This window comes from Gordonia asplenii (assembly GCF_012933505.1).
GTDB classification, from domain to species: Bacteria; Actinomycetota; Actinomycetes; order Mycobacteriales; family Mycobacteriaceae; genus Gordonia; species Gordonia asplenii.
On record NZ_JABBNB010000026.1, the window covers coordinates 56,557 to 105,360 of the forward strand.

General features: G+C 66.1%; 37 protein-coding genes and 2 tRNA genes (1 of these 39 only partly in view). 28 read left to right on the plus strand and 11 right to left on the minus strand.

What is annotated here, in order from left to right; translation table 11 throughout:
* Positions 1–873, minus strand: partial view of an oxygenase MpaB family protein gene (locus tag HH308_RS21180; protein WP_170196240.1) — the 5' portion only. It extends 444 nt beyond the left edge of the window; the window shows 873 of its 1,317 coding nt (coding positions 1–873); it begins with the start codon at positions 871–873; its stop codon lies beyond the left edge, outside the window.
* Positions 874–1,012: 139 nt separating this feature from the next.
* On the opposite strand from HH308_RS21180, the gene HH308_RS21185 reads away from it, so the two are divergent.
* The 3 genes from HH308_RS21185 (at position 1,013) to HH308_RS21195 (ending at position 4,316) form a co-directional block, all read left to right on the plus strand.
* On the plus strand, positions 1,013–1,708 hold the full coding sequence (locus HH308_RS21185) for a nitroreductase (protein ID WP_170196241.1): 696 nt from the start codon (positions 1,013–1,015) through the stop codon (positions 1,706–1,708).
* A gap of 434 nt (positions 1,709–2,142) precedes the next feature.
* The gene (locus tag HH308_RS21190; protein WP_170196242.1) at positions 2,143–2,961 is read left to right on the plus strand and encodes an alpha/beta fold hydrolase; all 819 of its coding nucleotides are present in this window, start codon (positions 2,143–2,145) and stop codon (positions 2,959–2,961) included.
* Between the two features lie 53 nt (positions 2,962–3,014).
* Entirely contained in the window at positions 3,015–4,316 is a 1,302-nt protein-coding gene (locus tag HH308_RS21195) for a TetR/AcrR family transcriptional regulator (protein ID WP_170196243.1), read from the plus strand.
* Between the two features lie 9 nt (positions 4,317–4,325).
* Here the strand turns inward: HH308_RS21195 and HH308_RS21200 are convergent, their stop codons facing one another.
* Positions 4,326–5,144 carry an enoyl-CoA hydratase-related protein gene (locus tag HH308_RS21200; protein WP_170196244.1) on the minus strand — a complete coding sequence of 273 codons (819 nt, stop codon included), beginning with the start codon at positions 5,142–5,144 and terminating at the stop codon, positions 4,326–4,328.
* Positions 5,145–5,460: 316 nt separating this feature from the next.
* Between HH308_RS21200 and HH308_RS21205 the strand changes: the two genes are divergently transcribed.
* From HH308_RS21205 to HH308_RS21260, 12 genes are all read left to right on the plus strand, one after another.
* Positions 5,461–6,849, plus strand: a complete 1,389-nt coding sequence (locus HH308_RS21205) for an aldehyde dehydrogenase family protein (RefSeq protein ID WP_170196245.1) — start codon at positions 5,461–5,463, stop codon at positions 6,847–6,849.
* A gap of 109 nt (positions 6,850–6,958) precedes the next feature.
* Positions 6,959–7,825 carry an MlaE family ABC transporter permease gene (locus HH308_RS21210; RefSeq protein WP_376767245.1) on the plus strand — a complete coding sequence of 289 codons (867 nt, stop codon included), beginning with the start codon at positions 6,959–6,961 and terminating at the stop codon, positions 7,823–7,825.
* Position 7,826: 1 nt separating this feature from the next.
* Complete coding sequence (locus HH308_RS21215) at positions 7,827–8,702, plus strand: MlaE family ABC transporter permease (protein WP_211188695.1); 876 nt, start codon at positions 7,827–7,829, stop codon at positions 8,700–8,702.
* A 2-nt stretch (positions 8,703–8,704) separates the two neighbouring features.
* The gene (locus tag HH308_RS21220) at positions 8,705–9,826 is read left to right on the plus strand and encodes an MlaD family protein (RefSeq protein WP_170196246.1); all 1,122 of its coding nucleotides are present in this window, start codon (positions 8,705–8,707) and stop codon (positions 9,824–9,826) included.
* 1 nt (position 9,827) lies between these two features.
* The gene (locus HH308_RS21225; RefSeq protein ID WP_170196247.1) at positions 9,828–10,835 is read left to right on the plus strand and encodes an MlaD family protein; all 1,008 of its coding nucleotides are present in this window, start codon (positions 9,828–9,830) and stop codon (positions 10,833–10,835) included.
* Positions 10,823–11,809, plus strand: a complete 987-nt coding sequence (locus HH308_RS21230) for an MlaD family protein (RefSeq protein WP_312870776.1) — start codon at positions 10,823–10,825, stop codon at positions 11,807–11,809. The genes HH308_RS21225 and HH308_RS21230 overlap by 13 nt, the downstream gene beginning before the upstream one ends.
* A gap of 1 nt (position 11,810) precedes the next feature.
* Positions 11,811–12,866 carry an MlaD family protein gene (locus HH308_RS21235; protein ID WP_246284756.1) on the plus strand — a complete coding sequence of 352 codons (1,056 nt, stop codon included), beginning with the start codon at positions 11,811–11,813 and terminating at the stop codon, positions 12,864–12,866.
* Positions 12,867–12,868: 2 nt separating this feature from the next.
* Positions 12,869–13,885 (plus strand): MlaD family protein, encoded by a 1,017-nt coding sequence (locus tag HH308_RS21240; protein ID WP_170196249.1) that lies wholly within the window; start codon positions 12,869–12,871, stop codon positions 13,883–13,885.
* Positions 13,882–14,841 carry an MlaD family protein gene (locus tag HH308_RS21245; protein ID WP_170196250.1) on the plus strand — a complete coding sequence of 320 codons (960 nt, stop codon included), beginning with the start codon at positions 13,882–13,884 and terminating at the stop codon, positions 14,839–14,841. Before HH308_RS21240 ends, HH308_RS21245 begins: the two co-directional genes overlap by 4 nt.
* 82 nt (positions 14,842–14,923) lie before the next feature.
* Complete coding sequence (locus tag HH308_RS21250) at positions 14,924–15,655, plus strand: hypothetical protein (protein ID WP_211188696.1); 732 nt, start codon at positions 14,924–14,926, stop codon at positions 15,653–15,655.
* Between the two features lie 12 nt (positions 15,656–15,667).
* Positions 15,668–16,720, plus strand: coding sequence for an ABC transporter ATP-binding protein (locus HH308_RS21255; protein ID WP_170196251.1), 1,053 nt, complete (start codon positions 15,668–15,670; stop codon positions 16,718–16,720).
* 27 nt (positions 16,721–16,747) lie between these two features.
* Entirely contained in the window at positions 16,748–18,307 is a 1,560-nt protein-coding gene (locus HH308_RS21260; protein WP_170196252.1) for a DUF7782 domain-containing protein, read from the plus strand.
* A 61-nt stretch (positions 18,308–18,368) separates the two neighbouring features.
* Here HH308_RS21260 and opgC read toward each other — a convergent pair whose 3' ends face one another.
* Positions 18,369–19,445, minus strand: a complete 1,077-nt coding sequence (gene opgC / locus HH308_RS21265) for an OpgC domain-containing protein (RefSeq protein ID WP_281363003.1) — start codon at positions 19,443–19,445, stop codon at positions 18,369–18,371.
* An 88-nt stretch (positions 19,446–19,533) separates the two neighbouring features.
* The gene (locus tag HH308_RS21270) at positions 19,534–21,318 is read right to left on the minus strand and encodes an AMP-dependent synthetase/ligase (RefSeq protein ID WP_170196253.1); all 1,785 of its coding nucleotides are present in this window, start codon (positions 21,316–21,318) and stop codon (positions 19,534–19,536) included.
* 197 nt (positions 21,319–21,515) lie between these two features.
* Between HH308_RS21270 and HH308_RS21275 the strand changes: the two genes are divergently transcribed.
* Both HH308_RS21275 and HH308_RS21280 read left to right on the plus strand, forming a co-directional pair.
* On the plus strand, positions 21,516–23,231 hold the full coding sequence (locus HH308_RS21275) for a DEAD/DEAH box helicase (RefSeq protein ID WP_170196254.1): 1,716 nt from the start codon (positions 21,516–21,518) through the stop codon (positions 23,229–23,231).
* A gap of 210 nt (positions 23,232–23,441) precedes the next feature.
* Positions 23,442–23,735, plus strand: coding sequence for a rhodanese-like domain-containing protein (locus HH308_RS21280; RefSeq protein WP_211188701.1), 294 nt, complete (start codon positions 23,442–23,444; stop codon positions 23,733–23,735).
* A gap of 248 nt (positions 23,736–23,983) precedes the next feature.
* Here HH308_RS21280 and HH308_RS21285 read toward each other — a convergent pair whose 3' ends face one another.
* A complete protein-coding gene (locus HH308_RS21285; protein ID WP_170196256.1) occupies positions 23,984–24,409 on the minus strand; it encodes an HIT family protein in 426 nt (141 codons plus the stop codon).
* A gap of 365 nt (positions 24,410–24,774) precedes the next feature.
* On the opposite strand from HH308_RS21285, the gene HH308_RS21290 reads away from it, so the two are divergent.
* The gene (locus HH308_RS21290) at positions 24,775–34,026 is read left to right on the plus strand and encodes a type I polyketide synthase (protein WP_170196257.1); all 9,252 of its coding nucleotides are present in this window, start codon (positions 24,775–24,777) and stop codon (positions 34,024–34,026) included.
* Positions 34,023–34,427, plus strand: a complete 405-nt coding sequence (acpS, locus tag HH308_RS21295; protein ID WP_170196258.1) for a holo-ACP synthase AcpS — start codon at positions 34,023–34,025, stop codon at positions 34,425–34,427. The genes HH308_RS21290 and acpS overlap by 4 nt, the downstream gene beginning before the upstream one ends.
* A gap of 21 nt (positions 34,428–34,448) precedes the next feature.
* Here acpS and HH308_RS21300 read toward each other — a convergent pair whose 3' ends face one another.
* Together HH308_RS21300 and bcp are read right to left on the minus strand one after the other, a co-directional pair.
* A complete protein-coding gene (locus HH308_RS21300; protein WP_170196259.1) occupies positions 34,449–35,072 on the minus strand; it encodes a TetR/AcrR family transcriptional regulator in 624 nt (207 codons plus the stop codon).
* A gap of 16 nt (positions 35,073–35,088) precedes the next feature.
* The gene (bcp, locus tag HH308_RS21305; RefSeq protein ID WP_170196260.1) at positions 35,089–35,562 is read right to left on the minus strand and encodes a thioredoxin-dependent thiol peroxidase; all 474 of its coding nucleotides are present in this window, start codon (positions 35,560–35,562) and stop codon (positions 35,089–35,091) included.
* 176 nt (positions 35,563–35,738) lie between these two features.
* Between bcp and HH308_RS21310 the strand changes: the two genes are divergently transcribed.
* The 4 genes from HH308_RS21310 to HH308_RS21325 all read left to right on the plus strand — a co-directional run bounded on the left by HH308_RS21310 (position 35,739) and on the right by HH308_RS21325 (position 38,518).
* Complete coding sequence (locus HH308_RS21310) at positions 35,739–35,960, plus strand: DUF3618 domain-containing protein (protein ID WP_170196261.1); 222 nt, start codon at positions 35,739–35,741, stop codon at positions 35,958–35,960.
* Positions 35,957–37,153 carry a L,D-transpeptidase gene (locus tag HH308_RS21315; protein WP_170196262.1) on the plus strand — a complete coding sequence of 399 codons (1,197 nt, stop codon included), beginning with the start codon at positions 35,957–35,959 and terminating at the stop codon, positions 37,151–37,153. The genes HH308_RS21310 and HH308_RS21315 overlap by 4 nt, the downstream gene beginning before the upstream one ends.
* A 156-nt stretch (positions 37,154–37,309) precedes the next feature.
* Positions 37,310–37,382: transfer RNA gene (locus HH308_RS21320), tRNA-Lys, on the plus strand.
* Positions 37,383–37,450: 68 nt separating this feature from the next.
* Positions 37,451–38,518 carry an SLC13 family permease gene (locus tag HH308_RS21325; protein ID WP_170196263.1) on the plus strand — a complete coding sequence of 356 codons (1,068 nt, stop codon included), beginning with the start codon at positions 37,451–37,453 and terminating at the stop codon, positions 38,516–38,518.
* Positions 38,519–38,522: 4 nt separating this feature from the next.
* On the opposite strand, the gene HH308_RS21330 is transcribed toward HH308_RS21325, so the two are convergent.
* On the minus strand, positions 38,523–40,193 hold the full coding sequence (locus HH308_RS21330) for an amidohydrolase (protein WP_312870777.1): 1,671 nt from the start codon (positions 40,191–40,193) through the stop codon (positions 38,523–38,525).
* A gap of 164 nt (positions 40,194–40,357) precedes the next feature.
* Between HH308_RS21330 and HH308_RS21335 the strand changes: the two genes are divergently transcribed.
* From HH308_RS21335 to HH308_RS21345, 3 genes are all read left to right on the plus strand, one after another.
* Positions 40,358–41,569: a L,D-transpeptidase gene (locus HH308_RS21335; protein ID WP_170196264.1), complete on the plus strand. Its 1,212-nt coding sequence runs from the start codon at positions 40,358–40,360 to the stop codon at positions 41,567–41,569.
* Between the two features lie 108 nt (positions 41,570–41,677).
* Positions 41,678–42,820 (plus strand): acyl-CoA dehydrogenase family protein, encoded by a 1,143-nt coding sequence (locus HH308_RS21340; RefSeq protein ID WP_170196265.1) that lies wholly within the window; start codon positions 41,678–41,680, stop codon positions 42,818–42,820.
* Positions 42,821–42,901: 81 nt separating this feature from the next.
* Complete coding sequence (locus HH308_RS21345) at positions 42,902–44,419, plus strand: glycoside hydrolase family 183 protein (protein WP_170196266.1); 1,518 nt, start codon at positions 42,902–42,904, stop codon at positions 44,417–44,419.
* Here HH308_RS21345 and HH308_RS21350 read toward each other — a convergent pair.
* Both HH308_RS21350 and HH308_RS21355 read right to left on the minus strand, forming a co-directional pair.
* On the minus strand, positions 44,413–44,688 hold the full coding sequence (locus HH308_RS21350; RefSeq protein WP_170196267.1) for a hypothetical protein: 276 nt from the start codon (positions 44,686–44,688) through the stop codon (positions 44,413–44,415). The genes HH308_RS21345 and HH308_RS21350 overlap by 7 nt on opposite strands.
* 45 nt (positions 44,689–44,733) lie before the next feature.
* On the minus strand, positions 44,734–45,540 hold the full coding sequence (locus HH308_RS21355) for an IclR family transcriptional regulator (RefSeq protein WP_170196268.1): 807 nt from the start codon (positions 45,538–45,540) through the stop codon (positions 44,734–44,736).
* A gap of 87 nt (positions 45,541–45,627) precedes the next feature.
* Here HH308_RS21355 and HH308_RS21360 point away from each other — a divergent pair, with 87 nt between their 5' ends.
* The gene (locus HH308_RS21360) at positions 45,628–46,017 is read left to right on the plus strand and encodes a DUF4189 domain-containing protein (protein ID WP_170196269.1); all 390 of its coding nucleotides are present in this window, start codon (positions 45,628–45,630) and stop codon (positions 46,015–46,017) included.
* Positions 46,018–46,098: 81 nt separating this feature from the next.
* Positions 46,099–46,172: transfer RNA gene (locus HH308_RS21365), tRNA-Cys, on the plus strand.
* 9 nt (positions 46,173–46,181) lie between these two features.
* Here HH308_RS21365 and zwf read toward each other — a convergent pair.
* Complete coding sequence (zwf, locus tag HH308_RS21370; RefSeq protein WP_170196270.1) at positions 46,182–47,699, minus strand: glucose-6-phosphate dehydrogenase; 1,518 nt, start codon at positions 47,697–47,699, stop codon at positions 46,182–46,184.
* Positions 47,700–48,804 lie beyond the last annotated feature (1,105 nt).

The following is a 48,804-nucleotide window of genomic DNA, read 5'->3' on the forward strand; positions in this document are numbered from 1 at the left end:
GTGCAGTTCGGTCTTTCGTCGCGCGTCTTCGTAGTCGGTGTGCAACAGCTCCGGCGGCACGCCGATGACGTAGCCGACGTAGCGCGACAGCGCGAAGATGTCGTCGAGTTCACGATCGCTGAAGCGGATGCCGGAGGCCTGCACGGCGTCGGTGAACTTGACGCCGAACTGCCCTGACTGAGTGACCATCGCGTCCATGTTGTTGATCGGGATGCCCCAGTTCGCCCAGTCCCAGGCGTCGGACTGACTCAGGCTGTGCCGCACCGCCGCGTGGATCATGCGGACCTTCGCGGTGAGCCGGAAGCCCTCCTCGAAGCGACCCATTCCGCCAGGCGTGTAGGCCGCGACGACGTATCGGAAACTCTCGATGAGCCGGGTCCCGACCTTGTCGGCCTTGCGCAGGCGGCCGCTGAAAAGCACTGGGCGCGTTGCGCTGTACATCGAGAAGCCACCTGCGATGGTCGCCCACGCGAGGATCGGCTGCACGATCATGCCGGCCCGCCAGAATGCGACGGCGCCGCGATAGAGCTGATCGAAGTCGACCCAGTCGGGGACGGTCTCCATCTGCTCGAAGAGCGCGACCACCCCGGGAGTCGGATCGTCGAGCGCATCGAGACCGTGCTCGACGGCGACGTCGAAAGTACGCCAGTTCATCGAATTGCTCTTGTCCTTGAAGTCGAGCATCGCGCGGTAGGCGTAGTCGTCGGCGAGCAGTGCGTGGTCGGTCATCTTCTCCACCAGCGGCCGGCCGTACATCGCGATGGCCTTGTCCACGTTGTTCATTCGGCCCAGGTCGATGCCGCGCGGAAGGCCGGTGGGAACGTCCAGGTCGCCCCGGAATGTAAGCGGGGTGTGTGGCTCGGCGATGGTCATGCGTGCCCTCCTAGGGTGCGATCGAGAGTGTTGTGACGGCGCTAACAACTGAGGGTAGACCTGACTGAACACTATGTCTACACTGAGTGTCTAGCCGACTGTTCTTTCGTGCTCGACCGATTCTGACCAGGAGCCCCTCATGACTGCCCTCGCCGCCGACGTCGACGCGACGTCGACCCTGCTCAACCTGCTCTCGACACGCTGGAGTTGCCGCGCCTTCACGCCGCAACCGGTGCCGCGCAACGAGATCGAGCAGATCCTCGACGTCGCGCGCCGCACACCGTCGTGGTGCAACACGCAGCCCTGGCACCTGCACATCACCTCCGGTGAGCGCACGGCGCAACTACGTGCCGCGCTGGCCGCGGCGATCGCAAGCGGGCCGGCCGAGAACGCCGATCTGCCGTTCCCGGCGTCTTATGACGGCGTCTATCGTGACCGGCGTCGTACGAGCGGGTGGCAGCTCTACGAGAGCCTCGGCATCGACAAGGGAGACCGCGCGGCGTCGGCGCGCCAGACGCTGCGCAACTTCGACTTCTTCGATGCACCGCACGTCGCCGTCGTGACGACTGATCGCTCGCTGGGCACCTACGGTGCGGTTGACTGCGGACTGTTCATCGACAGCTTCCTGCTGGCCGCGCACAGTCGCGGCGTCGCCACGATCCCGCAGGCCGCGCTGGCGACGCAGGCGCCGGTGCTGCGCGAGTTCTTCGATCTGCCCGACGACCGGCTGGTGCTCATCGGCATCTCCTTCGGGTACGCCGACACCGAGCATCCGGTCAACGCCTACCGCACCGAACGGCAACCGGTGGCCGACGTGGCGACCTTCCTCGACTAGGAGGTGCTACAGCTAGCGAAGGTGACCTCGCCCTGCTGGTTGAGCCGGGATACCCCCTTCCGTTGGTTGAGCCGGGACAACCCCATTCCGCTGGTTGAGCCGGGCCGGAGCGTTAGCGAAGGCCCGTGTCGAAACCACGTACGCCAAACACATAGCGACAGTTGGTAACTCGTCTCACGATGGTTTCGACACGGGCGCGTCTCGCTGCGCTCGTCGGGCCCGGCTCAACCAGCGGGGAAGGGGCACCATGGTTTCGACACGGGCGCGTTACTTCGACTCGCTGCGCTCGCTCAGCACGGCGCTCGCTGCGCTCGTCGGGCCCGGCTCAACCAGCGGGAAGGGGGGCCGTGGCCCCGGCTCAACCAGCGAGAGACGCCCGACCAATACCGCGCAACGACGTTGTGCGGCAACCGAACTGCAACGAAGGAGACATCATGACCCAGCGTCTGATCGCCACGCCTAGCGGCGTCGGCATCAACGTCCGCGACCTCGGAGAGGGGCCGGCCGTACTGTTCATCCACGGCTGGAGCCTGTCCGGCGAGGTGTGGGATCGCCAGCTGCGGGTGGTCGCCGAAGCGGGCTATCGAGTGATCGCGATGGACCAGCGCGGTCACGGCGGATCCGACGCCCCGCTGTCGGGGTACTCGATCACCGACCTCACCGCCGATGCCGTCGGCGTCCTCGACGCGCTCGACGTCTCGTCGGCGATCGTCGTCGGATGGTCGCTTGGCGGGATGGTCGCGCTGCGGGCCGCCCACGACTTCCCGACCCGCGTCGACTCGGTGGTGATGGTCGCCTCCAACGGCGTCGCAGCGTCGAGGACCGAAGCGTTTCCGTTCGGCGTGCCCGCCGACGTCCCGCTCGCGGCGATCCTCGCCGCCGAGCATGCCGATCGAATCAGCTTGCGGCGCAAGGCCGTCGGGGATCCGTTCAAAGAGCCGCCGACACGCGAACTGCTCGACTGGCTGCATCGCATCTCGCTTCAGACGCCGAGCTGGGCGGGCCGCGCGGCAATGCGCACGCTGATGTGCACCGACCAGACCCACGTCCTCGACGCGATGTCGGTGCCGGTCACGGCGCTGGTCGGGGTCGCCGATCCGGCACTGTCGGTGCGGGGCGCGCGATGGGTCGCGCAGCGACTGGGCAGCCGCCTGGTCGAGTTCGACTGCGGGCACTACCCGATGATCGAGTGTCCGGACGCGTTCGACGCCGCGCTGCTCGAATCCCTCTCCCGGTCGCCGATACGGTCGTGACCACCGCTAACGTGTCAGACGATGTGTCCGGACATCGTGTAAGATCTGGGCTCATGAGTCAGGGGTCCTTCGTGCGGCGCCGCCCGCGTGAATTCGACGGTACGTCGTCGGCCGAACAAGCCGTCTTCGACGCGACCGAGCAGCTTCTCGTCGACACGTCGCTGCAGGACCTCACTGTCGCACAGATTCTTCGCGGTGCGGGGCTGTCGCGCGCGAATTTCTACCACTACTTCGCCAACAAATACGACGTGTTGGTGGCTCTCGTCGGCCGCGTCTTCGATCAGTCGTACGGCGAGGATGCGCCGTGGGCGTCGACGCCGGGTCGCGACCGCGCGCGCCAGATGGGATCGTCGCTGGCCCATACGCTGGCGATGTGGTCCGAGCACGGGGCGGTGATCTGCGCGGTCATCGAACACATGCACAGTCAGCCCGCGGTCGGCGCCGCGTGGCAGCGGATGTTCGCGCGATTCGTCGACACCGTCACCGAGCAGGTCCGATTCGAGCGGGAGTCGGGGCGCGCACCCGACGGTGCGCCCGCGGACATGGTGGCGACGCTGCTCGTCGGCGCCGTCGAGCGTGCGTTCTACGTGAGTTCCCGGGGGCTGGATCCGCGACTGCCCTCGGTCGGCGACGTCGCCGACTCGCTGCGTGCACTCAACGAAGCCGCCATCTACGGCGGGCGAGTGGCGGAGAACATCGCCGACGTCGACCCGGATGCACCGCCCGTCGCGGTTGCCGCGGTGGCCATGGCGCATGCCGAAGAGGGCCTCGATTCCGATACGGCACAAGGAATCCTGCGAGCGATGAGCGAATTGCTCGTCGACCAGACGCTCGCCGAGCTCAGCGTCGCACGAGTCCTGGAGAAGGCTGGAACGTCGCGGGCGTCGTTCTACTTCTACTTCCGCAGCAAAGAGGATGCCTTCGTGGTCCTGTTTCGGCAGGCGGCAGCGCAGATCGTCGCGGGACTGTCGGGTATGGCCGACGTCGACCGCTCTGATCCGACGGCGTTGCTGGCACAGGTCGGCGAGTGGCTCAACCTGGAGGGCTTCGCCGGGCCGGTGATCCGCAATGCCGTGCACGAATGGCCGCGGCTGCCGGAACTGCGCGCGGAGTACCTGACGGCGATGAGCGCCATGGAGTCGGCGTTGATCGCCATCATCGAGACCGACCGCAAGCGTGGACTCTCGCCCGACGGCCCACCGGCCGAACAGTACGCGGCGACGCTGCTGTGGGCGATCGAGCGCGCGGTGGCCGGATCGTTGGCGGGAGAGGAACATCTGGAGGATCTGCAGTCGGTTACCGGCATGGTCGGGATGTTCCTCTACGCGGCGCTGTACGGGCGCCGCGAGGGATAGTCGGGACGCCTACCGCCCCGCGAACACCGGCGGTCGGCGCTGCGTGAACGCCTGCACTCCTTCGCGGAAGTCGGCGGCGTCGACCAGGGCGGTCTGACCCTGTATCTCGGACTCGAAGACCGCGTCGAGGTGGGGAAGTAGCGCGGTGTTGAGGCTGCGCTTGATGGCCGCGAAAGCGGCGGGGGGGCCCGCGGCTAGTGATTCGGCGAGCTCGGTGACTCGTACATGGAGATCGTCGGTGGGCACCACCTCGTCGACCAGTCCCCAGTCAAGCGCGGTGATGGCATCGACTTTCGTTGCGCGCATGGCCATCTGGGTCGCGCGCCCCAATCCGATCCGCGCACCGACGAGCAGTGAGGCTCCGGCGTCGAGGGTGAGGCCGACGTTTGCGAAGGCGAGGGTGAACGATGCCGAGTCGGCGGCGATGATCTGGTCGCAGGCGCAGGCCAGCGCGCACCCCATCCCGACCGCCGCGCCGTTCACCGCGGCGATGACCGGTTTGGGCATCGTGCGCAGGGCCCGCACCGTCGGGTTGTAGCGCATCCGCAGTTCCTCCTCGGTGCGTGGCGCGAGCCGGGCTCCGGACCGCAGATCGTCGAGGGACAGGGCGGCGCCGGCCGAGAAGGCACGCCCGGCTCCGGTCACCACCAGACAGCGCACGGAGTCGTCGCGGGCCGCAGCGTCGACGGCGTCGCGCATCTCCTGCTGCAAGACAAGGTCGAAGGAGTTGAGGGCGTGCGGCCTGACCATCGTGAGCCAGCGGACGGCTCCGGCCTGAGACACCGTCAGCACATCGGCACGCGGGGGATTGTCAGACGACGCGGTCATGCACCGAAGGCTAGCTCATACAGTCTGTATGTACAAGATGTATGTACTGGCGCGAGGCTCTGTCGCGAAACAGTGCAGAGCTGCTGACAAATTACGCTTGACGTCTTATGTAAAACCTAACTATTGTAGGTGCGTTCGTGTTGTGGATCACAACTCGCGGTCCGGGTCGACAGACTTTGGTCCCTTGACCCAAAGTGATTGACATCACGTCTGAACACTATGTATGCTCAGTTCGTTCACAGCGTCGGATCTCGATCAGCCCAGGTAGGCGGTTCGACGAGGATCCCTAGACCACGAGAAACCGCAGGAGTGCCTGATGAGCGTTACCGAGATCGCGCCGGTGGCGGCGTCGCCCGTCCATGAAGACGTCGAAGCCGTCCGCGCAACATTTCGCAGCGGCCGCACGCGTCCGCTCGCATGGCGGATTGCTCAGCTGCACGGCCTGCTGCGCTTCGTCGACGAGTGCGAGGCCGACATCGCCGCCGCCATCGAGAGCGACCTCGGCCGCAGTCCGATGGCGACCTTCATGGCCGACGTCGGTCCGGTGCGCCACGAGATCCGCCACACCCTGGCGAAGCTGCCCCGCTGGGTCAAGCCGACGTCGGTGCGGATCAGCGCTGCCACCGCACCCGGCAAGGCATTCACCGTTCCCGAGCCCAAGGGTGTCGTGCTGATTCTCGGCACCTGGAACTTTCCGCTGCTGCTCACCATCCAGCCGCTGGTCAGCGCACTCGCGGCGGGCAATACCGCGATCATCAAACCCTCGGATCTCGCCGACGCGACCGGGCGGGTGATCGCCGAGAAGCTGCCGCGCTACGTCGATCCCGGTGCGGTACGCGTGATCCTCGGTGACGGAACCGTGAACCGCGAACTGCTCAAGCTTCCGTTCGACCACACCTTCTTCACCGGCTCCACCGTGGTGGGCCGCGCGGTGATGGAGGCCAGCGCCAAACACCTCACGCCAGTCACGCTCGAACTCGGCGGCAAGAGCCCCGCGGTGGTGGCCGCCGACGCGGACATCGAGGTCGCCGCGCGGCGCATCGCCTGGGCCAAATCGATCAACGCCGGCCAGACCTGCATCGCGCCCGACTACGTCATCGTCGAAGAGGCCGTGCGCCCGCGGTTGGTCGAGCACCTGCTGCGCGAGTTGCCCGCACACGCGGCCAACGACTCGACCCATATCGTCAACCGCCGCCACCTCGACCGGCTCGTCGGCGCGCTGCAGGCTTCCGGTGGCGAAATCTCCGGTGGCGCAGTCGATTACGGCAAACTGAGCCTCGCGCCGGCCCTCGTCACCGACCCCGACCTCGACTCGGAGTTGATGCGCGAAGAGATCTTCGGGCCCATCCTGCCGGTGATCAGCGTGGCGTCGATCGCCGACGCCGTCGACTTCATCAACGATCGCCCCAAGCCGCTGGCGCTGTACCTGTTCACCGAATCGAGCGCCGTCGAGAAAGTCGTCGTCGAGCAGACGTCGTCGGGCGCGATGGGGATCAATCATCTTCTCTACCAACTACTCGTACCCGAGTTGCCGTTCGGCGGCGTCGGCGATTCCGGGCTCGGCCGCTACCACGGCAAGCACGGGTTCGACACCTTCAGCCACCAGAAAGCCGTGCTGCGCAAGCCCTCTCGTCCCGACCTCGCGCTGGCCTACCCGCCGTACAGCGCAGGCGTCGCGGCGATGATGCGCCGACTCATGGGCTAGGGCGTGTCTCCCTCGGACAGTGGCCGATCGCTGCCGCCCGAACCACGAGCCCGCTGGGCCGCCTCCCGGCACCGAGTCCTCAATACATCCCCACCGATAGGAGAACCACGTGAGTGTGGCGGCGCTGCCCGGCACGCACACCCGTTCGGCGCCACCGCTGTTGGCGCCGGTCAGACGGGTCCTGGCCGGAATCTACAAACGACTGTTCGACAGTCTCAATACGCTCGGCCGCTCGGTGCGGTTGTCGGGGGAGGTGTTCAAGTTCTCCGTCGTCGACACCATCCGCCTGCGCCTTCCCGTCGGTGAAGTGATCGATCAGATGTGGCACCTGTTCAAAGTCACCGCACTGCCCGCGCTGCTGATGGCGATCCCGATCGGCGGGGAGGTGTCCGTGCAGGTCGGCGGCATCATGGATCAGGTCGGCGCCAACTCGCTGGCCGGCGCGGCGTCGGGGCTGGGCGTGGTGGGGCAGGGGGCGCCGATGGCGGCCGGCCTGCTGATGTCCGGTGCCGCGGCGTCGGCGATCGCCTCCGACCTCGGTGCCCGGTCCATCCGTGAGGAGATCGAGGCGATGCGCGTGATGGGGATCAATCCGATCCAGCGGCTCGTGGTGCCGCGGTTCCTCGCGATGGTCATCTTGTCGCCCGCGCTGTGCATCATCATCGTCGCCTCCGGCGTCGGCGCCGGGCTCGCCATCTCCGCCAACGTGAACAACGTTGTGCCCGCGAGTTTCTGGCAGACCTTCGGCGCCTTCGCGACTCCGGTCGACCTCGGCTTCTCGGTCCTCAAGGCCGTACTGTTCGCGATCATCGTCGTCAACATCGCGAGTCTGCGCGGCCTGGAGGCCAAGGGCGGACCCAAGGGTGTGGCCAACGCGGTGAACGCGTCGGTCGTGTTGTCCGTGTTCTGCATCTTCATGACCAACCTGATGGTCAGCCAGCTGCAGACGATGTTCTTCCCGGCGCAGTTGGCCTGATATGACTGCGACAGAATCATTCACCCCCGCTCGCGGTGCCGTGCTGCCGGTCAGGATCGGCCGCGCCGTGACCCAGGGCCTGCTCGAGGTCGCACTCGAATTCGGCCAGGTCGTGGTGTTCGTCTTCAAGACGATCGTCTTGCTGCCCACGACAATTCGCCAATACCGCAAGCAGACCGCGAAGACCATGAACGACATGGCGTGGGGATCGGGCTCACTGATCGTCGACGGCGGTGTGGTCAGCCTGATGTTCTTCCTCGGCGTCGCCGTCGGTGCCGTGGTGGCGATCGAAGCGTTCATGGCCTTCGACCTGCTCGGCTTCGGTGCGTTGACCGGCATCGTCGGTTCGTTCGGCAACATCCGCGTGATCGCCCCGATCATCACCGGCATCGGCTTCGCCGCGCAGGCCGGTTGCCGCATGACCGCCGAGATCGGCGCCATGCGCATCTCCGAGGAGATCGACGCCACCGAGTCGATGGGTCTGCGCGCCATCCCCTTCGTGGTGGGCACCCGGCTCGTCGGCGGCATGCTCGTCGTGCTGCCCAGTTACCTGATGGCACTTGTGGTTTCGTTCTTCACCGGCGGACTCATCATCAAACTCTTCCACGACCAGCCGCAGGGAACCTACGACCACTACTTCGCGCAGTTCGTCACCCTGCCCGACCTGATCGCCTCGGTGGTCAAGGCTCTGCTCTTCTGCGCGGTGGTGACGTTGATCCACTGCTACTACGGGTATTTCGCCTCCGGCGGTCCCGCCGGCGTCGGGCAGGCGTCGGGCCGGGCGATCCGCGCCTCGCTGGTCGCCATCGTGGTGCTGAATTTCCTTATGACCGTGGCCATTTGGGGCCTGAACCCGGCTCTGCCGTTTAGGGGTTGACGATGGCCAGACACACGACGCAGGACTTCATCCGGGGTGACCTGCGCAACCAATTGCGGACGCTCGCGCTGGTCGGGGTGATCTCCCTGGTAGTGATCGCCGTGGCGCTGGTGGCCACCTGGGTGATCTACCCGAAAGCCAAAGCGCCATCGGGCATTTCACTTCAACTCGTGGTGCCCGCCCTCGGGCCCGGCATCAAGAAGGGGTCCAAGGTGCTGCTGCGCGGCGCCGAGGTGGGGCAGGTCACCGACGTACAGGCGCCGACCGCCGGCTCGGTGAACCTCGACCTGGTACTCACCGACGATGAGGTCCGCGGACTGCTCACCGACTCGTTCGACGTCGACTTCCGCCCGGAGAACTACTTCGGCATCACCGCGGTGAATCTCATTGCGAACAAAGGTGGTTCGCCGCTGACGGACGGCGAGGTCATCCGGCGCGGAGCATCACCGGACTTCACCATGTCGACGATGCTGGAGAACGGCTCGCTCGTCGTCGACGGCACACTGACCAAGGACATGATCGCCAGCCTCAACCAGGTGATCCGCTACGCCAACGGGCTCGCGCCGCTGATCCGGTCGAGCATCATCGTCGCCGACACGATGGCCAAGACCCAGCGGCAGCTGCCGACGACGCTGCTGCGGATGATGAACGACGACCTCGACGTCTTCCCGGGCTTCAGCAGCAACGCCATCGGTGCCCTGTACGCGTTCTCCCGCAACGGCTACAACCCCGGACCCGACGGCGCTCGCAAGGCCGACGATCCGCTGCTCGCCGAGACCAACCGGGCACTGGAACTGGCCAGCAGCAAGCTGTTCGGCGCCGCCGGCGCACTGTTGAAGTCGCACGATTCCGACCTGAGCGTGCTGACGACGATGCTCAAGTACCTGCTCGATCCGCTGCCCAGAGCGATCGGCGGCGGTCAACTGGCGACCAAGACGCTCGTCGTCGTCGACGGACTGGAGTCGTCGTTCACCGGCACTCCTGAGCAGAAGACGCTTCAGCTGCGCATTCTGCTGGGACAGCTGCCCGCGGTGTCCAGTTCGCTCGCCCAGATGGGGGTTGCGACACCGTCGCCCAAGCCCGCGAAGAGTTCCGCGCGCAAGCCGGTCAGAGGAGATAAATGAGATGTCGCAACGAACGAGAACACTCGTCTCCGCGCTCAAAGTCGCTGTGGTCGCGGTCATCACGGTCATGTTGTTCGTGTTGGTACTCAACGCGATGCGCAATCCCGTCGATGCGAAGACGAGCGACTTCAGCGCCGAGTTCACCGATGCGTCGGGCCTGCACGTCAACGGCGACGTCCGGATGAAGGGCATGCGCATCGGCAAGGTCAACGCGGTCGAACTCAAGCAGGACGACACAGGTAAACCGATTGCGCACGTTGACTTCTCGATGGACAAGAAGTTCACCCTCACCGACACCACCAAGCTCGCGATCAAATACCAGAGCCTGACCGGCGTCCGGTACCTCGACGTCGCGCAGGACAGCACTCCGGGACGTCCGGTGTCGTCGATCGACGCCCAACACACCACACCGTCCTACGACATCACCTTGCTGTTCAACGGGTTACAGCCGGTGCTCTCGACGATGAACACCGATCAGATCAACGAATTCAGCCGCAACGCGATCGCCCTGCTGCAGGGCGACGGCGACGGGCTCGGGCCGATGCTCGACAGCGCTGCGAAGCTCGCCGACTACGCGACCGATCGGCAGAAGGTGATCTCGGTGCTGACCGCTAACATGGCGCGCATCGCCGATTCGATGGGCGGACGCTCGCGCAACGTGCTGGGCTTCCTGGAAGCCGCGAACATTCCGATCAGCAACGGCATGAAGGTGCTCAACGAGTTCCAGAAGACCGCGACGACCGGACCCGCCCTGGTGGAACCCATCTACCGGATTCTGGCCGCGATGGGATTCAACGAGCAGTTCGACATCGACACCTTCCTGCGCAACGCCTACCACTCGATGTCCGACGCGTTGGCGTCGTTCAAGTTGATGCCCAGCGCGCTTGCCGGACTGACTGTTTCCCAGAACACCGGGGCGTCGAAGAAATGCAGCAAGGGCAAGGCGCAGATTCCGGGCGACGTCAAGGTTCTACTCGGCGGGAGCGAGGTGGTCCTGTGCGCCAAGTAAGCGGATTGCGCAAATTCATCGGAAACGACGCGATTCTGGGCGTCGGCGTGGTCGTCGTCGTGGTGGCGATGCTCGCCGTGCTGGGTGTGCTGTACCTGCGCCCCCCGAGCCAGAAGTCGTTCACCTTCGAGACCACCGACGCCGCGGCGATCACCACGGGTCAAGACATCCGTGTCGCCGGGATCAGCGTCGGCAAGGTGGAGAAGGTTGAACTGGAGCCCGAGCGGGTCAAGGTGACCGCCCGCGTCGACGACACCACCCGCATCGGTGATCAGTCTCGCGTCGAGGTGCGCATGCTCACCCCGGTCGGCGGCTATGCCATCACGTTGATTCCGATGGGGACCACGCCGCTGTCCGCAGCGATCCCCACCGAGCGCGTCGCGGTGCCGTACTCGATCGGCGACGTATTGCAGGCCGCGCCGAAGGTGACCGACGACGTCGACGCCACCGACGTGAACGCCAACCTGCATCAGGTGGCGGCGGCCCTCAAAGGCAACTCGACGTCGTTGCGGTCGATCGTCGACGGGATGAACTCGATCACCGGGATCTTCGACCGTCAGCGCGAGCAGGTCCATCAGGTCGCCGCCCTGGCGAGTGAATACATGCAGACCTTCAACGGCAACCGCGAGTTCGTGTTCGCGCTGCTCAACAAGATCGATCAGGTGGTCAACGCCTATAACAACGCGTCGGTCGGCTTCAACTACACCTACTGGCTGCTCGCGTCGGCGCTGGAGCGGATCAATCCGTTCCTGCGGTTCTACCGCAACCACACCGACCTGATCCGCGACTACGTGTACAAGATCCGCGACAGTGTGCTCGACGCCAAGAACCACCTGGAACCGATGCTGCAGAGCCTCGGCGCGATGCGCAGTCAGATGGCCGCGTGGATCACTCCAGAGGGCATGAAGCAGCTCGGTGGACAGACATTGTGGGTCAACAACCTCTGCGTGCCGATCGCCGGAAGGAACTGCTGACATGCGCACTGGGACAACTCCCTACAGGATGAAGACCCTCGCGATGGCGACGGTCGCCGCGGTCGGCGTCGTCGGCTCCGGCCTGATGGTTGCGACGTCGGGCCACGGCATCACCCTGACCGCCGCAGAGGCCGGCGGCAACGGATACTGCGCCGATCTCGCCGACGCTATCGGGCTCTACACCGGCAACCCGGTGACACAGATGGGTATGCCGGTCGGCAAGGTCACCGGCGTGCAAGCCGAGGGCGCCTCGGTGCGGGTGAGCTTCGAGCTGAACTCCGGACGGGCCTACCCGGCCGACGTGCGGGCGGTGACCCGATCGAAGTCACTGCTGGCCGACCGCAGCCTCGAGCTCGTCGGCAACTACACGCAGGGTGCGACACTGCAACGCGGACAATGTATTTCGCGGGACCACACCTTCACCCCGAAGAGCATCTCGGAGATCGCCGGCTCGGCGTCGGACTTCATCAAGGCGATGACCGACGCCGGTTCGACCGATGTGCGCGACACCGTCGCAGGTCTGGACAAGGCGTTGGAGGGCACCTCACCCGACGCCGCCAACATGTTCCGCCATGCGTCGAACGCCGCCCTCAACCCCGATCAGGTGATCGCCGACATCGGGTCGTCGATCCGCGACATGGCGCCGCTGACGACCGAGGCGTTGGCGCGGTGGGGCACCATCGACGGTCTGCTCGCCAAGGCACCCAAGGCCGCATCCCAAGGCGCGGAACTGTTTTCCAAGGATTGGGTGCCCGACTTCTGCAAGGGCATCGGCTGGCTGGTGTCGGTGCTGTGGGACGTGCAGACGAACTACGGCGACTCGATTCTGTGGCCGCTGGCCAAGGGCCCGGTGCGCGACATCATCGAACTCGCCGCCACCCACGCACCCGACCTGAAGAAGCTCTACGAGACCATTCCGTCGATCGCCGCGACGCTGAAGCAACAGTCACATGCCACCGGCGGATTGGCGATTCCGTACAAGGCGCCGACGATCACCGACGGCCGCAACTCGGTGGATCTGTTCTCACTGATCCTGGCCAAGGCAGGGACGAAATGACAATGCCCCGAATCTCTCTGCGCGCCGTCGTGCGCTCGGTGATCGCAGTTCTGACGATCAGCTCCGCCGTCAGCGCGTGTTCGCTCAATCCCAACGACCTGCCGTCGGTGCGGGCGGGCGTCAGCGACGACTATCAGATCACGCTGCAGTTCGCGAGCATCCTCAACCTGCCCCGCGGCGCGGACGTCATGATGAACGGCCTGCGGGTGGGCACGGTGGAATCGACCGCCCAGACCGCCCACGGCGTCGACGTGGTCGCGGGACTGACCGACGCCGCCAAGGTGCCCGCCGACACCAAGGCGATCATCCGGCAGAACACGCTGCTCGGCGACACCTATGTCGCACTGACTCCCGCCGAGGGCGACACCGGTGCCGCCGGATTCCTCAGCAACGGCAGCGTCGTCGCGCTCGACAAGACGACGTCGCCGCCGCCGCTGGAAGACACCATCGCGGTCCTCGCGTACTTCGTCAACGGCGGCACCATCCAGAAGATCCAGGACACCATGGCGACGCTGAACCGGACCATGCCGTCGATCAAGGATGTGCGGGCGATGGCCGCGACCGTCTCGATCGACCTGGCCAACCTGGCGTCGGGGACGAGTCAGATCGACCGGACCCTCGTCGGACTCAACAACATGTCACTGGTGTTCTCCACCAAGAAGAACGAGCTCGCCGCGATCTTCAGCGACGACGGAGTGCACTACTTCACCAGCGTCGCCAAGAACGTCGTCGCGCATATCTCGACGCTGCTTCCGTCGGTCGGCTCGATCTTCATCGGCGGTATGTGGCTGGTGCCGATGCTCGACTCGGCGGCCACCCTGGTGGAGTCGGGGCGCGGTGAATACGACGTCGCATCCAGTGCCGGCGCGGCGGCCAAGGTCACATCGTTTCTGAACACCACACTGCTGCCGTGGGCGTCGAATCCCTCGGTCAACATCAAATCCGTGCAGTCGGCCGACGGCGGCGAACTGGTGAACGACGCCAAGACCGTGCTGCGAATGCTGGGAGCGGTCCGATGATCACCAAGACACGAGTATCGGTGCTGGCGATGGTGGTGCTGGCCGCGTTGTCGATCACCTACATCCTCAACGTCGGGTTGCATGTGCGGACGCCGAATTCGCGCACCGCGTCGATGGTGGTACCGGATACCAACGGCATCCTCGTCGGATCCCGAGTCCTGTTGCGCGGCATCGAGATCGGACACGTGACCGGCATCGACCAGACCGTCGACGGCGCCGAGATCAGCTGGGATTACAACGGGGACACCGCGATTCCGCAGGACAGCATCTTCCGGGTAGACAATCTTTCGGCGCTCGGCGAGGCATACGTCGCGGTGATGCCGGAGACGTCGTCGGGGCCGTTCCTCGCCGACAATGCGCGTATCGACGCCAAGCGGGTCCTGGTGCCGACGACGTTCAAGGAACTCTCGCAGCGGCTGACCGTGATGCTGCGGCAGGTCGATCCGACCAAGGTGCGCCGCATCATGAGCAATGTCAACGACGGGCTGCCCGACGGCACCGAGGTGCTCGGCAACCTCAACCGAGCCGGCACCCTGCTCTCGAACGAGTTGACCACGCAGTCGGACGCCTTTGTGACGCTGCTGTCGGCGCTGCAGCCGCTGATCATGAAGACCGGCAATGTGCCGGCGCAGTTGAGCGCCGTCACGCCGCTGATCCCGCGCTTCGGCAAGGAATTCAACGTGACCCTGCAGTCCGTCGTCGACGTCACCCTGTTCTCCGAGCACCTCGAACGCGGCATCCGCGATGGAGCCGGGCCGCTGTTCGTGCAGTTGCAGGACTTCCTCGACGCCAACTCGAAGGACCTCAACACCATCGGCGTCAACCTGCTTCCGGCCGCTCGCGCCGGGGCGGCAGCACTGCGCACCGTCGACATCGGCCGCGTCCTCGACACCTTCCTGGCCGCCACGAAGACCAAGGGCGCGCTGACCGTCGCGGTTCCCACCGGAGGGCGGTGATGGCCGCAGTTGACCGTTAGTCCCTCCTCGACACCGCATAAGAATTCGACGCAGAAAGACTCACCGAAGAAAGGTCGCAGCCATGACCACCATCACCCCCGAGAAGATCGCCGCAGCAATGGATGAGGCGAATGAGAACGCCGACGCAGCCGAGAACACGGGCGCGGCGACGAAGCCCCGCGCGAGCAAGGCGAGCGCCACGAAGGTGGTCGAGCCTGAGCCCGCCCCGGCCACTTCGGTCAAGGCCAGGATAGCAGGCCTGCGCAGCCGCCCGATCTCGTTGCAGCAGTTGGTGACCGGGATCGCGGCACTGGTTCTGGTCGTGGCCATCGTCGTCCTGAGCTGGCAGCTGATCGCCAAGTCCGACGACCTGTCGTCGATGCAGCAGGCGCAGGCCGACCGCGCCCACGCCGAGCAGGTCGCGCTTGACTATGCGACCGGCGCCGCCAAGATGGACTACCAGGATCCGGCGCAATGGCAGGGCCGGTTGACCAAGGGCACCACGCCCGAACTCGCCGATCGGCTGCGCAAGGCGTCGACGTCGATGGAACAGCTGATCAAGCCGATGCAGTGGACCTCGACGTCGGAGAAGCTCACCGCGCAGGTGCAGTCGGTGAAGGACGGCGTGTATCAGGTGGCCGCCTTCGTCAGCGTATACACCAAGAATGTGCAGGCGCCCGACGGCATCGAGTCGACGGCCACCTACAAGATGACCATCGATTCGAACAATAATTGGGTCATCACCGAAATCAGCGGAATTCCGACCTCGCTCGGCGGCGACACGTCGGCGAACAATGCTGCCGCGCCGAAATAGAGGACGATCGTCATGGGTGTCGAGGTCAGTGTCAGCGGTTTGACGAAATCGTTCGGATCGCAGAATATTTGGCGGGATGTGTCGTTGACGTTGCCGACGGGGGAGGTGTCGGCATTGTTGGGGCCCTCGGGTACGGGTAAGTCGGTGTTTTTGAAGACGTTGATCGGGTTGCTGCATCCGGAGCAGGGGTCGGTGGTGGTCGACGGCACCGATATCACGCAGTGCTCGGCGAAGGAACTGTATGAGATCCGGAAACTGTTCGGGGTGTTGTTTCAGGACGGCGCGCTGTTCGGATCGATGTCGTTGTATGACAACATCGCATTCCCGTTGCGGGAGCATACCCGCAAGAAGGAATCCGAGGTCCGCTCCATTGTGATGGAGAAGGTGGAGATGGTCGGCTTGTTGGGGGCGGAGGAGAAATTACCGGGGGAGATCTCCGGTGGTATGCGTAAGCGTGCGGGGTTGGCGCGAGCGTTGGTGTTGGATCCGCAGATCATTTTGTGTGATGAGCCGGATTCGGGGTTGGACCCGGTGCGGACGGCCTATATTTCGCAGTTGTTGATCGATATCAATGCGACGATTGATGCGACGATTCTGGTGGTGACGCACAATATCAACATTGCGCGGACGATTCCGGACAATATCGGAATGTTGTTCCGTAAGGAGTTGGTGATGTTCGGTCCGCGGGAGGTGTTGTTGACCTCCGAGCAGCCGGTGGTGAAGCAGTTCTTGGCGGGTGATCGGTTCGGTCCGATCGGGATGAGTGAGGAGAAGGATTCGGCGGTGGCCGCGGCGGAGGCGGCGATGGCGGCGGCGGGCATTTCCGGTGGTGGGACGAAGGATGATTTCACCGAGATCATCGCGCAGGTGCAGCCGAATCCGGGGATGCCGGTGCGGCAGGCGGCGATTCGGCATCGACGCAATGTGGTGGAGATGCTGCATACGCTGCCGCGCAACGCTCAGGAAGCGATCCGCGCGAGCATGGCCGCCGAGGACGCGCGGGCGGCGGAGGAGCGAGCGGCAGCGGCATCGGTGATCGACACGGTGCCGATACCGGTGGCGTAATCGGGGAGCCGGGTAGATTGAGCCACCATGACCGACCCGGCACCGAGCCATCCGCTGACCGACCCGATCGTCGTCGACTCCCTGGGCACCGACCTGCGAGCGGCGGGCTACGACGTCGACGGGGTCGCACAGGCACTCGGCGACGCCGCCCACGCGGCGCTCGCAGCCGGGACGTGGTGGCCGGCGCAGCGCGCATGCGCTGCGGCGCAGGACGATTCACCCTCGCTGGTGGCGTTGATCCGACTGTTCCTGCTGGCCGAAGCGGTGAGTGAATCGGCTGTGCGACAAGCATTCCCGACGACGTCGCTCGACGACCTGCTACGGCACGGGGTATTGCGACAGGGGGTGCAGCGACACGAGGCATTGGGACCGGCAGCTGACTCGACGTTCGTCAGCGCACTCGACATCCGGCCCTACGCCGACGACGCCGGGAGCTACCTCGTCATCTCCGATCAAGACGCCGGCCTGCGCGACGGACCGGTCACCCACGACCATGTGCTCGGCATCGGCGGAGCGTCGATCTCGTTGGCGCGCGCGGTGATTCGACGTCCCGCTGCCCGCGCCCTCGACCTCGGCACCGGCTGCGGCGTGCAGGCGCTGCACCTGCACGCACACGCCGAACACATCGTGGCCACCGACACCAACGACCGCGCACTGGCATTGGCCCGGGCGACCGCACAGATCAACGGGATGTCGTGGGATCTGCGCACCGGCAGCCTGTTCGACCCGGTCGCGGGTGAGGTGTTCGACCTCATCGTGTCGAATCCGCCGTTCGTCGTCGGGACCGGATCGCAGGACTACATCTACCGTGACTCCGGAATCAGCGGAGACGGATTGTGCGCCAAACTGATCGCGGATCTACCGGGATACCTCGCGCCCGGTGGTACGGCGACGGTACTCGCCAACTGGATGGTGTTCGACGCCGACGATTGGCAGGCCCGCCCGCGGGAATGGTTCGACGGCTACCCGTTGGACGCATGGGTGGTCCAGCGTGAACTCGCCGATCCGATCTCCTATATCTCGCTGTGGCTCGCCGACGCCGGGGAGACCGCCGAGTCGGTGGCCGCGCGGGCGAACACCTGGGCGCAGTGGTTCGAGCGCAACGGGGTCGTCGGGATCGGCATGGGCGTGATAACGCTGCGCGCCAAGGAGTTCGACGACGAGAGCGCGCCGATCCACGTCATCGAAGAGATCACCGGTGCGGGCGAGGAGGTCACCGGCGTCGAAGCAGAGGCGTTCCTGGCACGGCAGCGGTACCTGGCCGCGGTCACCGATGACCAGGTGCTCGAGTTGCCGCTGTCCACCGCCCCGGTGCTGCTGGAGGAGCAGTCGCTGCCGGGAGAGCAAGGGTGGCAGGCGATTTCGCATACGGTCCGACGTCCCGGCGGACCGGGTGCGGTGCTGGGACTCGACGAAGTGTCCAAGGCGCTACTGGCCGGGTGCCGGGGGGAAGTGCCGCTGGGCACGTTGATCGAGTTGCTCGCCGGTTTCCACGGCGTCGAGGCCGACGCGCTGGCACAAGCCGCGATGCCCGTGGTACGGGAGGCGATCGCGCGGGGAATTCTGCATGAGGTGCAACGGGATTAGTGTGATTCGTCAGCAAGGGCGAGCGTTCGGCGTTCCTGGAGAACGCCGAACACCATAGATTTCACCCGCGCCGCCGCCACATCATGGCGGGTGCCTGGTGCAGTTTGGCGATGCCCAATCCGCGGCGCAGCTCGGCCCATCCCCAGCACGCGCCGAAGACCAGCAGGGTGACCGCGGCGACGGTGAGCAGATCCCAGGGTCGGTGCGCCACGTGAATCGGTACGACGACGAGCGCAATGGCTTGCAGGACATAGGAATCCAGGCTGCGTGAACCGGTCATGACCAGCGGTCGCAGCCAGTCGTGGTGCCACCACGCCAGAAGCTGTCCGAACATTCCGTAGATCGTGGGGATGAGCACCCAGGCCCCGACGGCGCGGGCCGGAGCGAAGTCGACCTTGTCGGCGAATTCGGATTCGATTGTGCGCCAGGGGCCGTCGTCGATCACGAAGTGCAGCGCCAGCCACAGGCCGATTGCTCCGACGGCGAGAAACGGCAGGTACGTCACGATACGTTCGGCCACCTGCCAGGTGCGCCACTTCCATCCGACCACGACCGCCGGCACGAACATGAATTGCCAAGCGGCCCAATTCTGTACGGGCGCACCGTCGACCGACGACGTGATGTAGAACCACGTCGGGCTGTGGATCTGCGCGTACACGTAGAGTCCGGTCGACGCCACGAGGACCGCCTGCCACCAGTTGCGCATCAGCATCGGGAACAGTGCGAACGCTGAAATCAACAGCAACATGTACAGCAACAGGATGTTGCCGCCGCTGGGCAGGTAGCGCATCGTCGTAGCCCAGACGATTCCGTCGGCCCACGACGCGGGCATGGGAAGCAGCGTGAGCCACCGATGGCCGGCGAATGCGGCGGCCACCGCAACCAACGAGATCGAGAGCTGACACACGTACAGTACGGCGACCCGACGGAGCAGGCGTCGATACGCGTAGCGGAGGGAGTAGCGCTCGATCCAGCCGCTGTACACCATGCCGAGTACCAGTCCCGACAGCAGCACGAACGCCGACATCCCGTCGACATAGGGAAACGCGTGCGTCGGCGCGGCCAGCAGGGTGCCGTTGGCGAAGTGTTCGCTGACCATGCTCCAGATGGCCAGGCCGCGCACGGCGTCGATCGCCAGATCACGCCCCGACGTACGAACGGCGGCGGGGACCGAGACGCGGCTCGGTCCCGCCGCGGTAGCAGCGTGGCGCTGCAATGACTTCAGATCAGGTGTAGAGATCGGCGATCGCCTGCTGATGACCCTCGTGGATGACCTTGCGCTTGAGCTTCAGCGTCGGCGTGAGCTCACCGGACTCGATCGTGAAATCGGTGTCGAGAATGGCGAACTTCTTGATCGCCTCCGCCTTGGAGACAGTCCTGTTGGCGGAGTCGATCGCCTCCTGCAGCTCGGCCTTCAGACCGGCGTGCTCGGCCAGGTCCGCCAGCGACGTCGAGGCGGGCAGGTTGTTGCGCTCCAGCCAGCCCGGCACCACCTCGGGGTCGAGGGTCAGCAATGCCGCGATGAACGGCTTGTTGTCGCCGACGACGAGTGCCTGGCTGATCAGCGCGTGCGCCCGGATGACGTCCTCGAGCTGGGCGGGGGAGACGTTCTTGCCGCCCGCGGTGACGATGAGTTCCTTCTTGCGGCCGGTGATGTGCAGGTAGCCGTCTTCGAGCTTGCCGATGTCGCCGGTGTGGAACCAGCCGTCGACGATGGCCTCGGCGGTGGCTTTCTCGTTGTGCCAGTATCCGCCGAACACGATGGGGCCCTTGAGCAGCACCTCGCCGTCGTCGGCGATGGCGACCGAGCAACCTGCGACGGCCCGGCCGACCGAGCCGACGGCCTGGCCGCTGGGACCGTTGAGGGTGATGCCCGCGGTGGTCTCGGTCAGGCCGTAGCCCTCGTACACCGGGATGCCTGCGCCGCGGAAGAAGTGGCCCAGCCGAGCGCCTAGGGGTGCGCCGCCGGACAGTGCGGCGTCGCACTGACCGCCGAGGGCTTCGCGCAGCTTGGAATAGACGAGCTTGTCGAAGACGGTGTGCTTGACCTTGAGCAGCAGCCCGGCGCCGCCCTGGTCCTGCGCCTTGCTCCATTCGACGGCGGTGGCGACCGCCTTCTGGAAGATACTGCCCCGACCACCGTCGATGGCCTTCTGCTCGGCCGAGTTGTAGACCTTCTCGAACACCCGCGGCACGGACAGGATGTAGCTCGGCCGGAATTGCGCGAAGTCGTCGAGCAGCGTCTTGATGTTGCTGGTGTGGCCGAGGATCACCCGGTTCTCCACCGACGCGACGACGACGGCGCGCGCGAACACGTGCGCCAACGGCAGGAACAGCAGCGTCGACTTGCCCTCCGACATCATGTCGCCCATCGACGCCTTGGTGGCGATGCACTCTGCCATGAAGTTGGCGTGGGTCAGCACAACACCCTTGGGCCGTCCGGTGGTTCCGGAGGTGTAGATCAGGGTGGCGGGGTCGGAGGCCGCGGCACTCTGGTGACGGGCCTCCAGCTCGACCTCGTTGATCTTCTTGCCGCGCTTGGTCAGCTCGGCGACGGCGTGGTCGTCGATGACGAGGGCTTCGCGCAGCTTGGGGGAGTTGTCGATGACGTTGAGATGCTGGGTGTACTGACCGTGCGTCTCGACGATCAGCAGCGATGCGCCCGAGTCTTCGAGGATCCACTGCACCTGGTCGGGAGCGGAGGTGTCGTAGATGGCGACCGTCGTGGCACCGGCCCGCCAGATGGCGTAGTCGATCAGGGTCCACTCGTAGCGAGTCGCCGACAGCAGCGCCACGCGGTCGCCGGCCTGGACGCCCGAGGCGATGAGGCCTTTCGCCACGGCGTCGACCTCGTCGACGAAGTGCTTGGCACTGACGTTGATCCACTGGCGGTCGGTGCGCTTTTTGAACAACGGCAGGGTTGGGCGCTGTGCCCGGTATTCCAAGACCGTGTCGACCAGGGTGCGGGTCGGGTCGATCTCCGCAACCGCGGGTGTGGATGCCTCTTGCATATGCGATATGCCCTTTCAAGCCGACCGTCTGGCAGATCCGGGCGGAATGCCGGATTTGCGACGAGACTTCGATGTGATTTCAGACGGCTAGACCCTACCAGTCGAGTGGTAATGGTCACACGCGGTGTGTGGCGGCGGTCGCAGCCGCGTCGACAATGCAACGACTCGGCGTCGCAGCGACTAGAGTATCGACTGAAATGAGTGAACAAGCTGCAGCGACATTCGACGGATTGGGAATTGACGACCGTGTGCGTCAGGCTCTCGACGACGTCGGCTACGAGACCCCTTCCCCAATTCAAGCCGCCACCATCCCGCCGTTGATGGCCGGCGACGACGTCGTCGGATTGGCGCAGACCGGCACCGGCAAGACCGCCGCCTTCGCCATCCCGATCCTGTCACGACTCGATGCCTCCGCGCGCAAGCCGCAGGCGTTGGTCCTCGCACCGACGCGCGAACTCGCGCTGCAGGTGTCCGAGGCATTCGGCAAGTACTCGGCACACATGCCCGACGTCAAGGTGCTGCCGATCTACGGCGGCCAGAGCTACGGCGTCCAGCTGTCGGGCCTGCGCCGCGGCGCGCAGGTGATCGTCGGCACGCCGGGCCGCGTCATCGACCACCTCGACAAGGGCACCCTGGACATCTCTGAACTTTCCTACCTCGTGCTCGACGAGGCCGATGAGATGCTCACCATGGGCTTCGCCGAAGATGTCGAGCGGATCCTGGCCGACACCCCCGACACCAAGCAGGTCGCCCTCTTCTCGGCGACGATGCCCAAGGCGATCGGCCGACTGGCCAAGCAATACCTGAAGAATCCCACCGAGGTGTCGGTCGAGTCGAAGACGGCGACCGCGCAGAACATCACGCAGAAGTACCTGCAGGTGTCGCACCAGCGCAAACTCGACGCATTGACGCGCGTTCTGGAGGTCGAGACCTTCGACGGCATGATCGTGTTCGTGCGCACCAAGCAGGCCACCGAGGAGCTGGCCGAGCGCCTGCGCGCGCGTGGATTCTCGGCGATGGCGATCAACGGCGACCTGGCCCAGGCGCAGCGTGAGCGGACCATCAACCAGCTCAAGAGCGGCAGCATCGACATCCTCGTCGCCACCGACGTCGCCGCGCGCGGTCTCGACGTCGACCGCATCTCGCACGTGGTCAATTACGACATTCCGCACGACACCGAGTCATATGTGCACCGCATCGGCCGCACCGGGCGGGCCGGACGGTCGGGGACGGCGCTGCTGTTCGTGTCGCCGCGGGAACGGCATCTGCTCCGCTCGATCGAGCGCGCGACCCGCCAGCCGCTCGAAGAGATCGACCTGCCCTCGGTCGACGACGTCAACGCTCAGCGCAAGGCCAAGTTCGCCGACTCGATCACCGCGAACCTGTCGTCGGAACATCTGGATCTGTTCCGCGGGTTGGTGGAGAAGTATGCCCGCGACAATGATGTGGCGATGGCCGACATCGCCGCCGCGCTCGCGTTGGAGACCCGTGACGGCGGCTTCCTGATGGCACCCGACCCGCCGAAGAGCGAGCGCCGCGAACGCTCCGAGCGCCCGGAGCGGGCACCCCGCGGCGGTGGCGACTTCGCCACCTACCGCATCGCGGTCGGACGCATCCACAAGGTGTCGCCGGGAGCGATCGTCGGAGCAATCGCCAACGAGGGCGGCCTGACCCGAGGTGATTTCGGCAACATCAGCATCCGCGACGACTTCAGTCTCGTCGAACTGCCGGCCGATCTGGATAATCGGACGTTGGATTCGCTGCGCGACACCCGAATCGGCAAGCATCCGATCGACATCCGCCGTGATCAGGGGCCCCCGCGGGCACGGGGCGGCGGTCAGTACGGTCGACGCCGAGAAGGCGGGTACGCCAAGCGCGGCGCGCCTAAGGTCGCCGGTCGGCGGCGTGCCTGACTCGGCTACTCGCTGGTAATTCGACGTTGCGTATAGCAAATCCACCCCGTACTGCGCAGGATCCTTGCGAGGTCGTGATTAATCCGTAACCTGGAGTCGGGTCAACGAATTTCACGCATGGAAAAAGGAACGGTGGATACGCAGGTGGGCGCTAAGGGTTCGAAGATTGGGGAATGGACTCAGGTGGAGCCGATCACGGCAACCGGGGCGATGCGGGTAGTCGGCCAGGGCCGGGGCGTCGTCGTCGATGCGCGGCCGCAGGTGCGTCGGCACCAGGGCAGCCTGCCCGGCGCCGTCGTCGTCGAGCCGGGCGAGGTGTCGCGCGTCTTCGGCGGAACGTCGACCGGCTGGGTGCACCACGACTCCGAGATCGCAGTGGTCTCGGTGCGGTCGGAGGCGCCGCGGATCGCCGCCGAGATCGCTGACATGGGCTACCGCAACGTCCATTACGTCGACGGTGGTTACACCGCGATGAACCGTGTGGCGCAACGGGATTCGCGCTAAGTCTGCGGAACCGGACGCGAACGGCCCGGTCCCGACACCCGAAAGGTGTTGGGACCGGGCCGTTTTGCTGAGTCGTGGTTGCGCGGTCGGCCAGTTACCCGACCAACAGCCGCGGCAGAGCTTGCGCCGCAGTCGTTTCCAGCACGACGGTCGCCACGCTCGACGCCGAGCACGGATCGGGATTGATGTCGATCAAGCGAACCACGTCTCTGCGTCGGCGACGAGCGCTCGGGCCCGGGCCAGCGCGCTCATCGAAGTGCGGCGACGCCCGCGCGGATCATCGCCGCGGTTTCGTCGGGATTCGGATCACGGCGCACCACAAGGCCTTTGGCGAAGCTGAGCTTGTCGCCGTCGTGGCGGGGGACCACATGCAGGTGTGAGTGGAACACCGTCTGCATCGCCGCACGGCCGTCGTTGACCAAGAGGTTGACACCGTCGGCGGCGATCTTGCTGGCGCGCATCGCAGCGGCGAGGCGCTGCCCCGCCTTGAACACCCGTGCGCCGATCTCCGGGTCGAGTTCGGCGAGGTTCGCCGCGTGGGTACGGGGAATCAACAGCGTATGACCGCGGGTGACCGGCCTGATGTCGAGGAATCCGAGCACGTCGTCGTCGGCGTAGACCTGACGGGACGGCGCCGAGCCGTCGGCGATCGCGCAGAACACACAGGACGTCATGGGGACACACGATAGCGGGCGCTCGACCTCTCCGGAAATAGATCACGATTTGGTAACGATCGAGGTGGCCTTGTGACCGTGACCACTGTAAACGTCCTTACGTTGCCTCAACAGCGTCGATGCTGGGCGACTCGATCAACCGCCATTGACATCCATTTGTTACCCGCCGGGTTACTCATCGGTATAACCGTGGGTAACGCCAAAACATGAGGGTTTCCTCATTTTCCTGTGTCATCATTGAGCCCACGTGCACGTCAGTCGGACTCATCGTCGAGTAACCATCCCGCTCCACACACCTGGAGTGGGACAGATGTGTTCGGTCCCCGTGACCACCGCAATGCTCAACCGCCTCGTAAGGAGATTCCGTGACTGTTGATCAGTTTCGAACAGATGCATCACGCTCATCCCATGCAGACCGTCCGACCTCACTGATCGACCGTATCGCCGCGGGTGAACCGTACGCGGTGAGCTTCGGCGGACAGGGCGTCAACTGGTTGCCGACGTTGGCCGAACTGGTCATCGACGCCGAGCTCGAGCGCAGTCTCAGCCGCGTCATCGACGCGGCCACCCGCCTCCTGGAACCGGTCGCCGGAGCGCTCATGGTCGCCCGGCCCGACGGCTTCGCGCCGATGACCTGGGTGCACGCCCTCGACATGGGCGAGCCCACCCCCAACGACGCCACGCTGACGAGTGCTCCGCTGTCGGTCCCCGGCATCGTGCTGACCCAGCTCGCCGCCATCGCGGCGCTGCGCAAGCAGGGCCTCGACACCGTCGCGTACCCGCCGACCAGCATCGTGGGACATTCGCAGGGCGTGCTGGCCGTCGACGCCCTGGGCTCCGACGGTGGTGAGGTCCCCGCCGGGGACGGATCGCTGCTGGCCCTGGCGCACCTCATCGGCGCTGCGGGCGCCATCGTCGCCGCACGTCGCGGCCTGAACGTTTCGGCCGACGGCTCGCCGATGCTGTCGATCTCCAACGTCGTGCCGTCGCGCGTCGACGCCGCGCTCGCCGAGTACGCGGCCTCCCGCGACGGTTCCGACGTCACGCTGCCCGTCGTCGCGATCCGCAACGGCCGGCGCTCCGTCGTCGTCGCCGGTGCTCCGCGTCACCTCGCCGCATTGCAGGACATGTGCGAGCAGATCGCCGCCGCCGAAGCCGACGAGCGCAAGCGCAAGCTCACCGGTGGCAGCCCGTTCGCCCCCGACTTCGACCCGCTCGACGTCTCCATCGCCTTCCACCACCCGGCCATGGTCGAAGCAGTCGACCTCGTCGCCACCTGGGCCGAACAGTGCGGCCTCGACGCCGCGTGGGCCGCCCGGCACGCCAAGTCCGTCTTCGTCGACCACGTCGACTGGGTCTCGACCATCGACGAGGTGGTCGCCGACGGCGCCAAGTGGATCCTCGACTTCGGCCCCGCCGACGTCGTGACCCGACTCTCGGTTCCGCTGGTCCGCGGCGCGGGCATCGGCCTGGTCGCCACCGCACTGCGCGTCGGCCAGCGCAACCTGTTCAGCCCCGGCGGCGTACCCGAGGTACCGCGCCCGTGGGCGCAGTACGCGCCGCAGCTGGTCACCCTGCCCGACGGCCGCACCGTCGTCGACACCGCCTTCACCCGCCTCACCGGCCGCTCGCCGATGCTGCTCGCCGGCATGACCCCGACCACCGTCGATCCGGCGATCGTCGCGGCCGCGGCCAACGCCGGCCACTGGGCCGAGCTCGCCGGCGGCGGCCAGGTCACCGAGGCCATCTTCGCCGACAACGTCGCCAAGCTCACCGAGTTGCTCGAGCCGGGCCGTCAGGTGCAGTTCAACTCGCTCTTCCTCGACCCCTACTTGTGGAAGCTGCAGCTCGGCGGCAACCGCATCGTGCAGAAGGCACGCACCCAGGGTGCCCCGCTCGACGGAGTGATCGTCACCGCAGGCATCCCCGAACTCGACGACGCCGTGGCGCTCGTCGACGAGCTGGCCGAGATCGGTCTGCGCTACGTCGCGTTCAAGCCGGGCACCGTCAGCCAGATCCGCGACGTCATCCGCATCGCCGCGGAGGTGCCGCACCACCCGATCATCGTGCACATCGAGGGCGGCCGCGCGGGTGGTCACCACTCGTGGGAAGACCTCGACGACCTGTTGCTGGCCACCTACGGTGAGCTGCGTGCGCGGCCCAACGTCGTGATCTGCGTCGGCGGCGGCATCGGCACTCCCGAGCGCGCCAGCGAGTACCTCCTGGGCACCTGGGCGCAGCGCCACGACTTCCCGTCGATGCCGCTGGACGGCATCCTGATCGGCACCGCCGCCATGGCGACGCTCGAAGCCACCACGACCCCCGAGGTCAAGCAGCTGCTCGTCGACACCGCGGGCATCGACGAGTGGATCGGCGCCGGTCACGCGACCGCGGGCATGGCGTCTGGCCGCAGCCAGCTCGGCGCGGACATCCACGAGATCGACAACACGGCGTCGCAGTGCGGCCGCCTGCTCGACGAGGTCGCCGGTGACGCCGACCTCGTCGCCGAGCGCCGCGACGAGATCATCGCCGCCATGGCCGACACGGCCAAGCCGTACTTCGGCGACGTCGCCTCGATGACCTACCGCGAGTGGCTCGACCGCTACGCGACGCTGGCCGTCGGCGACGCGTCGGGCGATCAACTGCCGTGGGCCGACATCACCTGGCAGCAGCGGTTCGTCGAGATGCTCCAGCGCACCGAGGCTCGCATGAACGAGCTCGACAACGGCGAGATCCCGACGATGTTCGCCACCGTCGCGACCGTCGAGGACCCGCACGCCGCGATCGACGCGCTGGTCAGCGTGTACCCGGCCGTCGAGGTCGATGTGCTGCACCCCGCCGACGTCGCGTTCTTCTTCGACCAGTGCAAGACCCCCGGCAAGCCGGTCAACTTCGTCCCGGTCATCGACAAGGACGTCCGCCGCTGGTGGCGCAGCGACTCGCTGTGGCAGGCCCACGACCCGCGCTACTCGGCCGACGCCGTGTGCATCATCCCCGGCCCGGTGGCCGTCGCGGGCATCACCCGCGTCGACGAGCCGGTCGGCGAGCTGCTGAACCGCTTCGAGGCGCAGGTCGCCGCCGACCTCGCCACCGCGGGCGAGCTGCCTTTCGAGATCGACTCGCGTCGTCGCAGCGAGCTGTCCGGCGCGGGAGCGATCTCCGCGCTGCTGGCCGCCGACGACGTGCGCTGGTCGGGCCGGATCGTCGCCAGCCCCATCGCCCTGCTCGGCGACCGCAACACCTGGGAGGTCGTCGACCCGCAGCGGGCCGAGCACGCCGCCACCGGCGCCGTGCTCACCGTCTCCGGTGAATTGGGCTCTGCCGCAACAGTCTTCGACCTCGTCGTGCCCATCGCCAAGTCGTCGGTGCGGATCCCCATCCAGGTGCCGGCCTCGGTGCTCGACGGCGGCAGCCCGATCGTCGACATCGACGACGCCGGGACCGCCATGCTCGACATTCTGCGAGTCGCCGCCGGCGGACAGCTCGCCGAGACGGTCACCGCCGACGGCCGCGTCAGCGCGCGGACCGTCATCGAGTGGGCGCCGGACACCGTCGCCGACCACGCGTCGGTCACCGGCTACACCCTTCCGACCAATCTGCGTCCCACCACACCGGCCCAGTCGCTGGGCTTCGCCGTGCCCGACGCCCTCGTCGGGGCATGCTGGCCGAGTGTCTTCAGCGTGATCGGCGCCGCCCGCACCGCTGACGGCGCGCGGGTCGTCGAAGGCCTGCTGGATCTGGTCCACCTCGACCATGCCGTCCTCGTCGCTGGTGACGTTCCTTCTACCGCAACGCAATTGACCGTCGATGCGGCTGCGGTGTCGGTCGTCGACGCCAACGTCGGGCGCGTTATCGAGGTCGAGGTCGCCATCACCGACGGCGACGCGACGGTTGCCTCGTTCGTCGAGCGCTTCGCCATCCGCGGCCGTCTCGGCGCCGCCGAGCTGGTCGACCCGCAGCGTGCGGGCGGCGCCGTCGACGACGAGCGTTCCGCTCAGCGCAAGCTGGTGCGGGCCGCGACGATCACCGCGCCGCACCAGATGAACGGCTTCGCCTTCGTCTCCGGCGACCACAACCCGATCCACACCGACGCCAACGCCGCCAAGCTGGCCGGCCTCGGCGACCCGATCGTGCACGGCATGTGGCTGTCGGCGGCCGCGCAGCAGGTGCTGACCGCGACCGACGCCAAGCACCCGATCCCCGCGCCGCGCCCGATCCGCGGCTGGACCGCCCGGTTCCTCGGCATGGTCCGCACCGGCGACGAGATCGCGATCCGCGTCGACCGCGTGGGACTCGACGCCGGCCGCGAGGTGGTCGAGGTGACCGCCAAGGTCGACGACAACCTCGTCATGGCCGCGACCGCGCTGCTCGACGCCCCGCGCACCGTGTACGCCTTCCCCGGCCAGGGCATCCAGTCCAAGGGCATGGGGCTCGACGCACGGTCGCGGTCGAAGGCCGCCCGCGAGATCTGGGACCGTGCCGACGCGCACACCCGCGAGGCCCTCGGCTTCTCGATTCTGGCCGTGGTCCGCGACAACCCCACCACGCTCGTCGCGCGGGGCACCACCTACCACCACCCCGACGGCGTGCTGTATCTGACGCAGTTCACCCAGGTCGCGATGGCGACGCTGGGCGTCGCGCAGATCGCCGAGCTCAAGGAAGCCGGCGGCTTCGTCGAGGGTGCCATCACCTGCGGCCACTCCGTCGGTGAGTACAACGCACTCGCCGCATGCGCGGGTGTGCTGCCGCTCGAAGCCGTACTGGAGGTCGTCTTCCAGCGCGGCTCGGCGATGCACCACCTGGTTCCACGCGATGCGCACGGTCGCAGCGACTACCGCATGGCGGCCATCCGCCCGTCGCAGTTCGGCCTCGCCGACGACGACGTCGCCTCCTACATCGCTCAGGTCGGCGAGGACGCCGGGGAATTCCTCGAGGTGGTCAACCTCAACCTGCGCGGTTCGCAGTACGCCATCGCCGGCACCGTCAAGGGCCTGGAGCGCCTCGAATCCGACATCGTGCGCCGCGTCGCCGAGTTCGGCGGCAAGCGTGCCTTCATCCTGGTGCCCGGCATCGACGTGCCGTTCCACTCGACCGTGCTGCGCGACGGTGTGCCCGCCTTCCGCGAGCGTCTCGCCGAACTGCTGCCCGCGGATCTGGATCCGGCCATCCTGATCGGCCATTACATCCCCAACCTGGTGCCGCGCCTGTTCAACCTCAGTCGCGAATTCGTCACCGAGATCGCCGAACTGGTTCCGTCCGAGCCGCTCAACGAGGTTCTCGCCGACTTCGACAGCTGGGCCGCCCAGCCGTCGGCGCTGACCCGCGTGGTGCTCATCGAGCTGCTGGCCTGGCAGTTCGCGTCGCCGGTCCGCTGGATCGAGACGCAGGACCTGCTGTTCTCCGAGCCCGAAGAGGGCGGACTGGCCATCCAGCGCTTCGTCGAGATCGGCGTGAAGAGCGCCCCGACCCTGTCGGGCATCGCCACCAACACGCTGAAGCTCGACGCGTTCAGCAGTGCGGTGACCGAGGTGCTCAACGTCGAACGTGACAGCGCCGTCGTGCTCGCTCAGGACGAGGGCATCGAGCCCGAGGACGAGCCGGAGGCCACCGGCGACGCACCGGCGGCCGAGGCCGCTCCGGCTGCGGCTCCTGCCGTCGCGGCACCGGCGCCGGCCGCCGCAGCCGGACCGCGCCCCGACGACCTGCGCTTCGGTCCGTCCGACGCCGTCACCGCCGTCATCGCGCTGTGGACCAAGATCCGCACCGACCAGATCGGTGCCGTCGACACCATCGAGGCCCTGTGCGACGGCGTGTCCTCACGCCGCAACCAGTTGCTCCTCGACGTCGGCGCCGAGCTCAACCTGGGCGCCATCGACGGCGCCGCCGAAGCGGACATGAACGCCCTGGCGTCGACCGTCGAGACCCTGGCCCGCGGCTACCGGCCGCTCGGCGCGGTGCTGACCGACGCCGTCGGCGATCAGATGCGTAAGATCCTCGGACCGGTCGGCAAGCGTCCGACCTACATCACCGAGCGTGTCACCGGCGTGTGGCAGCTGGAGGCCGGCTGGGGTCTGCACACCCTCGTCGCACTCGCGCTCGGCACCCGCGAAGGTGCCAGCGTCCGCGGTGGCGACCTGGGCAATCTGCTCGATGGAGCCGTCGGCAACGTCGACGCACTCGACGCGCTGATCGACCGTGCGGTGACCAGTGTCGGTGCGGCACATGGTGTTTCGGTTGCGAAGCCGAGCGCGGGCGGTGCCGGTGGCGGCGCCACCGTCGACGCCGCCGCACTGTCGGAGTTCACCGAGGCCATCACCGGCAAGGACGGCGCGCTGGCGTCGGCCGCCTACACGGTGCTCGCCAAGCTCGGCCTGGCCGACGACGCGTCGGTCGATCTGCTCGCCGACGCCGACGACGAAGCCGCGGTGCTCGCCGAGCGCGTCAGCACCGAACTCGGCTCGGATTGGGCGCGTACCGTCGCGCCGTCGTTCGACGAGGCCCGCGCGGTCCTCATCGACGACCGCTGGGCGACGGCCCGCGAGGACCTGGCCCGACTGTGGCTGCGTGATCAGTCCGACGTCGACGCCGACTTCGAAGCGCTGACCAAGCGTTTCGCCGGTGCCGGTCGCACCGTGGCCCAGCACGCCACCTGGTGGCAGGGCAAGGCACTCGCGCTCGGCAACGCCGTGCATGCGCGTGCCTACGGTGCGATCGCTCACGAGGCCGAAGAACCGGACTCAGGCGTCTGGTCCGACGACATCGCGGTGGTGACCGGTGCCAGCGCCGGGTCGATCGCGGCAGGCGTCGTCGGCGAACTGCTCGCTGGTGGTGCCACCGTCATCGCGACGACGTCGCGGCTCAACTCCGAGCGGCTGGACTTCTATAAGGAGCTCTACCGCGACCACGCCCGCAAGGGTGCGGCACTGTGGGTGGCCCCGGCCAACCTGGCGTCCTACGCCGACGTCGACGCCCTCGTCGAGTGGATCGGCAACGAGCAGACCGAAAACCTCGGCAGCACGACGGGAGTCGTCAAGCCGGCGATGAAGCCGACGTTGCTGTTCCCGTTCGCCGCTCCGCGCGTCGCCGGTGATCTCACCGACGCCGGCGGTCGCGCCGAGCTGGAGATGAAGGTGCTGCTGTGGTCGGTCGAGCGGCTGATCGCAGGCCTGGCCGACGTCCACGCCGATCACAACATCGACGCCCGCGTGCACGTGGTACTGCCGGGCTCGCCCAACCGCGGCATGTTCGGCGGAGACGGCGCCTATGCGGAGTCGAAGGCAGCTCTCGATGCCGTCGTCACCCGCTGGTCGGCCGAGGAGTCCTGGAAGTCGAAGACGACGCTGGCGCATGCCCTGATCGGTTGGGTACGTGGCACCGGTCTGATGGGCGCCAACGACGGAATGGTAGCGGCGGTGGAGGCTGCCGGCGTCAAGACCTGGGCCACCGAGGAGATGGCAGCACAGCTGTTGACGCTGTGCACGCCGGAGCAGCGCGCCGCCGCGCAGACGAGCCCGGTCGAAGCCGATTTCACCGCTGGACTCGATCCGTCGATCGACCTCAAGGCACTCGCCGCCGCGGCCGCCGAGGCTGCAGACGACGACACGGCTGAGATCGAGAAGGCCGTCGAAGCGCTCATCGCCGCACTGCCCGCACCCGCCCGCGCACCGCAGGAAGCACCGGTCAGCTGGCCGGAGATCACTGCGGCGCCCGAGGACCTGGTGGTCGTCGTCGGCGCCGGAGAGCTCGGACCGTACGGTTCGGCGCGCACCCGCTTCGAGATGGAGGTCGACGAAAAGCTTTCGGCGGCAGGTGTTTTGGAGCTCGCGTGGAACACCGGCCTGATCACTTGGGAGGCCACTCCCAAGCCGGGCTGGTACGACGTCGAGTCCGGTGACCCGGTCGCCGAGTCGGACATCGCCGATCGCTACCACGACGACGTCGTCGCGCGGTGCGGCATCCGGCGCTACGACGACGACGGCGAAATGATCGACAACAGCTCGCCGCTGCTCACCTCGGTGTTCCTCGACGAGGATCTGTCGTTCGCCGTCGCCACCGAAGCCGAGGCTCGCGCCTTTGCGTCGGCCGACCCGGGACGCACCAAGGTCGAGCCGAACGCCGACACCGGTGACTGGCAGGTCACCCGCCTGGCCGGCACCGAGATCCGGGTGCCGCGTCGGATGGCCTTGAGCCGCACCGTCGGCGGGCAGATCCCGACCGGATTCGACCCCACCCGCTGGGGCGTCTCGGCGGACATGGCCGAATCGGTCGACCGGGTCGCGCTGTGGAACCTGGTCGCGACCGTCGACGCCTTCCTGTCGTCGGGCTTCTCGCCGGACGAGTTGATGCGCTGGGTGCACCCGGGTCTGGTCGCCAACACGCAGGGCACCGGTATGGGCGGCATGCAGTCGATGCGCTCGCTGTACCTCGACACCCTGCTCGGTGAGGCGAAGGCGAACGACATCCTGCAGGAGGCGCTGCCCAACGTCGTCGCCGCGCACGTCGTGCAGTCCTACATCGGCTCCTACGGCGCGATGATCCACCCGGTCGCCGCCTGCGCGACGGCTGCCGTCTCGGTTGAGGAGGGCGTCGACAAGATCAAGCTGGGCAAGGCGCTGTTCGCGGTGGCCGGCGGCTTCGACGACCTGGGTATCGAAGGCATCGTCGGATTCGGCGACATGTCGGCGACCGCCGACTCGGCAAAGATGTCCGCACGCGGCATCGACGATCGCCGCTTCTCGCGGGCCAACGACCGTCGACGCGGCGGGTTCGTCGAGTCCAACGGCGGTGGCACGATCCTGCTCGCTCGCGGCGACGTAGCAGCGCAGATGGGTCTGCCCGTCCTCGGTGTGGTGGCACACGCCCAGAGCTTCGGCGACGGCGTGCACACCTCGATCCCGGCCCCCGGCCTGGGTGCGCTCGGCGCGGCTCGCGGCGGACTCCGCTCGCCGCTGGCGACCTCGCTCAACCGGCTCGGCGTGAGCGCCGACGACGTCGCGGTAGTCAGCAAGCACGACACCTCGACCCGCGCGAACGATCCCAACGAGGCCAAGCTGCACGAGGAGCTGGCGTCGGCGATCGGCCGCAACGACGGCGCACCGCTGTTCGTGGTGTCGCAGAAGTCGTTGACCGGACACGCCAAGGGCGGCGCCGCCGCCTTCCAGCTGATCGGTCTGTGCCAGGTGCTGCGCGACGGAGTGATTCCGCCCAACCGCAGTCTGGACTGCATCGACGACGCCATGGAGAAGTTCAGCCACCTGGTGTGGCCGCGGCAGACGCTGCGGATGGCCGGACAGTTCCCGCTCAAGGCGGGCCTGCTGACCAGCCTGGGCTTCGGTCACGTGTCGGGTCTGATCGCGATCGTGCACCCGGAGGCGTTCATCGCGTCGCTCGACGAGTCCGAACGCGACGCGTACCGCGCGCGTCGAGCGGAGCGGCTGCGCGACGGCAACCAGCGGATGCTGGAAGCCATGTGCGGTGGCGCTCCGGCCTACCATCGTCCGCCGAACCGTCGTTTCGACGAATCGTCGAGCGAGGCCGGCCAGGAGACCAAGCTGCTGCTCGATGAGGCCGCCCGTCTGGACGCGCAGGGTACTTACCTGGTAGGTACTGCGGAGTGAGCATTCTGGGACTGGGGATCGATATCGTGTCGATCCCCGAATTCGACGAGCAATTGCGCAAGGCAGGTACGACATTCGCGGAGCGGTTCACCGTCGGTGAGCGTCGCGACGCGAAGCAGGGGACGGGCAGCGATGCCCGTCACCTGGCGGCCCGGTGGGCCGCCAAGGAGGCCGTGGTGAAGGCGTGGTCGGTGAGTCGGTTCTCCCGGTCGCCGCTACTGCCGATCATCCGGCACAGCGACATCGAGGTGGTGACCGATCACTGGGGCCGCCCCGGCATCCGGCTCACCGGTGAGATCGCGGAGTACCTCGCCGGAACCCAGGTTCACATCTCGCTGACCCATGACGGCGACACGGCCGCCGCGGTCGCGCTGATCGAAGAGGCACCGGCCGCCGACTAGCCGTCGCAGGGACCGCTGTGCTTAAGACAGCGGTCCCTCGAGCAGGAGATAGCCGCCGAGCATCCGCTTGAGTTCCTGCACGGTCGCCTCGTGGTCGTGGCCGTCTTGGACGGAGAAGCTCAGCAGCGAATACGCGGTGTGCACCAGCACCTGCGACATCATCGAGCGCCGTTCCCGTTGCGCGGGCGTCAGAGGCGCGAGGAGTCGCTCGACCTGCTTGGCGAGGATCTTCTCGTTCTGCGTCGCCGTGGCGCGGGTCGCCGGCGTCGACTGCACGGCCAGCCACACCGCGCGCCGCGACGGGTCGCGGTGCCACAGCGCGGCGAGGTGGTCGAGGAACTTCTCCAACAGGTTCGGCCACTCCAGCGACGGGATCGCCGACGCGAACTCCGACAGCTCGTTGCTCACCGAGACGGTGTCGATGCGGTCGAGTTCGCAGACGATAACATACTTGTTGGCGAAGTACTGATAGAGCGTGCCGATCGGCACCTCGGCACGTGACGCGATCTCCTCGCAGGTCAACGACTCGAACCCGACCTCGATGAGCAGGTTGCGGGCTTCGTTGAGCATCGCGTCGAACTTGCGTCGACTGCGCTCTTGCGTCGGCCGCTTGCGCGGTACCAGCGGGCCGGTGGGGGAGGGCATCGCGACAGCGGGACTTCTAGATCTTGAGGTCGCGGCGCAACTTCGCGACGTGGCCGGTGGCACGAACGTTGTACATGGCCGCCTCGATGACACCGTTCTCGTCGACCAGGAACGTCGAACGGATCACGCCGGTCACCGTCTTGCCGTACATCGTCTTCTCGCCGAATGCGCCCCACGCGGTCAGCACCTGCTTGTCCGGGTCGGACAGCAACGGGAAGGTAAGCTCTTCGTTCTCGACGAATTTGGCAAGCTTCGCGGGCTTGTCCGGGGAGATGCCGACGACGTCGATGCCCTCACCGTTCAGCTCGCCGAGATTGTCGCGAAAATCACACGCCTGCTTGGTGCAGCCCGGCGTCGACGCCGCCGGATAGAAGTAGACGATCACCTTGCGGCCGGCGAAATCCGACAAAGACACCGAATTGCCCTCGGCGTCGGGGAGAGTGAATGCGGGAGCGGCGTCGCCGACGCTCAAACGGTGATTGGCAGCCATGTGCCCAAGGCTATCCGATGTGACCATCGGAGAAGTTCGGACAGGTCGCGACGCCGAGTCGGGAACTCTACGGCGTTCTCGCGCGTTGAAGTGCCTGTAACATTGAGAGGTTGAAACTATTTGCACGGGGCAGCACCGGCTGGCCCCGGCTTTCTTCTGTATTGAGGAGGCCGTCTGTGGGCGGGGAAACTGAACGCATTGAACAGGACATCGCGCGGGCGCGCGAAGATCTGGCCAACACGCTCGACGCGCTGGCCGAGCGGGCCAACCCGCAGCGGCTCGCCGACGACGCAAAAGCAAAGGTGCTGGTCACGCTGAACCAGCCGGTAGTCAAGTTTGGGATCGCGGGCGCCGGTGTGCTGGTCGTCGCCCTCGTGGTCCGGAAAGTTCTGAAGTGACCAAACGCTCCATTCAAGGCCTGCTGGCCGTCACGTTCGCCGCGATCACCGTGGTGTCCTTGTCGTCGTGCACCAAGTCGCCGTCGTACTCCGACGCCGTCGACGCGGTCGGTTCGTTCAATACGTTCTCTCAACCTGAGCTCGACGTCACCGGTTGGCAGGACAAGCCGCTACCCGATTCCGCGGTCGGGGTGATGCCGGGCGCGCCGATCACCGTCAAGGCGCACAACGGCGACATCTCGCAGGTATCGGTCGTCGGGCCCGACGGTGCCGTCAAGGGCAAGGTCTCCGACGACGGCGCGAGCTGGGTCAGCTCCAGCGCGCTGGACTACGGCGCGAAGTACACGCTGACCGCGGCCGCGCGCGGCGTCAACGGTGAGAATGCTCGCAAGATCAGCTTCAGCACCAGCTCGGCGCAGAACTTCGCCGCGGCGACGTCGGTCACCGACGACGGCGAGACCGTCGGCGTGGGCCAGACCGTGTCGATCAACTTCGACGCCCCGGTGGCCAACAAGCGCAATGCGCAGAACGCCATCAAGGTGACCACCAACCCGCCGGTCGAGGGCGCGTTCTACTGGATCAACGACTCGATGGTCCGCTGGCGTCCGGAGCACTTCTTCACGCCCGGCACCAAGGTCAGCGTCGCGGTGCGCACCAAGGGCATCGACCTCGGCGACGGAACCTTCGGCCAGAACAACCTGAACACGAACTTCACCGTCGGCCGCCGGATGGTTTCCACCGTCGACGACAAGTCGAAGATCATCAAGGTGTGGGTCAACAACAAGGTCGTGCGCACCATGCCGACGTCGATGGGTAAGGACTCCACGCCCACCAACACCGGCATCTACATGGTCGCCGAGCGGGTGCCCAGCGTGGTCATGGACTCGTCGACCTACGGTGTGCCGGTCAACTCGCCCGGTGGGTACAAGGAAGTCGTCTACTACGCCAGCCGCATCTCGTTCAGCGGTATCTACGTGCACTCGGCGCCGTGGTCGCTCGGCGATCAGGGTGTCGACGACGTCAGCAACGGTTGCCTCAATGTCAGCCCCGACAATGCGCAGTGGTTCATGAACCACTCGCTGCGTGGCGACGTCGTCGAGGTGGCCGGCACCGTCGGCCCGACGCTGCCCGGCGACGACGGCCTCGGCGACTGGAATGTGCCGTGGGCGGTCTGGAAGAAGGGCAACGCGTAGTCATTCGCGTTCACGCTCGACGACGGCCGCGTCTGCTTCGTGCAGACGCGGTCGTCGGCTTTCATGCGTGTGCGCAACCGCCGAAACATGGTCCTGACCAGTCGATTTCACATTCGGGGTCACCACCTGTTAATGTTCTCCAGGCACGAAGAACAAGCGCCATTAGCTCAATTGGCAGAGCAGCTGACTCTTAATCAGCGGGTTCGGGGTTCGAGTCCCTGATGGCGCACAGAGAAGGTCCCCGTCACCGAATTTCGGTGGCGGGGATTTTTCGCTCACGTCGAGTGGGGATGGTCTGTGAAAGCGTTCGTCGATCAAGTCGGTCCGGTGCTCGTCTTCTTGCTCGCGATCACCGTCGTCGCCGAAGTGACCGCGTACGCCGGCGTGTTCGACGCCGCCGCACACCGGGCGTCGAAGATCGGGCGAGGTCGGGTCGTCGGTCTGTGGCTGCTCGTCGTCGCGCTTGCGACGGCGTCGACGATCGTCTTGAGCCTCGACACGACCGCTGTGCTCCTCACACCCGTCGTGATCGCGATGACTCGGCAGACGAAGGTGTCACCGCTGCCGTTCGTGATGGTCACGGTGTGGCTGGCCAACACGGCGTCGCTGCTGCTGCCGGTGTCGAACCTGTCGAATCTGCTTGCGCTGCACCATATCGGCGACGCGAGCTACCTGTCGGTGTCGTGGCGTCCCGCGGTAGCCGCGGTGGTGGTCACGGTCGGCGTCGCCGCGCTGCTCTATCGGCGCGGGCTGCGGGGCCGCTACCCGGTGCCCGACGACGATCCCGAGCCCGCCGACCGGGTCCTGTTCTGGATCGCTGTCGGAGTGTGTGCCCTGCTCGTGCCGGCGTTCGCGTCGGGACTCACCCCGGCGATCCCCGCCGCGATCGCGGCGGCGATCCTGCTCGCCGCGCTGTGGATACGCGACCGCGACCAGGTGCGTCGGATCACGGTCCCGTGGCAGATGGCGATCGTCGTCGCGGTGCTGTTGGCGGTGATGAAGGTGGTCGTCTCCGGCGCCGGGGTCTGGCTTGCCTCGGCGGCGGGCGCGGGCGAGAGCCTCGGCGCGCTGCTTCGCCTGGCCGGGTTGGGCGCGGCGGCGTCGAATGCGGTGAACAATCTGCCCGCCTACCTCGCACTCGAGGCGACGGCGACCGATTCGCCGGTACGGTTGATGGCGCTGCTGATCGGAGTCAACGTCGGGCCGATCGTCACGGTGTGGGGGTCCCTCGCAACCGTGCTGTGGAGACAGCGGTGTGCGCGGGAGGACCTGGTCGTCTCGGCGGGGCGGATCGCGTGGCAGGGGATCGCCGTCGGAGCACCCGCGGTCGTCGCCGCGGTCGCCGCGCTGTGGGCGTTCGCCTGAGCGCCTAAGCATCAGCTCCGTACGTCTGTCGCCCAGCCAGGTACGTCGCTTCGACGCTGATCCGCCGAATGTCGTCGACGTCGACGTCATGCGGATTCGCCGACAGAATCACCAGATCGGCCGACTTGCCGACTTCCAGGCTCCCGACGTCGGCGTCGAGGTGCAGCTGCCACGCAGCGTCGATGGTCTGCGCCCGGATCGCCTGGGCGACGGTGATGCGTTCCTCGGGTGCCAGGACACGGCCGCTGCCCTTGGCGGTGCGAGTCACCGCGGTCGCGATGTTGCCGATGGGGTCCGGCGGCACCACGTTGCCGTCATTGTGAAACGAGATTCGCAGTCCCGCGTCGAGCGCGGTGCGGGCCGACATCCAGTGTGCGCCGTGCTCGGGCCCGAAGAGTTCGTCGATCAGCGCATCACCCCAGAAATAGACGTGTTCGATGAACATGCTCGGACTCATACCCATGGCCGCGGCGCGGTCGAACTGAGCGGGCGTCATCGCGCCCACGTGTTCGAGGCGCGAGCGGCTCGACGCCGGCGCACGCGCGGCTTCGTACGCATCGAGCACGACGTCGATCGCCTTGTCGCCGTGGACATGGCACGACAACTGCCAGCCCTGCGCGATGAACGCCGTCGCCAGCGCGGTGATCTGTTCACCGGTGTAGTTCATTCCGCCGTGATGATGCGGTTGCAGCCCCATCCGCCGGGTCGCCTCGGTGTCGAGGTACGGGAATGAGGTGAAGATGTTGCCCTGCCAGGGCGAACCGTCGGCCCACAACTTCATCCCGATCTGCGCGAACAGTTCGTTGGCACCGGGCGCGCGGTCGGGTGCTCGATGATGGGGGTCGGCGGCGACGTCGGGCGTGCCGATCTCGTAAGCGCGGATACGCAGCTTGACGTCGGGCTCGGCGGCGGCGCGAGTGTAGAGATGCGCCTGCGACACCTTGTTGTAGGAATGCTCCGACGCCGTGGCGATGCCCGCCGCCGCGAGCTGGGCGAATGCCCAGTGCAGGTTCTCGTAGGCACGCGGTGCGGCGACGTCGCGGATGAACGGTGTCGCCAACAGCGTCAACGCACCGGTCTCCAGTGCCTCGCCGGTGAGTTCGCCGTCGGCCCCGCGCACGAAGGTCGAGCCTGCGGGGTCGGGTGTGTCACGGGTGATACCCGCCAGCTCGAATGACGCGGTGTTCGCATAAGCGGCGTGCCCGCTGTTGGATACCAGGATCACCGGGTTGTCCGGCGCGAGGGCGTCCAACTCGGTTCGAGTCGGCAGCCGCAGATCGGGCTGCAGCACGGCGTCGACGCCGTAGAGCAGGATCTGCGTGCCCGCGGGAGTGGCACGCACGGCGTCGGCGAGCTTGTCGAAGACGCCCGCACCGGTCGGTACGACGAAGGGCCGTACATCGACGGCGGGTGGGCCGAGCGCTTCGGCGATCTGCGTCGGATGACTGTGCGCCTCGACGAACGCCGGCAGCAACGCGCGACCGGCCAGATCGACGACGGTGGTATCCGGGCCCCGCAGGGCGAGTACGTCCTCGGCGCTGCCGACCGCGACGATGCGCCCGGCCCGCACCGCCAGTGCAGCGGCGACGGAGTCGTCGGCGTCGACGGTCACGACGTCGCCGCCGTGGAAGATGAGATCCGGATCGTCGGGCATCGCGCCTCCAAGCAGTGGCATGAGCGAGGGGGTAATTGGTACAAAGGTGCCAAAACGTGCGCGACGACGCGCAGTTCCTTTACTATGACATTAACTTTGTGCGCGGGTGCACATTCCCCGCGCCGTTCACGCGATTCCATCACATCGGGTATCGCGCCACGTGGGTTAGGAGCAGGAGAATCACCATGAGTCGTGTCGGATTGCGTCGTCGGTTGGTGCCGGTCGTCAGCGCCGTCGCAGTAGTCGGGCTGGTGGGCACGGTGTCGTCGTGCAGCAAGGCGCCGACCTACAGCGACCAGGTCGGCAGTTCGGCCCGCTTCGACGATCTGCTCAAGCCGACCCTCGCGGTGACCGAATGGGCGGACAAGCCGCTGGTCGACAATGCGATCGGGATTCAGCCCGGTGCGCCGATCAAGGTGTCGTCGACCGGTGGAGCCCTCACGTCGGTGTCCATCGACAAGTCGGACGGTTCGGCGCTCAAGGGAAATCTGAGCGAGGACGGCTTCACCTGGACCAGCACCGAGCCGTTCGGCTACAACAAGCGCTACACCCTCAACGCGAAGGCCGCGGGCGTCGGCGGCGAGAGCATGAGCAAGGTGTCGTTCACCACCCGCGCCCCGCAGAATCTCACGCAGGCCTACCTGATGCCGCACAACGGTGAGACGGTCGGTATCGCACAGCCGGTCGCGGTGAAGTTCGACGAACCGATCAAGAACAAGAAGACCGCCCAGGCGGCCATCAAGATCGTCACCGAGCCCGCGGTCGACGGCGCTTTCTACTGGATCAGCGACCAGGAGGTCCGGTGGCGCCCGCAGGGGTACTGGAAGACCGGTACCAAGGTGAACGTAGCGGTCAACACCTACGGCCTCGACCTCGGCAACGGCCTGTTCGGGCAGGAGAACGTCCGGACGTCGTTCAAGATCGGCCGGTCGGTCGTGATCAAGGCCGACGACCGCACCAAGCAGGTCACCTTCTTCAAGGACGGCAAGGTGGTCCGCACGATGCCGACGTCGATGGGCAAGGATTCGACGCCGACCGACAACGGCACCTACATCGTCGGCGACAAGCACTCGATGCTCGTCATGGACTCGTCGACCTACGGTGTGCCGGTCAATTCGCCCGCCGGGTATCGCACGCCGGTCGACTTCGCCACGCAGATGTCTTACAGCGGCATCTATTTCCACTCGGCGCCGTGGTCGGTCTGGGCGCAGGGCAACACCAACACGAGCCACGGTTGCCTGAACCTGAGCCCCGACAACGCGCAGTGGGTGATGAACTACACGCTGCGCGGTGATCCGGTCGAGGTGCGTAACACGGTCGGCCCCAAGCTGTCCGGTACCGACGGTCTGGGCGACTGGAACGTGCCGTGGGCGGTGTGGTCGAAGGGCAACGCGTAGCCCGCGTCCGGACATCCGGGACGAATCTGACCGAGCGGTAACCTTGTCATTGATCACTGATACGATCGTCGACGTCAACAACCGTCGGACGAAAGTGTTGAAGTAGACATGGCTGTGGTATCCCCGTGGGAGACAGAAGACCTCACCGATCTCCGCAAGATGGCGCGTGCCTTCTGCGAGAAGGAGCTCGCTCCCTACAGCGAGAAATTCCGCGAGCAGCACCACGTCGATCGTGACCTGTGGAATAAGGCGGGCGAGGTCGGCCTGCTGTGCATGTCGATTCCGGAGGAGTACGGCGGCGGTGGCGGGACGTTCGCCCATGAGGCCGTTCTGATGGAGGAACAGGCCCGCGTCGCGGACTCGTCGTGGGGTGTCACCCTGCACAACGGGATCGTCGCGCACTATCTGCTCGCCTACGGTTCGGAAGAGCAGAAGACGAAGTGGCTGCCGAAGATGGCGTCGGGCGAGGTCGTCGGGGCCATCGCGATGACCGAGCCGGGCACCGGCTCCGACCTGCAGAACGTCAAGACCAAGGCCATCCGCGACGGCGACGACTACGTCATCGACGGTTCCAAGACCTTCATCACCAACGGCCAGCAGGCCGATCTGATCATCGTCGTCGCCAAGACCGACGTCTCCGAGGGCGCCAAGGGAATCTCGCTCATCCTCGTCGAGGCGGATCGGGAGGGCTTCCGGCGCGGCCGCGTTCTCGACAAGATCGGGCAGCGCGGACAGGACACCTCGGAGCTGTTCTTCGACGGCGTGCGGGTCCCGACGTCGAATCTCCTCGGGGAGCAAGAGGGCTTGGGCTTCATCCAGCTGATGCAGCAGCTGCCGCAGGAGCGACTGATCATCGCCGTGACCTCGGTTGCGGGCATGGAGTCGGCCGTCGAGCTGACCCTCGCCTATACCAAGGAGCGCACCGCCTTCGGCCGCCCCATCTTCGGTTTCCAGAACACCAAGTTCAAGCTCGCCGAGGCCGCGACCGAGACCAAGATCGCGCGGGTCTTCGTCGACGACTGCATCGCCAAGCACCTCAAGGGCGAACTCGACATCCCGACGGTCGCCATGGCCAAATGGTGGGTCAGCGACCGTGCGATGGCCGTCGCCGACGAGTGTCTGCAGCTCTTCGGCGGATACGGCTACATGAACGAGTACCCGATCGCGCGGATGTGGGCGGACAACCGCGTGCAGAAGATTTACGCGGGTACCAACGAAATCATGAAAGAGATCATCGCCCGGTCGCTGTAGCCCGAGACGTCCAGGTCGATGGTAGGTTGATGCGGGTGTGCCGCGTGTGACGCCACCGGCCTGGACGAAGGGAATCGTCGAATGCGTTTGCGTGCTGGGCTGCTCGGCGTGTCGGCGGTAGCGGCAGCGGTCATCGGTTCGACGATCACTCCGATGGGAGCCGCACGGGCGCTCCCCGCGAACTATCTTCCCAGTTCGGGATGTATCAACGACGTCCCCGCCAAACCGAAACCCAGGCCGATCGGACCGCAGGACCTACTGCCCAAGCTGCCCGATCGTATCGGGATCCCGCTGCCGTACCCGCGGATCGTGCCGGTCCCCGAACCCGCACCCGAAGAGAAGATCACCCGGATCAAGAGCGAGGCGGCGCCGAAGAACATCTGCCACGACCCCTGCCCGGATCTCACCGATCCACCCAAGCCGCAGCAGTCGAATGCGGGGGGCAACGGAAGTCTGTCGATCGCGTTTCCCAAGGTCGGGTTCGATCTGAAACCGATCACCATCCCCATCGTCGTACCGAACCCGAATCCACCGGCCACGCCGCCACCGCCTACCGCCGTACGCCCCGGCGTCGACGCCGCACCGCTGACCGCCAAGCCCGCGACTCCGCGTATCGGCGCAGTCCGTTGGGTCTCGACCGTGACGGGCCAGGGGTCGACGAGCCGCACCGACAAGCGTTGGCAGGTCAAGGGCACCGACCTCGGCATCATGTGGCAGTCCAAGCCCGGGCAGGTCGCCATCGCCTTCGGGGACACGTTCGGCAAGGGCTTCACACCGCCGGGCGCCAACGGCGGCGACTGGCGCAGCAACATCCTGGGCTTCTCCTCGACGAAGGCCAAGGATCTGTCCAAGGGGCTGGCCATCGACACCATGGTGCAGGACAGTCGCTGTCATGCCGTGCAGGTGCTCAGTTCACGCCACGTGAACTACTACGAGATGACCACCATCCCGACGTCGGGTTTCGCGATCGGCAAACGCCAGTACATGACGTATATGTCGGTGCGGACCTGGGGTCCGATCCCCGGCGTGTGGCTCACCAACTACGGCGGGCTGGCGTACTCCGACGATGCCGGCTCCACCTGGACCCGTGACCCGTATGCCCGCTGGGACAACATCTTCGGGGTCTCGCAGTTTCAGGTGTCGAGCATGGTCCCGCAGGGCGACTACGTCTACATGTTCGGCACGCCCAACTCGCGGCTCGGTTCGATCGGTCTGGCCCGGGTGCCCGCGAACCAGGTGCTCAACAAGACCGCCTACCAGTACTGGCACGACGGCCGATGGATTCCCGCACGTGATGGCAACGTCGCTTCGGTGCTCTTCGCCGGGCCGACGGGTGAGTTGTCGGTGCACTACGACGACAAGGCTAAGCGCTGGGAGCTGAGTTATCTGGACTCACTGCGCGGCGCGATCGTCCTGCGCACATCGACGTCACCGCAGGGTGTGTGGTCCGACGCGGCACCGATGGTGGACTCGGGTCGCTACCCGCAGCTCTACGGGGGATTCATTCACCCGTGGTCGACCGGCAGCGATCTGTACTTCACGATGTCGACGTGGACCGACTACAACGTGTCGCTGATGCGCGCCAGAGTCGACTACTGAGTCTGGTCGTCCACCCACGGGTGTCGGGGGCGCTGCCCGACGTCGATCGCCCACCGGTAGTTGTCGCACACGATGTTTCGGCCTTCGGGATCGGTTGTACGACGGCCGATTTCGGCTCCGATACATGGATCGCCGACGCTGGGTTGCGCGGCGACCGGCTGAACGAATGGCGCGGCCTGGACGGGAGTGGCCGTGATGACTGCTGTCGATGCCCCGATCGTCGTGCACGCGGCGACGAGCAGCAGAGTTCCCCGAGTCTTGAGTGACATGCGCCCACCGTAGCGCGCCCAGCGGCGTCGTGGTGGGGGTGTCATTCACCCCGAATGACGTGACGGAACCGCGTCGTCGACGATGGCCTCGAACGCCCGTCCTAGTGCCCGTAGAATATCGCGCGGATTGTGCTCGGCGTCGACGGTGATTCCGACGACCGCTGCGGTGCCCTCGATGCTCGGCAGGACGGCCGCCGCACAACTCCAGCCGGGCACGCACTGCTCGGATTCGACGGCGAAGCCGTCGCGTTGGACTCGCGCGACGGCCGCGGCCAACTCACGAGCGTCGCGCAGTGAGGTGGGTGTTCGACGCCGCAGCCCGCCACGGGCGACGACCTGGTCGATCAGGTCGGGCCGTTGGGCGAGGGCCAGGTGGCCGCCGGCGGTGTTGGCCAGCATCTCGGGACTGTCCGATGCCGGCCATGCCGAATGCGCCAGAGGCAGCAGCCGCGGCGCACAGACGACGGCGATCGGATGGACTCGCACGATCGACGGTCCGGCCGTCAGCCACGCTACTCCGCCGTGTCTGCGCTGGAGTTCGTCGAGGATCGGGCGGTAGCGCTCGAAGCGTCGTTGGAGTGCGGCCGTCTCGCCCAGGCCCACCAGCGATGGGCCAAGTGCGTAGCCGAAAGCGTTGCGTGTCAATATGTTTCGTTCGACGAGGGAGTTCGCGATACGGAGCGTCGTCGGCTTGGGAAGCCCGGTGACCGCAGCGAGGTCGGTGAGCGGGAGGCCGCATCCGTGGTCGGCGATGGCGTCGACGATGGCCATCGCACGGCCCAGCATCGTATGGTCGTCGACGCTGGGGACTCCGGTCACTTCGGGACTCCATTCGCGCAGCCCAACGGCCATTTCAGTGACTGAAACGGTGCTCTAGTCGATTGTGACAGACGCCGCGTAGCGTGACCATTCATTGCACCGACGGCAGAGGAGTACGCCATGTCTCGAATCCGCGTCGCAACGCTCTTCGTCGCGGTGACGGCGGCGATCACCGCCAACGTCGTCGTTCCAGCGCATGCCGACGTCGACCGGTGGGTGGCCATCGCCTACTCGTCGACGACCCGCTATTGGGGTTATGAGGCCGGATGGACGAGTGAACAGATCTCGCGTCAACACGCGATCACCTATTGCGAGAACAAGGGTGCGCGTACCTGCGTCGTCGTGACCGGCGGTAAGAACACGTGTGCCTCGCTTGCCAACAACTTCCGCGGCGACATGGGAATCGCGCGTGATCCGAACATGGACGTCGCCAACAATCGCGCGAAGTTGAGCATCTTCGCCGGACACACGTTGATCACCGCGTGCTCCGACGGTCGCGAGCACACATAGTTCCCAGCCGTCGGGTTTCCCACACTCCTGATCGCAAACCTTGGTTGGGTCAGCCGCATCCGCGAAGCTGTATGCACCGATGCGGGTGTGGCTGAGTGGTCAGGCACCGGTCTGCAAAACCGTTTACACGGGTTCGAATCCCGTCACTCGCTCCAGGATGGCCGCTATTCGTGGCTGCGCCAACTCCGCTCGAACGGCAACCGCCACGCATGCGGCGCGATCAGCTGGTGAATCTGATTCGGCCCCCACGATCCCGGTGCATAGGGTTTGACCAGCGGCGGATCATCGAGCAGCGGGATCGACCGCTCCCACAGCGATTCGATGCCCTCGGCGGTGTTGAACAGGGTGTGGTCGCCGTTCATGGCATCGAGGATCAGACGTTCGTAGGCTTCGAGCACGTCGTCGGCGCGATCGGTCTCCTGGGTCGAGAACTGCATCGATAGCTTGTCCAGCCGCATACCTGGACCCGGCCGTTTGCCGTAGAAAGACAGCGAGACCCGCGATTCGTCGGCGAGGTCGAAGGTCAAGTGATCCGGTCCCTGCGCGCCGATGCCGGATCCGGATGGGAACATCGATTTCGGTGCTTCTTTGAAGGCGATGGAAATGATGCGCTCGCCCTCTGCCATTCGTTTTCCGGTGCGCAGATAGAAAGGAACGCCAGCCCACCGCCAATTGTCGATGTGTGCGCGCAGAGCGATGAACGTCTCGGTATCGGACTCGGGATCTACACCGGTTTCTTTGCGATATCCCGCGTACTGGCCACGCACGACGTCGCTCGGATCGATCGGTTCCAGCGACCGGAAGACCTTGTTCTTCTCCTCCGAAATCGCTCGCGGCTCAAGGGCTGTGGGCGGTTCCATCGCCACGAATGCCATCACCTGGAACAGGTGCGTGACCACCATGTCCTTGTAGGCTCCGGTTGGCTCGTAGAATGCCGCGCGCGCGTCGAGTCCCAATTCCTCGGGAATGTCGATCTGAATGTGGTCGATGAAATTCCGGTTCCAGATCGGCTCGAAGAGTCCGTTCGCGAACCGGAAGGCGAGAATATTCTGCGCGGCCTCCTTCCCGAGGAAATGGTCGATGCGGAAGATCTGACTTTCCTTGAACGTCTTATGGAGCTCCGCGTTGAGGGCGATCGCCGACTCCAAGTCGACGCCGAACGGCTTCTCCATCACCACTCGCGACCGTTCGATGAGGTCGGCCTCGACGAGCATGTCGATGACGGCGCTCGCCGCTTTGGGCGGGACGCTCAGGTAGTGAAGTCGACGCGGTGTCCCGGGTAGCTCGGCTTCGCATTCGGCGACCTTTGCCGCCAGCGCCTCTGGGCCGGCCGACGTCGGGACGAAATGCAACATGGGCGCGAACTCGGCCCACTCGGCGTCGGTCATCTTCCGCGCCCCGACAGTCGCGATCGATTCTCTGGCGAATTCGCGGAACTGGTCGTCGGTCATGTCGTCAAGGCTCGTCCCGACCACTCTGATGTCCGCGGTCAGCTTCAACACGGCGAGATGCCCCAGGCCGCACAATAACTTCCGTCGCGCGAGGTCGCCGGTGGCGCCGAACAGCACGACGACGTGCGGCTCGCCGTGCACCTCCGGACCGTGGCGGTGAGCCGCCGGGCTCGGATAGGCGATGGTTTGCGGTTCGGAGTAGTCGTCGCTCGCACGCTGTGTCGAAGTCACGCTGCCATCGTGTCACTCCGACGCCGCGCGCGCCCGATTCAGCGAAAATCCGGAAGGGTCAATGTGGGGATCGGGGCGCGTGACTGGATAGAAGTGCCTGTGGACCGTACGCCGCGGGTCAGCTGAGGAGAGCAATGTCAATGATCGGGGCATTCGAGAGCATCACAGCCGACGGCGTCAAACCAGGGGGCGCCGACGAGGACCTGGGGCGGATTCACCGCCAGCGGCTGGCCAACGGCCATTCTGACCGCAGGTGTTGACGAGATACGCGGCGCGAAGGAATGAGTCAGTGACCGGTGGGACGTCCTCTGAGCCTGGCCAGGTGGGGGAACCATCACTGTCTCCGCAAGTATCGTTGCTGAGAGTAACTTCTTTACCAGTAGCATCTATTGGCATGTGAATCGCCGAACTGGTCGGATGCGTATGCCCAGTAGTAGTCTTTGCCCCAGCGTACGTGGACTCTTGCTGAAAAGCCGTCGCTCTTCCAGTACTCGTATTGACTGGTGGTCCAGTGCCAGTGGGTGTGCCTCTGGCCATCGCATCTTGCATGGGCAGATGCGATCGGGGCATTGACAAATTGAACGGAAACTAACGTGAGGATCACCCCGATTGTCAGTTGCGCCGTACCCTTTTTGGCGTAGTGACCAATTCTATAGGAGATGGTTGGATATGACACGGTCGCCCTTCTTTCTGATAGGTCTTCAGAGTTAGATCGAGACAGGTGAAATATGTCTTCCGTCTCCTTTCTGGGACGACGTAGTGTATGTGCTACTGTACGAGTTCGCATTGTATAAAGGAAGGGTCCTGCGTCTCACTAAATACGCAGGCTCATTAGTTGATCTAAGGAGCACTTTTACAAGGCGACTACGTGGGCCTGTTCGGCCGGGCAGGGTCGATCGCGATGCTTGTGCGGGGACTGTGGGTCGGCTGACGGTGCGGAGTTCGATCACGTCAACGAGCGCCGCGACATAGCGGCGGTCCAGGTGCAGCGCGAGAACAAACATCACCGATCACAAAGACGCCACAGCGCTCCTCGACATCATTGACCGCCAGCTCGAACTAGTGTCCATCGAGTAGGTCGAGCGATTGACGGAGCTATACGAGA

What these genes read in the sequence shown, in the direction of transcription:
- HH308_RS21255 (WP_170196251.1), top strand. Translation starts at nt 15,668, where the DNA reads ATGGGTGTCGAGGTCAGTGTCAGCGGTTTGACGAAATCGTTCGGATCG.
- HH308_RS21330 (WP_312870777.1), bottom strand. Translation starts at nt 40,193, where the DNA reads ATGCCACTGCTTGGAGGCGCGATGCCCGACGATCCGGATCTCATCTTC.
- HH308_RS21280 (WP_211188701.1), top strand. Translation starts at nt 23,442, where the DNA reads ATGCGGGTAGTCGGCCAGGGCCGGGGCGTCGTCGTCGATGCGCGGCCG.
- HH308_RS21185 (WP_170196241.1), top strand. Translation starts at nt 1,013, where the DNA reads ATGACTGCCCTCGCCGCCGACGTCGACGCGACGTCGACCCTGCTCAAC.
- HH308_RS21285 (WP_170196256.1), bottom strand. Translation starts at nt 24,409, where the DNA reads ATGACGTCCTGTGTGTTCTGCGCGATCGCCGACGGCTCGGCGCCGTCC.
- HH308_RS21250 (WP_211188696.1), top strand. Translation starts at nt 14,924, where the DNA reads ATGACCACCATCACCCCCGAGAAGATCGCCGCAGCAATGGATGAGGCG.
- HH308_RS21355 (WP_170196268.1), bottom strand. Translation starts at nt 45,540, where the DNA reads ATGGCCGTTGGGCTGCGCGAATGGAGTCCCGAAGTGACCGGAGTCCCC.
- HH308_RS21205 (WP_170196245.1), top strand. Translation starts at nt 5,461, where the DNA reads ATGAGCGTTACCGAGATCGCGCCGGTGGCGGCGTCGCCCGTCCATGAA.
- HH308_RS21220 (WP_170196246.1), top strand. Translation starts at nt 8,705, where the DNA reads ATGGCCAGACACACGACGCAGGACTTCATCCGGGGTGACCTGCGCAAC.
- HH308_RS21340 (WP_170196265.1), top strand. Translation starts at nt 41,678, where the DNA reads ATGGCTGTGGTATCCCCGTGGGAGACAGAAGACCTCACCGATCTCCGC.
- HH308_RS21215 (WP_211188695.1), top strand. Translation starts at nt 7,827, where the DNA reads ATGACTGCGACAGAATCATTCACCCCCGCTCGCGGTGCCGTGCTGCCG.
- HH308_RS21240 (WP_170196249.1), top strand. Translation starts at nt 12,869, where the DNA reads ATGCCCCGAATCTCTCTGCGCGCCGTCGTGCGCTCGGTGATCGCAGTT.
- HH308_RS21335 (WP_170196264.1), top strand. Translation starts at nt 40,358, where the DNA reads ATGAGTCGTGTCGGATTGCGTCGTCGGTTGGTGCCGGTCGTCAGCGCC.
- HH308_RS21350 (WP_170196267.1), bottom strand. Translation starts at nt 44,688, where the DNA reads ATGTCACTCAAGACTCGGGGAACTCTGCTGCTCGTCGCCGCGTGCACG.
- HH308_RS21345 (WP_170196266.1), top strand. Translation starts at nt 42,902, where the DNA reads ATGCGTTTGCGTGCTGGGCTGCTCGGCGTGTCGGCGGTAGCGGCAGCG.
- HH308_RS21235 (WP_246284756.1), top strand. Translation starts at nt 11,811, where the DNA reads ATGCGCACTGGGACAACTCCCTACAGGATGAAGACCCTCGCGATGGCG.
- HH308_RS21200 (WP_170196244.1), bottom strand. Translation starts at nt 5,144, where the DNA reads ATGACCGCGTCGTCTGACAATCCCCCGCGTGCCGATGTGCTGACGGTG.
- HH308_RS21360 (WP_170196269.1), top strand. Translation starts at nt 45,628, where the DNA reads ATGTCTCGAATCCGCGTCGCAACGCTCTTCGTCGCGGTGACGGCGGCG.
- HH308_RS21275 (WP_170196254.1), top strand. Translation starts at nt 21,516, where the DNA reads ATGAGTGAACAAGCTGCAGCGACATTCGACGGATTGGGAATTGACGAC.
- HH308_RS21195 (WP_170196243.1), top strand. Translation starts at nt 3,015, where the DNA reads ATGAGTCAGGGGTCCTTCGTGCGGCGCCGCCCGCGTGAATTCGACGGT.
- HH308_RS21225 (WP_170196247.1), top strand. Translation starts at nt 9,828, where the DNA reads ATGTCGCAACGAACGAGAACACTCGTCTCCGCGCTCAAAGTCGCTGTG.
- bcp (WP_170196260.1), bottom strand. Translation starts at nt 35,562, where the DNA reads ATGGCTGCCAATCACCGTTTGAGCGTCGGCGACGCCGCTCCCGCATTC.
- HH308_RS21270 (WP_170196253.1), bottom strand. Translation starts at nt 21,318, where the DNA reads ATGCAAGAGGCATCCACACCCGCGGTTGCGGAGATCGACCCGACCCGC.
- HH308_RS21245 (WP_170196250.1), top strand. Translation starts at nt 13,882, where the DNA reads ATGATCACCAAGACACGAGTATCGGTGCTGGCGATGGTGGTGCTGGCC.
- HH308_RS21300 (WP_170196259.1), bottom strand. Translation starts at nt 35,072, where the DNA reads ATGCCCTCCCCCACCGGCCCGCTGGTACCGCGCAAGCGGCCGACGCAA.
- HH308_RS21260 (WP_170196252.1), top strand. Translation starts at nt 16,748, where the DNA reads ATGACCGACCCGGCACCGAGCCATCCGCTGACCGACCCGATCGTCGTC.
- HH308_RS21190 (WP_170196242.1), top strand. Translation starts at nt 2,143, where the DNA reads ATGACCCAGCGTCTGATCGCCACGCCTAGCGGCGTCGGCATCAACGTC.